Genomic DNA, 56936 nt, shown 5'->3' with positions numbered 1-56936 from the left:
GATTCACGTAGTTTTCGAAATAGACCTCCGGGGTGAAATAGTCCAGCGTATAGTCGCTTTCGCGCGCCTTCACCCGCCGCGGAACGTAATAGTTAACGCCGAGAAAATCGACGCGCGATCCGGTAATCAGCTCCACGTCGGCTTTTGTCACCTCCGGCAGGCAGTGGTGCGCGGCCAGAATTTCGCACAGCGCTTTCGGGAACTGATGCTTCACCAGCGGATCGAGGAAGCTGCGGTTGAAGAACAGATCCGCATACCACGCCGCTTTTTGATCTTCCGCGCTGTCGTTGCGGGTATAGGACGGCGTCAGATTCAGCACTACGCCAATCTCGCTTTCCAGCGCCAGCGCGCGAAACTCGCGCACCGCTTTGGCGTGGGCCAGCATAATGTTAAACGCCACCTGCGCCGCCAGCCTGCCGTCTTTCTTGCAGGGATAGTGGAAGTCGTACAGGTAGCCGCCCTCAACCGGCACAATCGGCTCGTTGAAGGTAATCCAGTATTTCACCTTGTGACCGAATAGCTCAAAAGCGGTACGGGCAAAACGCGCGAAGAGATCGGTCACGTGCGCCGACTCAAAGCCGCCGTACTGCTTTTGCAGCGCTTCCGGCATGTCAAAATGATAGAGGTTGATCATCGGCTCGATGCCGTTTTCAATCATCTCATCAAGGTAGGCATGATAGAAACGCACCGCGTCCGCATTGGGCGTGCCGGTTTCGAAGTCGTCAATCAGCCGCGACCACTGAATCGACGTGCGGAAGGAGTTGAACCCGGTCCGCTTCATCAACGCCACGTCCTGGGGATACTGATGATAGGTGTCGCAAACGGTTTGCGGCCCAATCTGCTGATAAAAACGTTCCGGCTGTTCGGCAAACCAGCTATCCCAAATAGAACGGTGCGGCTTGTTGCTTATCCCTTCCGTTTGCGGACCGGATGCCGCCGCGCCCCATAAAAAGCCTTCCGGAAACTGATACCGGGTCATAACGCCTCCTGTAAGTTAAAAAAGGCCGCACCCAACGGGCGCAGCCAATAAGCACTACTCTGCAACCACTTCAATCGATTTGATAAACATGTAGCCCCAGTCGCCGGCGAATTTACCGAAGTCGATGCGGTTATCGCCGGCCTTCAGCTCAACCGGCACCAGCAGCTGCTGGCCCTGCTCATCGGTCTGCGGGAATTCAACCGCGATTGGCGCGCCGTCGTTGACGATAAACGAGTTTTTCTTGCCGCCCCATTTGCCGCTGAACGTCACCCGCAGCTGATACTTGCCGGCCCACGGCGCGGAAACCTGCCAGCTGACCTTATCCCCGTCGTTGGCGAACGGCCCGAGGAAGCCGTCGTCGCCAATCGCCAGCGCGTCTTTTTCGCTTTTCGCCGCCGCAATCTTGCCATCGGTCACGTTCAATACCCCGCCGCCAAAACGGCAGTAGTCGGCGGGGACTTTACCGACGGCTTCCGTCACCGTGACCTTAACGGTTTTGCTGCTTTTGAGCAGACCGTCATCGGCGCTAAAAGTCAGCGCGTATTCACCGGGGGCGCTGAACCAGGCGCGGGTTTCGGCTTTATCCGTCGCGCAGAAGTGGGCCTGCGCGCTGCCGCCGTTGCTCCAGCTCACCGTCACGTTTCGGTCCGGGAGGGCGTCATCGCGCCAGCTCGCGCTGAGCTGCACGCCCTGGTCCTGGCTGGTGGTGAGCGTCTCCGCCAGCGCCACTACCGGCGCCTGATTCGCCTGAGTATGCTTCACGCTAATCACGTTCGAAGGCGATGAACTGCCGCTCTCGTTTTTAGCGATGACGCGGTAATAGTACGTATTCCCCAGCCGCAGACTGCGATAGTCATCGCGGAACAGATCCATCGTCTGCGGGTTCCACTCGTTAACGCCGTCGGAAATGTCGCGCCCCACGACCTTCCACGGCCCGGATGGCGAATCAGCGCGCTCAACATCATAGGCGCGCCCTACCGCCGCCCCCAGCCAGTTGATCGCAAACGGTGAATCCGTCGGCCGCAGCGTCGGCGCGTCAGGTTTCGGCAGCGGCGGCGCTTTCTCCTGCCCGTTCATCTGCGCGGCGGCGGTGCGCACCAGGTCGACCACCTCCATCTCCTGGTTGGCCTTACCTTCGACCGGGAAGCCCGGCAGATGGTAGCTGTAGTGGCCGGTGGACTCTTTGTGCCAGTAGAAGCCGCCGTCGTGACGATGACCGCGGAAGCCCCAGATTAAACCGCCCGCCGCCTGCGCGCCGTTGACTTCGCTATGGACGATCGACTGCATAATGGCGTTAAGCTGCTGCGCGTCCAGCAGGCCAAATTCGCCCACCATGTAGACTTTCTTACCCGCTGCCGCCGTCAGGTCTTTTTTCACCTGTTCGGGGTGGTTGTTATCGGCATTGGTGTAATAGTGGTTGCTGACGATATCAACATGGGGATCGTTAAGCGCAAACGCATTAATTTTCTTATAGGTACTATCCACCACCAGCTGGTGCGGCGCCCACTTTTTGATCCACGCGGCGGTCTGCTGAAGGAACGCCGCGTTGGTGTCCTCCAGCTCGTTGCCGGTCTCCCAGGCCATAATCGCTTTTTCGTCATAGTAAGGGCGCCCGGTCACGCTGTTGGTACGGGTGATAACCTGGCGTATCACATCAAGATAGGCCTTGAAGGTTTTACTGTCGGTACGGTAAAAATCCTCCGGCTTTTCGTGGTAGAACGCCGCCAGCTGCTCGCGACCGCCCCACCACCACCAGTGATCGATAAACGGCAGAATCAGGCGCAGCCCCTGTTTGTCCGCCTCGGCGATCATGTTGTCGTACACCCGCATCGCCTTTTCGTTCAGGCGCGGCATGCCGTCGGCGGTTTCCGGGGCCAGAATATGGGTTTCGCGACCGCAGGCCTCGTCAAACGTCTGCTGCACCGAGAGTACGTATACCCGCTGCGCCCTGGCGCCGGTTTGCACGAGCGCTTTAATCCAGTTTTCCTGTTCCTCCGCCGTCGGCCAGCGGAAGTATTGCCCCCAGCCGCGCGAGTCGGCCTTGCAGGTACCGCGCGCATCGTCCTCGATACGGTGCAGTTCCGGCGCATGAATGCCCGCAAAGCGGAACACCTTGTCGCCATCTTTTAACGTTGCGCCGTCGCGGGTAATAAAGTGTTCAAAGTGCGACTGCTCCGCGGCCATCGCGCCTGCGCTTCCCAGCGCCGAAAGCAGCGCGACGAGCATCAGTTTTTTCACCGGCTTAATCATCGTTATCTCTCCTTAGAACCAGACTTCGGCCTGCACGCCGAAGTTCAGCGTATCGGTGTCGCCGCTGCGCGAGTAGCTACCGGCGGAAAGGGTATTGGTGCTCCAGTCGTAGTTGCCGTCCAGCGCGTCGGACACCCCTTTATCCCACTTCGCGTAAGTCACGAAGAAGCGCAGCTGCGGGCGAGTCCAGAAGCCGGAATCAAAGGTCAGGGTCGGCGCGATGGTCACTTTAGTCAGGCCGCCTTTGCCTTTGCCGTCCACGCCTTTGTAGTTTTTATCGTCGAGATATTCGTAGCCCAGCTCGTACTGCATGGCGAAGTTTTTGGTGATCTGCTGGTACGGGCGAATCCCCGCCACCCAGCTGGTGCGCCCCCAGCCTTCGGCGTCTTCCGTCCACCAGCGGTAGTTTTTGTCTTTCTGATAGTAGGCGAACGTGGAGATTTCCCAGTCGCCGAGCGAGGCCATGTTATCCAGCACCACGCGCCAGGACTGGGTATCGTCGAGGTTTGCCCAGCCCCAGCCGTTTTTACCCAGCGAGTCTCCCGCCGCCAGGCCGCGCCCGTACTGGAAGACCACGCGAGAGTAGCCGCCGGTCAGGCCGTAAAAGCCGTCAAAGTTGTAAACGCCGGTCACGCCGTAGCCCTTCTCCGCCGAGGTCGGGTGCTTCTCGTTGCGGTTCATGTGGTGGCCAATCAGCTCAAGATCGAAGCCGGTGCCGCCGATCTTTTTCAGCCACAGGTTGAGCGAGTAGTCATCCGGATAGCCCTGATCGCCTTTGTCGACCGGGTAGGCTTTGGTTTCATCCGTCGGCGAGAAGGCGTAAACCCCGGCATCGAAGCGCGCGAAGCCGAGATCCATGTTGTCGAAGCCGCCGCCGGTACCGTTGTACTGAATGTACTCCCAGTCGAACTGGTGGCTGGAGGTGTTGGAGCTGCTGTAGCGCTTACCGGCCCAGAAGGTCATTTCCGGGGCGAAGTCGAGATTTGACAGTTCGGCAAAACCTTCACGGAACTGCACATCATGCCCGTCGTCATCCTGACAGTTCCAGTCTGAGGTGCATTTCGACTGATGGGTAATGTTGGCCTGGACTTTAGCCACCACGCCGCTGTCCGAGGTTAACGTCACCGTCGGGATCAGTTCGATCTTGGTGTCCTCTTCGTTGCCCAGACGCCACTTGCCGTCCGGCATCAGGCCAACGGAGTCGGCGCGGTTACCGTCGGCGTTGGCGAGGATCCCCGAACGGATATAGCCGTGGAGCATAAAATCGTACTTCTGATCGGCGATGGCGCAGTCGCTCATCACCGCGAGGGCGAGTAAAGACAGAGGTATTGAATGATTTAGCCTGATCATTTTTTATCCTTGGTTATTTTTTTATTAACACTGCCTGAGAACGGGAGGAAATTTACGGATCAAAATTGGAAATGTACATCCGTTAATGGAAAGCGCTTTCCGTAATTGCCGGATGAGTTCACAAATTTAACGATAGCGGGCAAATATTCGTGATTTAGATCACATCTTTGAGCGGAAATAAAAAAGCCCGCGCGCGGCGGGCTGTGGCAGGCAGGCGAAAAGCTTAGCGTTCGGCGTCGGCGAGCTGCCGTTCATAGACCTTGAAGAACGGACGATAGAGCATCCAGGCATTAAAAATGGCGAACAGGCACATGCAGAGGTTTTTCCAGCTGCCGTTGGCTGACCACGCCGCGCCGAGCGGCGCCGGCATCGACCACGGCAGCATCGCCACCGCCCGATCGAGAACCCCAAGATGGGTTAAATACCAGGCGATACAGGCATTTATCAGCGGCACAAAAAGAAACGGCAGCAGGAAAACCGGGTTCATGATAATCGGAAAGCCGAACAATATCGGCTCATTGATGTTAAACAGCGAGGGCAGCAGGCCAATTTTCCCCACGCTTTTCAGCTGCCGCGAACGGCTGCGCATCGCCATAAACACCAGCGGCAGCGTCGAGCCGATACCGCCGATCAGCAGGTAGAAATCCCAGAATCCCTGCAGGTAGATATGCGGCAGCGTAGCGGAACCGGCGGCCAGCGCCTGCTGGTTTTCAAACAGATAGGTCATCCAGAACGGGTTCATAATCCCGGTGATAATCAGCGCGCCGTGAATGCCGACAAACCAAAGCAGGTTGCAGATAAATAAAGAAATTAATACCGCAGTTAGGGTATCGGACGCCACCACCAGCGGCCGCACCGCTTCGCTAATCAGCTCCGGTAAAATGCGCCCGGTGCTCTGCAGCAGCAGCGCGTTGATGACGCTAATAGAGAGCATCACCACCAGCAGCGGGATCAGCAGCTGAAAGCCGTTGCGGGTCATCACCGGCACCTCTTCCGGCAGGCGGATGCACCAGCCTTTCTTATAGAAAAAGCGCACGATTTCAATAGAGTAAGTGCTTGAAATCAGCGCGGTAAAAATCCCCATTCCGCCGAGGAAAATATTGGTCGCGCCGTTGTCGCGAAAGCCGATAAACAGCAAAAACGCCAGGCAGCCGGTCAGCCCGCAGAGCCGCTCCGGCAGCCGGTACTGCTTGGCAAGGCTGGCGCTGGCGCCGAAGGCCACAATCAGCGCCACCAGCCCGATAGTCAATTCAAAGGTTGGCAGCAGAATGGGCCGCAGCTGGAAATAGAACTGGCCGAAAGCCGATGCGCCGTTGATGGAAACGGGCGGAAACAAAATCGGCACCAGCAAACTTCCCACAATCACAAACGGCATCGCCAGCGCAAAGCTGTCGCGCATCGCCGTAATGTGGTTATTGCGCGTCAGAACGTTGGCCAGCGGCGCCAGCCGCTGCTCGATGATATCGACGGCAACATTCATCAACTGAATGTTCATAATCCTGCCTTTAAGAATAGAGGTGTCGCCAGGATGATCGCGCACTCCCGGGTAAAGTAAAAGCCCGCCATAGGTGATCGTGGTCACAATAAATAAATCCACAAACGGAAAGCGCTTTCCGTTTTATATCCGTTATGACTATAGTCGGCGCATCCATCTCATCAGGAGCGATATATGAAAAAGATAATGTTGTGCTGTTCCGCGGGCATGTCCACCAGCCTGCTGGTGAAAAAAATGATCGCCGAAGCCGAGCAGCGCGGTCTGCCGGTGGAGATCAACGCCTTTGGCGTCGCGGAATTCGATCAACAGGTCGGCCATTACCAGGTGGTCCTGCTGGGGCCGCAGGTGAAATACATGCAGAAAGATCTGCAAAAGCAGGCTGATAAATACGGTATCCGCGTGGAACCCATCAACATGATGGATTACGGCATGCAGAAAGGCGGCGCCGTACTGGATTTCGCGCTTTCCCTTATCGATAACAAAAACTAAGGAAAGATCATGAGCTCTCTGTACGCGAAGCTGATCGCCGTGATTGAACAGAAGATCACGCCTATGGCGGGGGCGATCGGCCAACAAAAATACGTCACCTCCATCCGCGACGGTTTTATTACCGCCCTGCCCTTTATGATCGTCGGCTCGTTTTTGCTGGTCTTTATCTTCCCGCCGTTTTCCCCGGATACGACGTGGGGCTTTGCCCGCGCCTGGCTGCAATTTTCTCTCGATCATCGAGATGCGCTGATGCTGCCGTTTAACTTCAGCATGGGGGTGATGACGCTGTTTATCGCCGTCGGGATCGCCGCCAGCCTGGCAAAACACCACAATCTGGACTCGCTGACCGCCGGGATGCTGTCCCTGATGTCGTTCCTGCTGGTGGCCGCGCCGCTGAAAGATGGCCAGATCTCCACCGCCTACTTCTCCGGCCAGGGGATCTTCACCGCAATTCTGGTGGCGATTTACTCTACCGAGCTGTACGCCTTCCTCAAGCGCCACAATATTACGATCCGTCTGCCGCCTGAAGTGCCGGCGGGCGTGGCGCGCTCGTTTGAGATCCTGATCCCGGTGCTGGCGATCGTGCTGACGCTGCATCCGCTGAATCTGTTTATCGAAGCGCAGCTGGGCATGATCATCCCGGAAGCGATCATGTCGCTGGTGAAACCGCTGGTGGCGGCGTCCGATACCCTACCGGCGATTCTGCTGTCGGTGCTGGTGTGCCAGGTGCTGTGGTTTGCCGGCATTCACGGGGCGCTGATCGTCACCGGGATTATGAATCCGTTCTGGATGGCGAACCTGTCGATCAACCAGGCGGCGATGGCCGCAGGCACCGCGATCCCGCATATCTATGTCCAGGGCTTCTGGGATCACTATCTGCTGATCGGCGGCGTCGGCTCCACCCTGCCGCTGGCTTTGATGCTGCTGCGCAGTAAGGCGGTGCATCTGCGGACGATTGGCCGGATGGGCGTAGTGCCGGGCGTATTTAACATCAACGAACCGATTCTGTTCGGCGCGCCGATCATTATGAATCCGCTGTTCTTCCTGCCGTTCGTGCTGGTGCCGATGATCAACGCAACCCTGGCCTACTTTGCGCTGAAGCTGGACCTGGTGAGCCGCGTGGTGTCGATGACGCCGTGGACGACGCCGGCCCCTATCGGCGCCTCGTGGGCGGCGAACTGGAGCTTTAGCCCGGTGATCATGTGCCTGATTTGCATGGCGACGGCGATGGTGATGTATCTGCCGTTCCTCAAAGCCTACGAAAAACAGCTGCTGGAGCAGGAGCACGCTAACGCGGCGGCCCAGGCCGAAAGCGCGCCGCAGTCCGCATAATTCATACTATTCAGAGGTTTGTCATGGAATTAGAAGAACAGGTAATGGGTATCATCATCAACGCCGGGCAGTCGCGTAGTCTCTGTTACGAAGCGCTGAGCTGCGCTAAAGCGGGTGATTTCGCCGCCGCCGACGAAAAAATGAAAGAAGCGGCGCATTTTGCCCGCGAGGCGCATTTGGTACAGACCCAGCTGATTGAGGCCGACGAAGGCGAGGGTAAAACCAAAATGACTCTGGTGATGGTTCACGCTCAGGATCATCTGATGACCTCGATTCTGGCGAAAGAGCTGATCGGCGAACTGATCGCCATTTACCGCTCGCGACCGCTGCACGCGTAGGGTTCCCCCTCTCCGGGGAGAGGAGATGACGTAGCCCGGGTAAGGCGTTTACGCCGCAACCCGGGAAAACGGTAAATGCTCATGTCACCTGGCTGACTGACTTCCCGGCTCGCGCTGCGCTTAGCCGGGCTACCTGAACTACACGCGTAGCGGCCCGGGAAACCGTCGACCACAATTAAGGACAACCATGCTACATCTGGGTTTAGACATTGGCGGCACCAAAATGGAAGCCGTCCTGCTCAACGCGGCGGGCGAGTGCGTCTATCGCCAGCGCCGTCCGACGCATAAAGAGAGCTATCAGGCGTTTATGCAGCAGCTGCTCGGACTGATTGCGACCGTCCGCGACTGGAGCGAACGGCCGTTTACCATCGGCATCGGCCTGCCGGGGGCTATCGACCCGCAAAGCGGCCTGATTAAAAACTGTAACTGTCTGGTGCTCAACGGCCACGACCTGCGTCATGACCTGATGCGGGAACTTGGTCAACCGGTATGGATGGCGAACGATGCCGACTGCTTCACTCTCTCTGAGGCGGTAGACGGCGCGGGCGCGGGGGCAACGACCGTATTCGGCGTTATCATCGGTACCGGCTGCGGCGGCGGCGTTGCGGTGAACCAACGGCTGCTCAGCGGGCCTAACGCCATCGCTGGCGAATGGGGACACAATCCTCTGCCGGGCTATTGCCCCGAGCGCGACGGCCCGGCGCAGCCCTGCTACTGCGGCAAAGAAAATTGCATCGAAAGCTTTATCTCCGGTACCGGCTTTGCCCGCCGCTACGGCGAGCAGGCGCCTGCGGAAGCGATTATCGCCGCCGCGCAAAACGGCGAACCGCAGGCGCTGGCCCACTGGCGGCATTTTATTGACGCTTTCGGCCGTAGCCTGGCGTCGGTAATCAATATCCTCGATCCGCAGGTGATTGTACTGGGCGGCGGGCTCTCCAACGTCGGGCAAATCTATGAGCAGCTGCCGTCGGCGATTGTCCCGTATCTCTTTTCCGACAGCTGCCGAACGCAGATCAAACAGGCCCGCTTCGGCGACGCCAGCGGCGTGCGCGGCGCGGCCTGGCTGCCGGTTCTGGCCAACGCTGAAGCCGGTCGGCGGTAGACACTTTTTTCAGCAGGTATGCTAAGCTAGGCGAAAATATTCAGACAGAAAATGCCATGCCAACCATTGATGATGTTTCAAGATTAGCGAATGTCTCCCGAGCGACGGTATCCCGCGTGCTGACCGGCACGCGGGGCGTGCGCGAAGAGAGCCGGGAAGCGGTGCTGCGCGCGGTAGAGGAACTTAACTACCGCCCGAGCTTTGCCGCGCAAAACCTCGCCAGTCAGACATCCAATCACGTGGGGCTGGTGATCCCGGCGAACGATGACAGCAGCGGCGCGCGCCTGCTGCCGATGCTCTCGCTAGCGCTGAAGGGGCTGAATAAAAACCTGATTGTTCAGTACGTCACGGATGCGGCGGAACAGGCGGCGGTCGTCGACGATTTACAGCGCCAGTGCGTGGCGGTGGTGGTGCTCGGCGCCGTGCCGGCGGATGCGCCGCGCAACGTGATCTCCTTTGACCGCTTCAGCATTGCCGGGGTCAATAATCAGGGCTACGACTACGCTTTTGCCACCGAAAGCGCCTGCCGCTACGTGATCGGCAAGGGCCATCGCAATATCGCGCTGATCGTTGATAACGACAGCGATGACGCCAGCCGCCAGATGCTCGAAGGCTATCGCAACGTCCTGCAAAACTACTCCATCCCTTTTAACCGGCAGCTGATGCTGGCGGCCAACGATAACGTTGAACAGGCGCTGCTGACGCTGATTAACAGCTTCAGCAAATACTCGGTGATTATCGTGAAACGGGACCGCTACGCCGCCGAAGCGATGCGCCTGCTGCGCGAGTTCAACGTTGCCGTACCGCAGGAGGTCTCGCTGCTGAGCCTGGAAGATTCTCCCCTCGCCTCGCTGCTCAATCCGCCGCTGACCTGTATCTCCTGGCCGCTGGAGCAGCTGATGGAGAACTGCCTGCAGCGTATCCGCAACCTGATTGACGAGCGCCCCACCTTCTCTCCCGAAGGGCGCACGCTGGCGGGCCGCCTGATCCCCCGCCAGTCGGTGGCCGATCTCTCCTGATTTCAGCGTCCGGCCTTCCGCGTGGCCGGGCCTTTTCCTCTCCGGCCGCGGGTTCGCACGCTAATCATTCGCCTCACATCTAAATAATAATTATTTTCATTTATAAATAGCTTGTGCTATATAACATAGCAATGGCTATAAATGATGATTAATTAACCGCAACGTTGTGAGGGACCTTATGCTGCACCTGCCACCCCTGAAGCATCTGATGTTTGCCGCCACGCTGGCGCTGCTGGCCGTCGCCCCCGTCCAGGCAAAAGAGAAATTTAAAGTGATTACCACCTTCACGGTGATCGCCGATATGGCGCAAAACGTCGCGGGCGACGCCGCCGACATCAGCTCCATCACCAAACCGGGGGCCGAGATCCATGAATATCAGCCGACCCCCGGGGATATCAAACGCGCGCAGGGCGCGCAACTGATCCTCGCCAACGGCCTGAACCTTGAACTGTGGTTCGCCCGCTTTTATCAGCACTTAAACGGCGTACCGGAAGTGGTGGTCAGCAACGGTATTCAGCCGATGGGCATCAGCGAAGGGCCGTATAACGGCAAACCCAACCCGCACGCGTGGATGTCGGCGGACAATGCGCTGATCTACGTCGATAATATTCGCGACGCGCTGGTGAAATACGATCCTGCGAACGCCGACGCCTATCGCCACAACGCCGAAGCCTACAAAGAGAAGATCCGCCAGACCATGGCGCCGCTGAAGGCGGAACTGGCGAAGCTGCCGCAGGATAAGCGCTGGCTGGTGACCAGCGAGGGCGCGTTCTCCTATCTGGCCCGCGATAACGGCCTCCAGGAGCGCTATCTGTGGCCGATAAACGCCGACCAGCAGGGCACCCCGCAGCAGGTGCGCAAAACCATCGACACCATGAAGAAAGAGCGGATCCCGACTATCTTTAGCGAAAGCACCATCTCTGATAAACCGGCGCGTCAGGTGGCCCGGGAAGCCGGCGCCCACTACGGCGGCGTCCTGTACGTCGACTCTCTGAGCGCCGCCGATGGCCCGGTGCCGACCTATCTCGACCTGCTGCGCGTCACCACCCAAACCATCGTCCAGGGCATCAACGACGGACTAAGGAAACAGGCATGAGTCACGAGCTGCCGGGCCTCGCGGTCAACAATGTCAGCGTCACCTACCGCAACGGTCATACCGCGCTGCGCGATGCTTCTTTTAGCGTCCCGCGCAGCTCCATCGCGGCGCTGGTCGGGGTGAACGGCTCGGGAAAATCGACGCTGTTTAAAGCGCTGATGGGCTTTGTGCGCGTCGGAAAAGGCGATATTGCGATTCTCGGTCAGCCGGTTAATCGCGCCCTGCGGCAGAACCTCGTCGCCTACGTTCCGCAGGCGGAAGAGGTGGACTGGTCCTTCCCGGTGCTGGTGGAAGATGTGGTGATGATGGGGCGCTATGGCCATATGGGCTGGCTACGGCGGGCCAAACCGCGCGACCATGAGATTGTCGACGCCGCCCTGGCGCGGGTCGGCATGAGCGAGTACCGCCACCGCCAGATCGGCGAACTCTCCGGCGGGCAGAAAAAGCGCGTGTTTCTGGCCCGCGCTATCGCTCAGCAGGGAAAAGTCATTCTGCTGGATGAACCCTTTACCGGCGTCGACGTGCAGACCGAAGCGCGCATCATCGAGCTGCTGCGGGAACTGCGCGACGAAGGCTGCACCATGCTGGTTTCCACCCATAACCTCGGCTCGGTAAGCGAGTTCTGCGACTACACGGTGATGGTCAAAGGCACCGTGCTGGCCAGCGGCCCGACGGAAAGCACCTTTACCGCCGAAAACCTCGAACTGGCGTTTAGCGGCGTGCTGCGCCACGTGGTGCTGAGCGGCGCGGAAGAGCGGATTATCACCGACGATGAGCGGCCGTTTATCAGCCGTCGGGCGGCGGGAGGCGAAAGATGAGCTGGCTACTGGAGCCGTTTGGTTATCACTATATGCTGAACGCGATGTGGGTCTCGGCGCTGGTGGGCGGGGTGTGCGCGTTTCTCTCCTGCTACCTGATGCTTAAAGGCTGGTCGCTGATTGGCGACGCCCTCTCCCACTCCATCGTGCCCGGCGTGGCGGGCGCTTATATGCTCGGTCTGCCCTTCGCGCTGGGGGCGTTTCTTTCCGGCGGCCTGGCGGCGGGCAGCATGCTGTTTCTTAACCAGCGTTCGAAGCTGAAGGAAGACGCGATTATCGGCCTGATCTTTTCCTCTTTTTTCGGTATTGGCCTGTTTATGGTGTCGCTGAACCCCACTTCGGTGAATATCCAGACCATTATTCTCGGCAATATTCTGGCCATCGCCCCGGAGGATATTATCCAGCTGGCGGCGATTGGCTCTATTTCGATGGCGATTCTGCTGCTGAAGTGGAAAGACCTGATGGTGACCTTTTTCGATGAGAACCACGCTCGTTCCATTGGCCTGAATACCACCGCGCTGAAGCTGCTGTTCTTTACTCTGCTGGCGGCCTGTACCGTGGCGGCGCTGCAGACCGTCGGCGCGTTTCTGGTGATTTGCCTGGTGGTGACGCCCGGGGCCACCGCCTGGCTGTTGACCGACCGCTTCCCGCGCCTGCTGGCGATTGCCGTCGCGATTGGCAGCCTGACCAGCTTTTTCGGCGCGTGGCTGAGCTACTATCTGGACGGGGCGACCGGGGGGATTATCGTCGTCGCCCAGACGCTGCTGTTTTTAGCCGCTTTTGTTTTCGCGCCGAAGCACGGCCTGCTCGCCAGCCGTCGCCGCGCCAGGGAGGCCTCATGCTGAGCGCGCTGATTGAACCTTTCCAGTTCTCCTTTATGGTCAACGCCATGCTGGTGGCGGCGATCGTTGCCGCCCCCTGCGCGCTGCTGTCGGTGTTTTTGGTGCTCAAGGGCTGGGCGCTGATGGGCGATGCCATGAGCCACGCGGTTTTTCCGGGCGTGGTGGTGGCGTATATTCTCGGTATCCCCTTCGCCATCGGCGCGTTTATCGCCGGGTTGTTCTGCGCCATCGCCACCGGTTATCTCGACGATAACAGTCGCATTAAGCGCGATACGATCATGGGCATCGTATTTTCCGGGATGTTTGGCGCGGGCCTGGTGCTGTACGTGTCGATTCAGTCGGAGGTCCATCTCGATCATATTCTGTTTGGCGACATGCTGGGTATTTCCGCCAGCGATATTGCGCAAACGTCGCTGATCGCGCTGGCGATTGCGCTGATAATCGGGCTTAAGTGGCGTGATTTTCTGCTGCACGCCTTTGATCCGCAGCAGGCGAAGGCCAGCGGATTGCGCTGCGGGCTGCTGCATTATGGGCTGCTATGCATGATTGCGCTGACCATCGTGGCGACGCTGAAAGCGGTGGGGATCATTTTGTCGATTTCGCTGCTGATAGCGCCGGGGGCGATCGCTCTGCTGCTGACGCGGCGTTTTGTCAGCGCCCTGCTGCTGGCGGTGGCGATAGCGTTAAGCTGTTCGCTGGGCGGCGTGTGGCTGTCGTTTTATCTCGACAGCGCCCCGGCGCCGACCATTGTGGTGCTGTTTACCGTCCTGTTCGTTGTCGCGTTTGTCTGGACGTCGGTTCGCGATAGTCAAACCACGGCTCGTTCCGGCGAGGCCCCGGGTCGCGGCTGACGCCTTACCCGGGCTACAGACCGCACGAATTGTAGCCGGGGAGTTTATTGCTGGACGTCGGTTCGCGATAGTCAGACCACAGCTCGTTCCGGCGAGGCCCCGGGTCGCGGCTGACGCCTTACCCGGGCTACAGACCGCACGAATTGTAGCCCGGCTAAGCGCAGCGCGAGCCGGGGAGTTTATTGCGGCTTTTTGGGCCGACACTTTTCCGGTAACTCCGGCACCGGGCGTTTGTCATCGATCAGGTGGCGAATCGTCAGGATCGGGTGCCGCCAGAGCATCCGCGGCCCCGCCCAGCGCATAATCTGCTTCATCTCTTCGCGTTTCGCGGGCTGATAGCAGTGCACCGGGCACTGCTTGCAGGCGGGCTTTTCTTCACCAAATACGCACTTATCCAGCCGCTTGTCGGCATAGCCGTTGAGCGCCTGATAGTGTTCGGCGTCGTCGCGAGCATCCGGGCAGCGGCGCTGGTAGAGCGCAATCATGCTGCTAATGGTCTTTTTTTCCCGCGCAATACGTTTGCCCGCCATCGCCTGTTCCCCCCGATAAAGATGCATTCATAATACACATTCAGAGAGGACGATGCAGCCCCATACTCCCTGAGGATTATGCCGGTTTATCCACGTGCCCCAGCGGTTTTTCCGGGAAGCACACATCGCGCACCCGGCGCTTGAGCTCCGCCGCGTCGGGGAAACCGCCATCCTGCTTGCGCTCCCAGATTTGCACATCATCAACGGCCACCACGAAGATCCCGCCGGTTCCCGGAACCAGCGTGACCGAAGCGATATCGGTGCTAAAGCTGTGCAGCAGTTCCTGTGCCATCCAGCTGGCGCGCAGCATCCAGTTGCACTGCGAACAGTAGGTGATGGTAATCGCGGCTTTATGGCTCATCGGCTTCTCGCTGTCGGTAAAAGGGCAAATTGTAAACAACTTGCAGATTAATTGAAGATAACATGATTATTTTGTTGCAAACGATAATACCTATCATTACCATTCGCAATCAACAAGCATGGAGAAAAAACGTCCAGTAACGGAATAACCGGACACACCTGCACTCTGGAAGTAACGCGTGAGCCAATACTCAAAACCTATCCCAGTAGGCGTCATTGGCGCAGACAGTTTGAACACGGCCAGCGCGGAAGAACCGGAGCGTACACGTAGTACGTGAGGATTCTGAGCACTGCCCAGGTTCAAAATGGCAAGCAAAATAGCCCTAATGAGATAGGTTCTAATAATTATTAAGGCGTGGCTACTATGTATAACTCCACTCAATCAACAGCATGGTTCAAGAAAAGCCTGCTGGTGACTTCTTTGCTTACAGCAATTTATCAGACTTCCGCCGGGGCGGCTGATACCACCGCGAAAACCACCAGCAGCGCATCGACTGATGACAGCTCGGAACGGATGACCGTTACCGCGCCGGCGCCGTTGCTGAAAGCGGGCAGCGAACATTCGATCGGCGCTCAGGAGCTGCAGGATAAAGGGGCCAACGACTTTGGCTCGATCATGCGCTACGAGCCGCTCATTAGCGCCACCGGCGCCAGCGGCGGTTCCGGCAACGGCAAAAGCGGCTTCGACCGCGGCGGCTATACCGGCTACAACATCCGCGGCATGGAGAGCAACCGCGTCGGGATCGACGTCGACGGCATCGCCCAGCCGAACGCCACCGGGCGCAGCTACGCCAGCCGCGCGGGCCTTAATACCTTCGGTATGGGCCGCGACTATATTGACCCCTATATGTACGGCAGCATCGATATTCAGTCCGGGGCGACATCAACGGAAACCGCTAACAGCGCCATCGGCGGCAACGTCTCTTTCCGCCCGAAATCTGCGGATGACTATCTGCATCCGGGCAAAACCAGCGCCTTCGGCTACCGCAGCGGCTACGACTCGTCCGATCGCAGCTGGCACAACGGCGTCACGGTCGCCGGCGGCGACGAGACCCTGCGCGGGATCTTCGTCTACAGCCGTCGCGACGGTCAGGAGACGGAAAATAACAGCGGGACCGTTGATTCCTATCCGGCAAACTGGCACTCGGACGCCTTTATGGCCTCCGGGATCTGGCAGCCCAATGACGAACATAAGTTCACCAGCACCTTCGATTATTACCATAAAACGAACCACACGCATTACGACGCCTGGGACTCCAGCGGCAACAGCGTTATCGGTACGTCAAACCAGACCAGCCAGACCCGCCGCTGGGGCCTGAGCCTGAAAGACGACTGGACGCCGATGAACGACTATATCGACAGCGTATCGACCAAAGTCTACTACCAGCATACCGAGGCCCATGACTGGACATATATGCCGGACAGCGTCACCCGCGCGATGCAAACGGTGAGCTCCGACTACGATACCGACACCTGGGGGATTCAGAGCGCGCTGGCGAAATCGATAGGCCGCCACGATCTGAGCGCCGGTTTTAACGCCAGCACGACGAAAACCCAGCGGCCGTTAACCCAGTCGCCAACCCCGAGCGCCTATAGCCAGATTATGCAGCCGGACGCCGACAGCCGCGGCTATATCGTCGCCGGCTTCCTGCAGGACAAAATTAACTTCGACCTCGACGGCCATAACTTTGCGGTTATCCCGGGCATTCGCGTGATGCATCAGTCGACCAAACCGGAAAACGTCTCCGATTTGGCCAACAACAGCAGCGTGCTGACCGGTTCCGACGTGTCAAATCTGTACGGTAAGAACGCTGATACCCAGGCGCTGCCGTCGCTGGTCTTGCAGTACGATATCACCCCGCGCCTGATGACTTATCTGCAATATCAGCGCGGCGCGCAGTTCCCGAACGCCAGCCAGCTATACGGTTCGTGGAACCTCGGCTCCAGCTACGCCGGACGCGCCCAGTATGCGCTGATCGGCAACACCGATCTGAAAACCGAAACCAGCGATAACGTTGAGTGGGGGATGAAGGGCGAAGTGGCGGAAGGCATCACCATGCGTACCGCGCTGTTCTACAACACCTATAAGAACTTTATCGCCTATACCCGCTACACCCGCGCCAATAATCCGACGCAGTTCACTAACGTACCGTCGAACATCTACACCATTTACCAGGCGGAAAACCGCGATAAAGCGTACATCTACGGCGGCGAAATCAGCGCTAAATTCAACTTTGGCACCTGGTTTGAAGAGGTTAACGGCCTGAGTGCCACCCTCGCTTACGGCTATAGTGAAGGGCAATCGAAATCCAGCTACAGCGGCGATAAGTACGTCGACCTCGATAGCGTCGCGCCAATGAAGGCCATCGTCGGCGTGGCGTGGGACGATCCGGCAAAAGTGTACGGCACCGCGCTGACCGCCACCTTTGTTAAGGGCAAGCGCGCCACCGCCACCAACCGCGAAAGCTATACCAACTCCGGCTCCGCGATTACCGATTCGACCAGCGAGTATATGCGCGTTCCGGGCTACGGCATGCTGGACTGGACCGCGTACTGGCAGGTCGCGAAGAACGTGCGCGTCAACGGCGGCGTGTACAACATTACCGATCGTAAATACTGGGATTATCTGAGCAGCCGCAATATCGAAACGGCGACGAACCAGGACGCCAACGACAGAGCGCTGGCGGTGATGCCTGGCCGCACCTGGCAGCTGGGCGTGAACGTCGATTTCTGACCGGCCAATAATAAGAAACCTGCTCCCCGGCCGCGCGCCGGGGAAACTCATCGTAGAGAAGGATGTGAATTATGCAAAACACCCAACCGCAACATCCCCCGCTGTGGCAGCGCTATCTGACCACGAAAGCGCAATCTTCCGCGAAATACGCCCGCGATATCGCCGCCGAAATGGGGATCAGCGAAGCCGAGCTGACCGAAGCCCGCCTGGGCTACGACGCCGTACGTCTGCAGGACGACGCCCGCGCCATTCTGACGGCGCTGGAAACCGTGGGGGAAACCAAATGCATCTGCCGCAACGAATACGCGGTGCATGAGCAGGTCGGCGAATTTACCCATCAGCATCTGAGCGGCCACGCCGGGCTGGTGCTCAATCCGCGCGCCCTCGATCTGCGCCTGTTTCTCAGCCAGTGGGCCAGCGCTTTTCGCCTGAACGACAACGGCCGCCAGAGCATCCAGTTCTTCGATCCGCACGGCGACGCGCTGCTCAAGGTTTACACCACCGGCAATACCGACATGGCGGCCTGGGATGCGCTGATTGCCGGGCATACGCAGCAATCGCCTGCCCCGCTGGCGATTCGCCCGGCCGAACCGCTGAAATATGCCGACTCCGCCGACGCGGCGGCGCTGGAAAATGAATGGCGGGCCATGACCGACGTTCACCAGTTCTTCGGCCTGCTGAGAAAATATAGCCTGTCGCGCCAGCAGGCTTTCCGCCTGGTCAGCGACGACCTCGCCTGCCGCATTGACACCCAGACGCTGCCGGGCCTGCTGGAAACGATCCGCCAGGATGGCAACGAGATCATGATTTTTGTCGGCAACCGCGGCTGCGTGCAGATCTTCACCGGCGCGCTGGAGAAGGTCGCCCCGATGCGCGGCTGGCTGAATATCTTCAACCCCGCGTTTACCCTGCATCTGCGCGAGGAGAGCGTGGATGAGATCTGGGTGACCCGCAAACCGACCTCTGACGGCCACGTCACCAGCGTCGAGCTGTTCGCCAAAGACGGCACGCAGATCGCACAGCTGTTCGGTCAACGCAGCGAAGGCCACCCGGAGCAGGCGCAGTGGCGTGCGCAGGTCGATCGTTTGACCACCGAAGGGCTACTCGCATGAAGCGCTGGCTGATATTACTTGCGGCGTTTCCGCTGTTGGCCAGCGCCGCCGCCGAGCGGATTGTGTCACTCGGCGGCGACGTCACGGAGGTGGTTTACGCCCTCGACGCCCAGCGGCAGCTGGTGGCAAAAGACAGCACCAGCACCTGGCCTGCCGCCGCGCAGAGCCTGCCGGATGTGGGCTATATCCGCCAGCTGAACGCCGAGGGGATCCTCTCCCTGCGGCCGACGCTAGTGCTGGCCAGCGCCCAGGCGCAGCCCTCGCTGGTGCTGAAAAAGGTTGAAGAGAATAAGGTTAAGGTGATCAACGTCCCGGGCGGCTACGACCTGCCGGCAATCGAGGCAAAAATTGGCGTGATTGCCGACGCCCTTGGTAAGCAGAGCGAAGGTAACGCCCTGCGCCAGAAGGTTCATCAGCAGATCGCGCAAATTCCGTCGCAGCCCGTGAACAAGCGGGTGCTGTTTATTCTCAGCCACGGCGGCATGAATACCATGGTGGCCGGGAAACAAACCGCGGCGGATGGCGCAATCAGGGCGGCCGGGCTGCAAAATGCCATGCAGAGCTTCGACCATTATCGCAGCATGTCGCAGGAGGGCGTTATCGCCAGTAAACCGGACCTGGTGGTGATCTCCGCCGATGGGCTGAAAGGCATGGGCGGCGAAGCCGGGCTCTGGAAGCTGCCGGGGCTGGCGCAGACGCCTGCGGGACGCCATAAACAGGTACTGGTGATAGATGATATGGCCCTGCTCGGCTTTGGTCCGCGCACCCCGCAGGCGGTGCTCGCGCTGCGGCAAAAAGCGGAGCAGCTGCCCTGATGCGCTCCCACCCTGCCCGTCATCTGTGGTTAATGACGCTGCTGCTGATTGTCCTGACGCTGCTCGCCACGACCCTGGGCGCCATGCGTCTGCCGTTGGCCAGCCTGCTGCCCTCCGGCGATGAGATCCTGAGAAACATCTGGCTGACCATTCGCTTGCCGCGAGTGCTGCTGGCGCTGCTGGTCGGCGCCGCGCTGGCGCTCTCCGGCTGCGTGATGCAGGGGCTGTTTCGCAACCCCCTCGCCGATCCGGGGCTGTTAGGGATCAGCGGCGGCGCGGCGCTGGCGGTCGCCTGCTGGCTGGTGCTGCCTCTGTCGGTGCCGCTGCTCGTGGCGCTGTACGCCCCGATGCTGGCGGCGTTTATCGGCAGCATGGCGGTGATGGTGGTGATTTTTATCCTCAGCCGGGCGGGAGACGCCTCGCTTTCGCGCCTGCTGCTGGTCGGCATCGCCATTAACGCCCTGTGCGGCGCGCTGGTCGGGGTACTGGCGTGGATCAGCAACGATACCCAGCTGCGCCAGCTTTCGCTGTGGGGGATGGGCAGCCTCGGGCAGGCGGAATGGTCGACGCTGCTGGTGGCGGCCACGCTGATGATCCCGGCTTCCCTCGTGGTGTGGGCGATGGCTTCACGGCTTAACCTGCTGCAGCTGGGCGATGAAGAAGCGCACTACCTCGGCGTCAACGTTCGCGCCCTGCAGCGGCTACTGCTGCTGTGCAGCGCATTGCTGGTGGCGTCGGCGGTGGCTATCAGCGGCATTATCGGCTTTATCGGTCTGGTCGTGCCGCATTTGATGCGGATGTGGCTGGGGCCGGACCATCGCGGCCTGGTCCCCGGTTCGCTGCTGTGCGGCGCGATGTTACTGCTGCTGGCCGACACGCTGGCGCGTACCGTTGCCGCCCCCGCCGAGATGCCGGTCGGGCTGTTGACCAGCGTACTCGGCGCGCCGTGGTTTCTGTGGCTGATTTTTCGTCGGGAGAAAGGGACCCATGGATAACCGCTATAGCGCGCGTTCGCTGTCGCTGCGTCTGGGTAACCGGCAGATTATTCATGATGTTTCGCTCCAGCTCTGCGGCGGTGGAATGACGGCATTGATTGGCCCCAACGGCGCCGGTAAATCAACCCTGCTGCGCCTGTTGACCGGTTATTTAACGCCCGACGGTGGCGAACGGGTGGTGGAGGGCCGTCCGCTGGAGAGCTGGTCGGCAGAAACGCTTTCCCGCCGCCGGGCGGTGATGCTGCAGCGTACCCAGCTTCACGCCGACTGGCCGGTTGAGACGGTTATCGCCATGGGCCGTTCGCCGTGGGGCGGCGTAGCAAATGAGGAGATGATCCGCCGGGTGATGGAAGAGACCGGCTGCGATCATCTGGCCGGGAGACGCTACCCTTCCCTCTCCGGCGGCGAACAGCAGCGGGTGCAGCTGGCCCGCTGCCTGGCACAGCTGTGGCGCGATGGCGCCCCCGAGGGCTGGCTGTTTCTCGATGAGCCCACTTCGGCGCTGGATCTCTATTACCAGCAGCACCTGCTGCGCCTGCTCAAACGCCTGACCCGCAGCAGCCGGCTGCACGTCTGCATAGTGCTGCACGACCTGAACCTCGCGGCGCTGTGGGCCGACCGGATTCTGCTACTGTATCAGGGGAAGCTGGTAGCCGAGGGCACGCCGCAGGAGGTGATCCAGCAGCCGATTATCAGCCGCTGGTACGGCGCGGAGGTCAGCATGGGGGAACATCCCGATGCGGCCGTTCCGCAGGTCTTTCTGGCGCCGTGAACTGGTAGCAGTGTTGCGCCAGAATAGCCCGATGCCAGCCAATAATCCTTTCCCAGCTCGCGCTGCGCTTCGTCGGGCTACAATTCGTGCGGTATGTAGCCCGGCGAAGGCGTCAGCCGCGCCCGGAGGACTCCATAAGGGCGCTCGTTGTCAGTAAGGCATTGACGTCCGTTCCGTTCGTGATTAGCCGGTTACGGTCTTGAAGCCGTGCCATCCGGCGTCCGCGCCATCGTCCATGACGGAATGCCGCCTTCGCACGGATACTTCGCCGCTTCGGCCTCATCAAGATCAATTCCCAGACCCGGTTTATTATTTAGGTAGGCGTAACCGTGGTCTATCTCCGGGCATCCCGGGAAGACCTCGCGCAAAGCATCATTCATCGGCGTGTACTCCTGAATACCGAAGTTGGGCGAGCTAAGATCAAGGTGCATGTTCGCGCAAACCCCAACCGGTGAGATATCGCCAGGCCCGTGCCATGCGGTGCGCACACCGTTAAGCTCGCTATACACCGCCAGTTTCTTCGCCGGCGTAATCCCGCCGATAGTGCTGACATGGCAGCGGATATAATCGATCAGCTTATTGTCGATTAAGGGCTTCCACTCATTCACATTCACAAACAGCTCCCCCATAGAGATCGGCGTGGAGGCCTGCTGGCGGAGCATTTTAAGCCAGTCGATATTTTCCGGGGCGACAGGATCTTCAAGGTAGAAGAGCTGATATTGTTCAAGCGTTTTGGCGAGATGAATTGCGGTTACCGGCGTCACGCGCTCATGCACGTCATGAATGAACTCAATACCGAATCCCAGCTTGTTGCGCAGATGGTCAAACAGGCGAGGAACACTTTTAGCATAAGCGTCCGGGTCAAAATAGATTCCCGGCGTTTTGCTGCGCGGGGAACGCTTCGGTTGGATATTTTTCGCCCGCGCCAGTTGGGTCGCAATGAGCTTAAGATCGTCGGTACCCGCACCGCCGTACATCCCCATCTGACAGCGTACGTACTGGTATCCCTCTTCCATTCTGGCGCGGATATTGTCCTCGACTTCGACTTCGTCCCCGCCATCGGTATGGCAATACAGCGGAATGCCGTCGCGGCATTTACCGCCTAACAAATCATACACCGGCATGCCCGCCAGCTTACCTTTAATATCCCACAGCGCCATATCCACACCCGATAGCGCGTTGTTCATAATCGGTCCGCTGCGCCAGTAGCCGCTGACCGCGCCAGACTGCCAGATATCTTCAATTCGCGTGGGATCTTTGCCAATGAGAAAAGGCGCCATGTACTCATCGATAGCGCTTTTCACGGCGAAGATTCGCTGGGTAAACGTCGCACAGCCCAAGCCATACAGGCCTGGCTCGTTGGTTTCGACCTTCACAACCGCCAGATCAATGCCGCCGGGCGCCGTCAGAGTCGTTTTCACGTTGGTGATTTTCAGGTTACTCACTTTAACTCCTCAGTTCACAGAATTAACTGCCTGTCATGCTGTAAGCGAATATTATCGCCATATTTGTAAGTTGTCCTACAACTTTGCATTGTTATAACACGACGATTAGCGGCTCGTATCCTCAATCTTTATTTCTGTGATCGCGATCATCCCAGCAAACAAAAAAAAAGAATTAAAAACAATATATACAATTAGTTATACAAAACACCTCATTTAAACAGGAGTTGTGTTTGTGATCTATATTGCAAATTTATTTTTAGCTTATTGCTTTTGCTTCGCCAAAAAATCAAGCTTAAATAAGACAGTCGTCATACAAGTAAAATTAAGCGAGGAGATAAAAATGAGCGCATTATTCGATTTAACGGGAAAAACGGCTCTGGTCACCGGTTCGGCGCGCGGTCTCGGTTTTGCCTATGCGGAAGGCCTCGCTGCGGCAGGCGCCAGAGTGATACTGAACGATATTCGCGAAACGCTGCTGGCAGAGTCGGTCGATGTGTTGGCAAGTAAAGGCTACAGCGCGCACGGCGCGGCGTTCGACGTCACCAGCGAAGATGCGATTGAGAAAGCCTTTAGCAAACTGGATGCACAGGGCATTCACGTGGATATTTTGATAAACAACGCCGGGATTCAATACCGCAAACCGATGGTAGAACTGGAGCTGGAAAACTGGCAAAAAGTGATTGATACCAACCTGACCAGCGCATTTCTGGTCTCGCGCGCCGCGGCAAAACGAATGATCGCCCGCCGGTCCGGCGGTAAAATTGTCAATATTGGTTCGCTAACCAGCCAGGCTGCACGGCCTACCGTCGCTCCCTACACGGCGGCAAAAGGGGGGATCAAAATGCTCACCTGCTCCATGGCGGCGGAGTGGGCGCAGTTCAATATACAGAGCAACGCCATTGGTCCAGGCTATATTTTGACCGATATGAATACCGCCCTTATCGAAGATAAGCAGTTTGATAGCTGGGTGAAAAACAGCAACCCATCGCAGCGCTGGGGCCGCCCGGAAGAATTGATTGGTACTGCGGTTTTCTTGTCCTCGAAAGCCTCAGATTATATCAACGGACAGATTATTTACGTCGACGGCGGCTGGTTGGCGGTTCTGTAATTGAATTCGATAACCGTCAACAGATGTATAAAAACCTACTCTGGAATAGAGATTATGATTGATAAAATACAAAGAAAACTCGCACCTTTACGCTGGAAAAAACTTATTCCTCTGGCATTTATCACCTATAGTCTGGCCTATTTAGATCGTGCTAACTATGGGTTTGGTGCCGCATCAGGCTTAGCAGAAGATCTCAACATCACCCCTGGGATATCATCTCTGTTAGGTGCTTTATTCTTTCTAGGATATTTTTTCTTTCAGGTTCCAGGTGGAATTTATGCTGAAAAACGCAGCGCTAAAAAGCTCATATTTTGGAGCCTTATTCTGTGGGGCATCCTGGCGACTGCTACAGGTATGGTCCACGATGTAAAGGTCCTGGCGGTGATTCGTTTTCTGCTTGGTGTTGCAGAAAGTGTCGTTATGCCTGCAATGCTCGTATTTCTAAGTCACTGGTTTACTAAGAAAGAACGTTCAAAAGCCAACACTTTCCTATTTCTGGGAAACCCGATTACTGTGCTATGGATGTCCGTTCTTTCGGGCTATTTAGTTGATGCCTTTGGCTGGCGAGGAATGTTTATCATTGAAGGCGTACCTGCAATTATTTGGGCGGCAATATGGTGGTTTGTTTTTGTAGACCGTCCAGCGGATGCAAATTGGTTAACACAAAAAGAGAAAACTGACATTGAGGCTGCACTTGCAGCTGAGCAAACAAACATAAAAGAAATAAAAAACTACAGTGAGGCCTTCCGTTCAGGAAAAGTACTTTCCCTTTCCTTTATACATTTTTTCTGGAATATCGGAATGTATGGTTTCATCATGTGGCTACCGTCTATTTTGAAATCAGCATCAGGCTTGAGTATTGTCGCAACAGGTTGGTTATCCGCGGCGCCTTATCTTTTAGCCGTTCCACTAATGTTAAGCGCATCCTGGTATTCAGACAAATTTCTGAATCGAAAAATTATTGTACTTCTCTTTTTAGGACTTGGTGCCGTTTGCTTTATCGGTTCCTTCACCATTGGAGCCTCCAATTTCTGGTTATCCTATATGCTACTGATGATTGCAGGCGGAGCGATGTATACACCATACGGTCCATTTTTCGCGGCAATACCTGACATGATCCCAAGGAATGTGATGGCTGGGGCGATGGCTTTCATCGTTAGTTTTGGTGCGCTTGGCTCTTTCGTTGGATCATGGATTGTAGGCTATCTAAATGGTTTGACCGGTGGGCCTGGTACCTCTTATATTTTCATGGGCAGTTCACTTGTCCTGGCCGTTTTACTGACTTCAATGACCGCTTTTACCAGTAAAGAGTCCAGTAGCGCAAAAGTACAGCCTTGTTAATATCAGGCGCCCTAAGGGGCGCTTTGTTTTTAAAAATGGTATATTACCCGATTATTTATAACTCACACGGACAGCGATCTTGAGCATAAAATCCATTCAAAAACAGAACGTTGTAAATGAAATTTATGATCAGATCAGCGCAAAGCTGCTGGATGGGAGCTGGCCGCCGGGTAGCCGCCTTCCGTCTGAAGCGGAGCTGACCGCTTCCTTTAACGTTAGCAGGGTCAGCGTGCGCAGCGCGGTCCAGCGCTTTCGCGATCTCGGCATCGTCGTCACTCGTCAGGGGAGCGGTAGCTACGTAAGCGATCACTTTACGCCGCAGATGCTGAGCAACGATCCTCGTCCCATCATGCATCTTAGCCGCGAAGAGTTTCACCATATGATGGTCTTCCGCCAGACCGTGGAGTTCAAATGCGTGGAGCTGGCCGTTACTCATGCCACGGAAGAGGACATTCTTGAGCTCGAACAGGCGCTCAACAATATGCTGATTAACAAAGGCGACTACAAAAAGTATTCGGAGGCAGACTACGCTTTCCATCTGGCTATCGTCAGGGCTTCACACAACAGCGTCTTTTATAACGTAATGAATTCAATAAAAGATATTTATTACTATTATCTTGAAGAGCTGAATCGCGCGCTCGGTATCACCCTTGAGAGCGTAGAAGCCCATATCAAAGTCTACATGTCGATAAAAAACCGCGATGCCAGTACAGCAGTGAAAGTACTTAACGAAGCCATGTCGGAGAACGTTACCGCCATTGATAAAATTAAGTCTTCAACCAGCAGCAACAATTGATTAATCGCCCTCCCCTCTTATTACAACTTTCCGTTGCCGGTCTCGCTACCGGCAACGGCGGTTTTATAGTGCGTTAGAAAATTGCCCGATACAGCGCTTTAATCTCTTCCAGATTGGTGTCGCGCGGGTTGCCGCCGGTGCACACGTCCGCCAGAGCCGCCGCCGCAAGGGCATCAATATCCTCTTCTTTCATACCGACATCGCGCAGGCGCGCCGGGATATTGACGTCGCGATTCAGCTGCGCCACCGCCTCAATGGCTGCCTGACGCGCTTCGGCAATCGGCAGAGTTGACGCCTGCTTGTTGCCCAGGGCCACCGCGATGTCGCGATATTTTTCGCCAGTATATTCGGCGTTGTAGGCCATGATATGCGGCAGCAGCACCGCGTTAGCCACGCCGTGCGGCGTACCGTAGAACGCGCCCAGCGGGTGGGCCATACCGTGGACCAGCCCCAGACCAACGTTTGAGAAGCCCATTCCGGCAATATACTGCCCCAGCGCCATCCCTTCCGCGCCCTGCGCCTCGCCCTGAACGGAAGCACGCAGCGAGCGGCCAATCACCTCGATAGCCTTCAGATGCAGCATGTCGGTGAGTTCCCATGCGCCTTTAGTGATGTAGCCTTCAATCGCATGGGTTAGCGCGTCGACGCCGGTCGCCGCCTTCAGGCTGGCCGGCATGCTGCTCATCATCTCGGCATCGATGATCGCCACTACCGGGATATCGTGCGGGTCGTAACAAACAAATTTGCGCCGATTCTGTACGTCGGTAATCACGTAGTTGATGGTGACTTCGGCTGCCGTACCGGCGGTGGTTGGGATCGCAATCATCGGCACGGCGGCGTTTTTCGTCTCCGCTCCGCCTTCGAGACTGCGGACGTCGGCGAACTCCGGGTTATTAATGATGATGCCTATCGCCTTACAGGTATCCTGCGGTGAGCCGCCGCCGATAGCGATCAGGTAGTCGGCGCCCGACTGTTTAAACGTCTCTACGCCCTGCTGCACAACCTCAATCGTGGGATTCGGGACCACTTCATCAAAAATGCTGTAAGGCAGCCCGGCTTCGTCGAGAATAGCAAAAACTTTTGTTGCGACGTTAAAACGAATCAGATCCTTATCCGTGACCACCAGCGCTTTTTTGAAGCCGCGTTTTTTAACTTCATCAACGATACAGCGAATCGAACCTGGGCCAAAATAAGAGGTTTCGTTTAAAATCATTCTGTAAGCCATTTGTGCTCCCTCAATTCGAGTGTTTGATAACCATAATATTTAGCCCTACAGTAACGTGACTGGCGCAGCCATTTTATTAATTCATATCAAATAACACCCTAATTGCCCGGCACGCTGTTGCAGTTAATTAACGCATCGCACATTAGCCATGAGATTTGTCCAGCATACTGGACATCAACGAGCATCAACTTTAATGACGTCCAAGGACACCAACAGCAATATACACCTGAGAAAAATATTATCTCATGATGGATATTATTGAACTGGATCACATTATTTTATCTTTTACTGCCGACACGCATTCGTAAAGCCAAAAAGATATCTGTGCCGAAGCACAAAATGAACAGGAGGGCCTCGCGGAGCATAAGCCGGCATGCAATAACAACCGTCTTCGATTATTCTGCACCGCCCTTTCTTATCCGCCCCCTTATCTCTCCGCGCGCCAACGTCAATTGCAGCAGATGGTCATCTCGTCGACTTAACACTTCAGAAACAAAAGCATCATTTCCTCAACAAAGCGACCACCCCAGACCATCGACTATCGATTAAAAATCTCTCATAAGAATTATCTGTCATTATCGGCAATTGCTCATCGACCGATGAATAGGCGAAATGCCTTTATCTCAAGAAGCGCGAGTTTTTATTATTAAGAATATTCTCTATTACTTGCGAGATATTAATTGTCAAAAAGATAAAAAAATCAAAAAACCGCCTAAGAGCTTTATATTTATTGCAAACATCATAACCTCTTGATAGCATACCCTTTAGCCAATATTTTTATTATAAAAATACCATTTATGATGCTTATTAACTTTTATTCTGATCACCTGACCATACTTCTCCAACGGCAGGAGTAAATGTCTGACCTTATAAATTGACATTTCACACCTGTCCGCTAACTCACGAGTAAGTAACCCCTCAGGCTCATGTTCTTTTAATACATAAAGAATATACTCCTGCTCTGGTACAATTACCCCGGAGAATTTATTGATGCCCATTGAACTCATCAATGCTCGTAAACTTTCAACTGCGGTTACAGAATTTTGATATGCGTGCGGGGTACAGGATGAAAATGAAATCTTCATGAGTCAGCTCCTTCTGTCATTAAGTACACGGCAGTATGGATTGCCCCTACGAAAACGGCAACATTAGCTTTAAATTTCAACTTAAACAGTACATTTATCTGAAATTCACTTTTTTTTATGATAAAAACCCTGATATAAAGAGTGAATTTTTAATTCCGTGCGGAGATAAAAATGCGGTTCGATATAGAGGGATTTATTACATTTGATACTGAGGAAGCATCCCTGGTCAATCTGTTGACCGGTGATTGTATTGAACTCTCTGCCACTTCCACTCGCCTCCTGACCAATCTGTTACAATACCGTGGGGATATTATTTCTCGCGTTGATATTTTTCAGTCAGTATTTGAAAAGTATGGCGCCAGACCTTCTAATAGCAACCTGAATCAATACATCTCAACGCTGCGTCGCAGCCTTGCGGATCTGGGCATTGAGAAAAATGTGATTATTACGGTACCGCGAATCGGTTTTAAGATTTCGGAAGAAGTCATAATCACCAGCGACAATGATTACTCCACCTCTTTCACTCTTCCGACGCTGGCCCCACAACCTCCCGGAGAGAGTCTGCTGTGGAAACACCGCAAAGTGGCCATCTTATTTCTCCTGTTCGCGATCGGTTCAATGCTGTTTTCACATCTTTTTATCTATAAAAAACAGTCATCTATAGCATCTTTCACTCAGGATAAATGTACGATTTATGGCGCAGGAGCCTTACGCGCAACGGAAATACTCAGAAATAAAAAGCTGTTCCCCTCAGGGCTCGATTGTTCTACGCCAAAGAAAATCTATTTTTTCAACCGACAATTAAATCAGGAACAAGATTTAGGTATTTATATGGATATATTCATACTCAAATGCGATATTAAATACCAGCGTTGCCATAGCTACTACTATAAGGAAATAAAAAATGCGTAAATACGCTTTAATCGTTCTGTCCTGTACTCTGGCGCTGGCATTAGCATCTATCCTGTACATTTGTTTCAACAGCCATGACGCCTTCTCCTGTAAATCACGGTACGATCTTACTGAAGATATTAATGAGAATATTCTCCGCTCACAGGGTTTGCTTTCCGCTGAACTTTCTAACGATCGTCTTTTAATCAACCTTGAGGGATTACTCTCCAGCAATGGTGATAAATACGTTGTCTCACGCACCATCGCCATCACGTTAAAAAAAGCCACCGCTACCGGTCATCTTTTTTATATTTCCGATACGCAAATCACTCGCCACAGTGGTGATAATACGCCTGAGAACATCGCGCAAAAAATCCTCTTTGGCAACCAAACTAATGATAGAATCATCTATATCAATCGCGTTAATGATGATACTATTTTATTCGGTAACCAAACGTTCCCACAATATGGTTGCCAGCGTCAAAAAATAATCATTGATTGAGATTTATCTCATTACTTTTAATTATAAAGATATCATGACGATACATTTACTACCGACGTTAGCCAGCATCGCTAATATTATTGATATGATTAACCCACGGCTAAACCTGCACCATGTCAGAACGGCGTTTATCGCATCGCATCTGGCAAATTTAGTCGGTTTTTCTGCGGCCCAGCGGCGTAAAACCATTCTCGCCGCGCTTATTCATGATGTCGGCGGATTAAATGAAAAGTCGCGCCTTGAGCCGCTCAACTACATCGATAATGAACATAATAATCACGCGCTAATCGGCAGCGAGTTGCTTAACCGAATTCCGCTATTTCGCCCGCTCAACAGAATCGTTCGCTATCATCACACCCGCTGGCGCAACGGTCTGGGGCATTATATTGAAGGTGAGCGGGTGCCCGAAGAGAGCCATCTGCTCTTCTTCGCTGACCGGCTGGATGTACTTTATTGCGAGTACCGTACCGACCATAGCGCCTTTTTAAGCAACAAGCTGGTCGACATCGTTGCTGCCGGAGCTAATATTCTTTATAAACAGGAGTATATTCAGGCCTTCAGAACGCTCTCCGCCGATGGTCATTTCTGGTCCGTCATGGCGTCCACCGATTATCGCGATTACATTAACGCGATCTCCGGCGTCCATAACGACACCCTCTCTTTACACAACCTCCGCGATATTGCCGAGCTGGTCTCTTTTATTATCGATCAATTCAGTCAGCAGACGCCCTGGCACTCCGCCGCCGTCGGGCACATTGCCGGTTATCTGGCGACAAAAATAGAAATGAGCGCGACGCAAGCGCTGAAAGTAGAAATTGGCGGGTTACTGCATAATATTTCCTGTCTGGATCATAGCCCGCCGTCAAAACGCGTTGGTGCGTCAGACAACGCCCGGCACACGCTTTATCCTATTGAAGGTATTGATGATATTTCTGAGTGGATGGCCATACAAAATGGCCCCGCGCTGCTTCAATTACACGAGGAAATCCTTAAGCCAGAAGCCGTGCTTATCGCGGTGAGCCGACGGGTGGTCCATGCGCTAAATGGACCGAAAGCGGAAGAGAAGTCGCTGGCGCAGTTAATAAAAAATAACCCGGGAGAGGAAATTCCCCCGTTTATGTTATCCCTGATTGCCCAATATTCCCCACAGATTATCCAGGTCTATCGTGCAACCGCTGGCGAAATACAGGCGTTAATGAATCGCATTGCGCAACTCACGCATTCCCTTTAGAAGCTAAGCCGGCCTAATCACAGACTCAGGCGCTCAATCCGCCGTCCAGAACCAGGGTTTGCCCGGTCATATACTGGCTCCCCTCACCGATTAAAAATGCCACCGCCTGCAGCACATCATCCGTTTCGCCCAATCGGCGTAGCGGGATCGACTGGCGCATCTCTTTCAATTTTTGCGCGGGTATCTCCTCCAGCATCTCCGTACGGATCAGGCCCGGCGCCAGGCAGTTGACCCGAATGCCGAAACGCCCGACCTCGAGCGCCAGCGAGCGCGCAATACCGCTCATCGCTGCTTTACTCGCGGCGTACGCCGTCTGCCCCACGTTGCCCTTTAACGCGCTGACCGACGACATCATCACGATGGAGCCCCGCCGCTGCGTGAGCATCGCCGGCAGCAGCACCCGGTTCCAGTTCATCATCGAGATCACATTGGTTTCCAACACCTCGCGCCAGAGCGCGGCGTCCTGATGAATATGCAGGCCATCGCGAGCTATCCCGGCATTGTGAATAATCGCTTCCGGTGCCCCCCGCTCGGCCAGTAGCGCCTGCGCAAGCTGTTCAACCCGCGACGCGTCGTTGCCGTCGCAGACGTATCCCTGTACCCGGTGGACGGAATTTTCGCTCGCCGCCTGGGTGGCGTTAATCGCAGCCTCATCGCGGCCGGTAAAGACCACGTTCCGGCTTTGCGCCAGGCCGGTGACCAGCGCCCGACCGATACCGCGGCTGCCGCCGGTCACCAATATCCATTGTTGCGCCATATCAGTTACCTGACTCTTTGCTGATGTGCTGACACAGTTCGCCCAGGGTGATCCCCGGATTGTGAATAAACCAGTCCGCCTCCAGGGTGATATTGAATTCACGTTTTGCCAGCACCATGAGCTCGACGTAGTCCAGGCTATCTAATTTCAGACGAACCAGCGGCGTATTCTCATCAATCTCATCCGGTTCCAGGTCTTTCGCATCGCAAATCATTTCACATACTTTTTGCAGAACTTCATCATAGGCAGTCATAAATTATCCTTAATTATCAATTATGCACGGGGCCAACTTTTAGCGTGACCACGTTCGTTATTATCAGGTCATCCAGCTGCGCTGCCGCGGCGATGCGCACCAGCGCCCCCTGTTCGGCCTGGCCCACCACCAGCGAGGGCAGCAGCCAGAGCGCCAGAGATTCGGGCCGAATCGGCGTCGCTTTGCCCGCGAGACGAGCATCAAACACCACCTCCTGGTGGGTTTGCAGCACCGGATAGCGGGTAAATATTTGCTGCAACGAGGTTTCCCCCGGCCCGAGCAGGGAGGCGATATTCTCCTGGCGCAGCAGCGCGGGATCGCCAATCAGCTGGCGGAACAGCAAGGCATCAAGAAACTGCCACTGCGCCAGGTCGGGCCAGGCGGCGTTGAAGCAGGACTGCAGCTCGCGCAGCGTCTTTGGCGCAATCGTGCAGGGCTGTTTACCCACCAGCGATTCCGGCTCGGCCGCCGTGGTCATCTGGCAGGAGAGGCAGAGTTCACCATTCTGCGGATTGCTGACCGATGTGGCGGACAAAAGGCGATTTTTGGCTAGCCCGGGCGTTAACAGCCAGTCGGTATTGCACCATATTGGCCTGCGCAGGCGAACCTGGCATTTTACGTAACGCTCAGGGCGGTACAGCCGGGAGTGGGCATCGCGCTTCACGTCGAGCAGCGCGCGCATTCCGTGGACGCTCAGCTGTCCCGCGCCCATCTGGCGCGCTGCCGCGAGGTCGAAGTGAATCGGGTTTTCGTCACCGGAAAACGCCGCCCACTGCTGCGCGTCGGCAAGGGTGTAGTGCAGCAGCGTCACGCGTGTTTCTCCAGCACCAGCGCGGCGTTCGCGCCGCCGAAACCAAAGCTCAGATTCAGCGCCCGATGTATCTCCCCCTGACGGTGCCCTTCAGCGATATAGTCAAGATCGCACTGCGGGTCAGGCTGGGTTAAATGGGCCGTCGCAGGCAGGATCCCCGCCGCCATCGCCTGCAGGCAAACAATGGTCTCGAAGCTCCCTGCGGCGGCAATCAGATGCCCGGAGTAGGCTTTGGTGCTGGAAATCGGGATACGGTACGCCTCGTCGCCCAGCGCCTTTTTCAGCGACTGCGTTTCGTTGAGATCGTTGAGCGGCGTGGAGGTGCCGTGGGCGTTGATATAATCGAGGTCGGCAGGCTGGAGATCTGCGCCGCGCAGCGCCCAACGGATGGTCTGCTCGCGGGCTACGCAGTCCTCCGCCGGGGAGGTAAAATCCACCGCGTCGGAGAAATTAGCATAGCCGGTGACCTCCGCCAGGATCGTCGCCCCGCGCGCGAGGGCGCTCTCGCGCTCCTCAAGGCACAGCACCGCCCCGCCTTCCGAAAGCACGAACCCGCTGCGCTGCAGGCTGAACGGACAGCTGGCCCGCTCCGGCGACTCCGTTTCCCGGCTCAGCGCGCCGAGCACATCGATATTCCAGATCGCGCAAACGCTGTTTAGCGATTCCCCGGCGCCGGCGAGCAGCATGCTGGCGCGGCCAAAGCGAATCGCATCATAGGCCTCGCCGACAGCGATAGTGCCGGTGGCGCAGGCCGCGACCGGGGTATTTTGATAGCCGCGCAAATTCCACAGCTGGCTACAGGCGGCGGTGCTCACGTTGGGCATGGAAAAAAAGCAGCTAAAGGGCGAGGAGACGCCGGTTTTCTCAAACTCGGGTACCGCCAGATAGCTTTCATCCAGCCCTGCCCAGCCGGAGCCGATGATGGCGCCGCACATTAGCGGGTCATAAAACGCCGTGGGAGCTTCGCCCGCAAAGGCCATCGCCACCGCTTCCCGCGCGGCGGCCAGCGCCAGGCGCGCGTGACGCGGCAGACGCCGACGAATCGCGGCGGGAACCCCCTTAAGACTGGGTTCATTCGCCACCTGACCGATAAAATGCGTGTGAATACCGTTCGCGGAGAGATCCACATAGCGGTAGCCGCGTCGATAATCCATGATGGCCTGCCAGCTTTCGGCGGCGCTATCGCCGAGGGGAGTCACCGCGCCATAGCCGGTTATCACCACGCGATAAGGGGAGTTACTGTGACTCATTCTGGGAAGTCCTCTGTTGCGGGTTAATGCCTCCCTGCGCCAGCCAAAGCTGCAAAGTGGCATAAAGATAGTCGTACTGGTTCTGCGCCAGGCTGTTCTGCACATCAAGCAGCGCGTCCTGGGCGTTCAGCAGAGTCTGATAATCCACCGCCCCTGAGCGATAGCGGCTCCCGGTGAGCGCCAGACGCTGCTCGCCCAGCTGCAGCGTTTGCAGCAGACGATCGCGCTGCTCGTCGGCGTTAAGCCGCTTCTCCATCGCGTTGTCCACCTCCGACAGCGCGGTATAGGCGGTGCGGCGAAAGTTCACCGCCTCCTGCTGTACCTTCACGCTGGCCTGCTCCACGGTGAGCTGTACCGTGTTCCACTGGATAAAGGGCGCGGAAACGCTGCTGCCTACGGTGCGCAGCGGGTCGTTAAACCACTGGTGAAAGAGCTGGCTTCCGGCGCTCAGCGTTCCCTGCAGCGAGAGCGTGGGATAGAAGCTCAGCCTCGCGGCATCTGAGCCCGCCAGCGCCGCCCGCAGGCGCGATTCCGCCGCCTGCAGGTCCGGACGGCTGGCGAGCGCGGCCAGCGGCGTGGCGTTGGCAATAGCGATATGCTGACGCACATCCAGCGCGGAGGACTCATCGGTGTGCTGAGCCGGCGGTCTGTTGAGCAGCAGCGCCAGCGCGTTACGGGAAATCGCCCGCTGCTGCTTCAGGCTCAGCAGCTGATTCTGCCGGCTGATGACCGTCTGCCGCGCCTGCAGCACATCGAGCAGGCCCACTTTCCCCGCTCGCTGCCAGGACTCAATCTGCGCCAGCGTCTGCCTGGCGATATCCAGACTCGCCGCCTGATACGTCATTTGCTGGTTCAGCAGAGCGATGTTCCAGTACAGCTGCGCGGTGGTATCAATCGTCGACAGGATCGTCGCCCGGTAGTCCTGCTCGCTGGCTATCGCCTCCCATTCGCTCTGCTCCCGGATCCGCGCCAGCTTGCCCCACAGATCCAGTTCATAGCTCAGGGACAGTGAGGCGCTGTAGCTCTCCTGTGAACCGCCGCTGTTGAGCGGCTTTGAGTTACTGCCGGAGCCGTTGAGGCTCGCGTCAGGGCTGATATTGGTTCGGGTGAGCCCAGCGGAAATACGCGCCTGCTTAAGGGTTAAGGCGGCAGCGGCGAGATCGTTATTGCTTTCCAGCACCTGCCCCACCACCCGCGACAGACGTTCGTCGCCGAAACGGTCCCACCAGCGCTGCGCTTTCTCCTGCGAGCGCGCGATGCTGCCTCCCTCCGTCCGCTGCCAGTTCTCCGGCACCGACAGCAGCGGGCGCTGATAATCGCTGCGGGTTAAATTCCCGCAGCCCGTCAGCAATACAATTAACGGTAATAAAGTCAGCGGTCTCATTCGCGGGCCAGCGCCTCCGTCGGGTTCAGTCGCGCCGCGCGGCGCGCTGGAAAATAGCCAAACGTCAGGCCAATCAGGGCGGAAAAACCGCAGGCCATCGCTACCGGCAGCCAGGTGAAGACCATGGAAAACTCCTGCGTCAGCAGGGCAAACAGGTTACCGGCGGCCCAGGAGCCCAATACCCCCGTCAGCCCGCCGAGCGCGCAGATCATCACCGCCTCAATTAAGAATTGATGCATGATGTCGCTGGGGCGAGCGCCGACCGAAAGCCGAATGCCAATCTCATGGGTACGTTCGGTAACGGAAACCAGCATGATGTTCATGACGCCAACGCCGCCAACCAGCAGCGAGATGGCGGCAATCGCGGTGATCAGCAGCGACATGGAGTCAGAGGTTTTTTGCAGCGCGTTGGCGAGCTGTTCGTCGGTCTGGACAAAGAAATCTTTTTTGCCGTGCTCGCGGATAAGATGCCTTTCCGCCCGTCGCGCCGCGTCCTGCGGCGACAGCGTTTCCTGAAAGCGCAGCGTGAGCGCCTCCAGCGGTTTGTCCCCGGAAATCCGCTGCAATAAAGAGGTATAGGGGATCCAGGCCGACATAAATCCGCTGACCACCTTCGGTCCCGGCTTGCTGGCGATGCCGATCACCCGCCACGGCGCGCCGGCGATTTGCACAATTTTACCCAGCGGATCTTCATTACCGGGAAACAGCGTCTCTTTGCTGGTTTCATCCAGCACCAGCACCGGTTCACGATCGTCGACATCGCGGTGGGTAAAACCGTTGCCGTGAAGGAAACGAATACCCTGCAGCGAGAAATAGTCGGCGGAAACCCCGGAAAGAATAATCGAGGAATCAAACCCCTGGCGCACCGCGGTCGTCATGCTGGAGACGATCGGCGACACCCCAAGCACCCACGACTGTTTGCCGAGGCTGGCGATATCATCCAGCGACAGCGCCCGCTCCATATCCGGACGCTTGCTGCCCCAGCCGGTGCCGGGGCGGATTTCGAGCGTGGTATTACCCAGCTTGCCAATCTCGTTCATGATGCTCTGCCGAGCGCCTTCTCCCACCGCCATGGAGGAAACCACGGACGAAATGCCGATGATAATCCCCAGCATCGACAAAAAGGCGCGCATACGATGCCCCAGCAGCGACCGCCATGCCATCCGTACCGACTCTCCGATACTGCGCGACAGCGAGGCCCGGCCGTTATCCTGTACCGCGGGCAGCCGCGGAATGCCGCGATTATCACGCGCGCCGTGGGTGCTGTCGGCGACCACCTGCCCATCGCTGATCTCGACGATCCTCTGGGCCTGCTGCGCTACCTCGCGATCGTGGGTCACGATAATCACCGTATGCCCGTCAGCGTTCAGCTGGTGCAGAACATCCATCAGCGCCCGGCCGCTGACGCTATCCAGCGCCCCGGTGGGTTCATCGGCGAGAATAATCTGCGCGCCGTTGATCAGCGCCCGACAGACGCTGACCCGCTGCTGCTGGCCGCCGGAAAGCTGCGCGGGTTTATGCGCCAGGCGCGCGTCAATGTCCAGCTTTTCCGCCAGCAGCGCAATGCGCGCCTGGCGCTCAGCGGCGGGCATCGCGGTATAGAGCGCAGGGATGGCAATATTCTCTTCCGCCGTCAAATAAGGCATCAGGTGATAGCGCTGAAAAATAAATCCCAGCCAGCGGCTGCGCAGCTCCGCCAGCGCCGCGCTGTCGGCCTGATGGGCGGCGATGCCGTTGATATACACTTCACCGCTGCTGGGTTTATCCAGACAACCGATAATATTCATCAGCGTCGATTTACCCGAGCCGGAAGCGCCCATAATCGCCACCATCTCGCCGGGCATAATGGCCAGAGAGATGGATTTCAGCACCGGAATCAGTTGCGTCCCGGCAACAAAATGACGCGTGACGTTGTTCAGCAAGATTAACGGCTCAGCCATCAGACGGACCCCGCATCCTGCGGGATCACCACCCGCTCACCGGGCTGTAACCCTTCAAGAACCTGCGCATACTGGCGGTCGTTAATCCCGATGCGGATGGTGCGCTCCTCGCTGCCGTTCTCCTTTTGCACCACGACCAGGTAGCGCTCATCGCCGAGCGAACGCCCCAGCGCGGCAACCGGCACGCGCAGCGCATCTTTCACCTGCGCGATGCGGATAAACACCTGGGCGGTCATCGAGGTTTTCAGCAATCGCTGGCGATTATCCACCTCGAAGGTGCCGTTATAGTAAATGGCGCTGCTCTGCTGGTTACCGGCAGACGCGCCGGCGTTTTGTTCCTCCAGCGCCTCCTGCGGCGCGGGCTGGACATAGCCAAGCTCACCTTCATAACGGGTTTGCGGGTCGGCAATGACGTAAAACCATAGCGGCTGTCCCGGATGGATTTTCTGGATATCGGCTTCGGAAATGCGGGTTTGGACCTGGACTTTATCGAGATCGGCGAGCACCAGAATCGTAGGCGCAATTTGCGAGGAGACGATGGTTTGCCCTTCACGGGTCACGATGCCCAGCACTTCGCCATCCATAGGCGCGAGAATGCGGGTATAGCCGAGGTTAGCGTTGGCGGTCTGCACGCTCATTTCCGCCTGCACAATCTGCGCCTCATTCACCGCTATCTGCTGAACCTGCGCGGCATACTGCGCCTGCGCCTGTTCGAGATCGCTGCTCACGCCGGAGCCGTCGCGGCTCATGGCCTGCTCGCGCGCCAGCGCTTTGCGGTACTGCACCAGCGTGGCCTCAGAGGCCTGCTTTTGCGCTCTGGCGCTGGCCAGCTGCGCGGTAGCGTTGCGTAAGTCGGAAAGCTGCAGCGTCGGGTCGATTTCGGCTAACAGCTGCCCTTTGCGCACCCGCTCGCCCTGGCGCACGTACAGCTTACGCAGCTGGCCGCTGACCTGCGCGCCGACGCTCACCTGGACGGCAGGTTTGATAATCCCGCTCGCCAGCACGACCTTTTCGATATCCCCGCGATCGAGCGTAACGGTATCAATCGACTCGGCCTGTGCCGGAAATGAGCGCTGATAGTAGACGGCGGCAACAATGGCCAGCATAGCGACCAGCGCAAACAGCCACGTTTTACGGCGGCGTAAAAATGCTCTTCTCATTGGTCCACCTCTCCCTGTGTGATATCGCGCAGCTTGCCTTCCTTCAGGCGATAAACCCGCGTGAAATGATGCAGGATCTGCTCGCTGTGGGTCACGACGATCAGCGTCTTGCCCTGTTCGCGGCAGTGCTGGCACAGCGCGAGGATCGCCGTTTCCGCGGTTTCATCATCAAGATTGGCGGTCGGTTCGTCGAACAGCAGTATGGGCCGGGTGCTGTAGAGCGCCCGCGCCAGCATCAGCCGCTGACGCTGGCCCAAAGAGAGCGCCGAGTGGCTCTCGCGGATCAGCGCCTCCATTCCTCCCGGCAGCGCCTGAACCACCGGCCCCAGCGCCATTTTTTCGACCAGCGCCTCCACTCGCCCGCGATCGCTGTCGCTGTACCACGGGTCAAACAGGGTGATGTTTTGCAGCACTGAGGCGTTGAACAGGATGTCTTCCTGACTCTGTAGCCATACCTGCGACGCCAGCTGCTGCGCGCTCACCTCGTCGTTGTCCAGCAAAATTCGCCCATGCTGCGCGGAAAAAAGCCCTGCCATCAGCCGCAGCAGGGTGCTTTTTCCGGCGCCGGAGTCGCCCACGATCGCCAGCCGATCGCCGGGCTCCAGGATGAGATCAACGGCATTGAGTACCGGACGCTGCGGGTTGTAATGAAAGCTCACCTGTTCGAACGTCAGCCGCGGAACCGCTTCACCGCTGAGCGGAGCAAACTGGGGCGCAGCAGGCTCATGGCGGGTGAACAGGCCCTGCGCGCGGGTATCGATCACGTGCAGCTGTGATTTACGGATCACGGCATAAAATATCCGCGTGACGTAGGAGGTAAAAATCTGTCGTAAAAAGCTGTAGGCAAAAAAGTCGCCCAGCGAGATAAGCTTTGCGTGCACCAGCGGCAGCACCACCAGCATGAAAACCACCATCTCAAGGCTGCCGGTCAGCTGGTACAGTCCCTCTTTGACCTGCTGATAGACTTTCTGCCGCTGGAGGCAGGTGAAAAGGTCATGAGACAGACGGGCAAACTGCGCTTTACGCTGCGTTTCCAGCCCGGCGGTCTTGATGGTTAACACGCCCTGAAGCGTTTCCATAAAAAAGTCATTCAGCGTCGCGCTTTTCAGCTGCAGCTGCTGCGTATACCAGCGGTCGCGAAAAATGGCCCAGACGCTGATCAGCCCCATCGCCACAATACCCACGGCGGAAATCAGCGCCAGCACCGGGGAGATCCAGAACATAATGCCGATCGCGATAACGCAGATGATCCAGTCCGAGCGGAGCCCGTTATCCAGTTCGATTTTTTGCAGCATCCCGCCCTGCCAGGCGATAAAACGGCTGAAAACGTCCCCCGGCGCGCGTTTTTCAAAAAAACGCAGCGGATTATTCAGCAGGCGGGAAAAACCGATATCGCTCTTAAGCAGGACAAAGCGGCGAATAAATCGCTCGCTAATCACCCTGACGCCCAGCGCCAGCAGCGTGGATACAACAAAGGCGAGGATGAACCATAAATAAGGAAACTGCGTATTCTGAACGTCAGAGAAGGCCTGGTTGATCGCCCGGCTGACCATCGTCGGCATTAAAAACAGGGTGAGCGACACCAGGAAGGTCAAGAGCATCAGCTTATAAATGCCCGGTACCGCCGCGGTCTCCTTCAGGCTCATCGCCCGCGGCATCTCCTGCTGCGCGCCGGCAATAACCGGGTCCGGGCCGGCAATCGCGCCGGGCGACTCTTCAAGGATCAGCGCATAGCCGCTAATCTCTTTTTTTAATGCCGAGAAAGGCAGCCACTGCTGGCCAATCGCCGGATTCATGACGCAGACGTAATCCCCTTTTCGCCAGGCCAGCAGAACATAGTGGCTGGCGCCGTAGTGCAAAATGGACGGGAACGGCAGCGCATGAAGCTCAGCGTGATCGAACAACACCGGCGCGGTGGCAATGCCGATCTGCTGCAGGATAACGGATAAATCGCTCAACGATGTCCCATGATCGGATGCCGGGAAAATTTCCCGCAAAGCCGGCAGCGAGCACGGAATATTCTGGGTTTGCGCCAGCATCGCAATACAGGAGAGGCCGCATTCATTGGTCTCTTCCTGGAAAACCATATCAGGAATAATCTTTTTCATGATGATGCATCAGTGATTAATAAAATAGAGCGAATGGCTGTGCCACAAAAGCCAATCCTGCGGATAATCGCGCAGGGTGTTTTCAATAATCGGCGGCAGATTGGCCGCGACCTCTTTTGGCGACAGCGGGGAATAGATTTTTATTTTTATCCCGTGCTGATAATAGAGGTGATAAAAAACCACCTGCGCCGATACGATGCGAGAAAACCGCTGTACTCCGCTATGTAATTTCGCCGGGCGGCCAAATAGCCGGCAGCTTATTTTCCCGGACTGCGCTTCCGGGGTCTGCACGGTGTAATCGGCCGGAATGTCGGGGAAAATAATCATATTTTCCCGCCCTGCCGATACATTGGTCATTAACGCCATAAGCTCGCTAGCCAGCGATGTATTATCCTGGTGGATTGAGCAATAAGAGAGCGCGACGCCGCCCATTTTACGGCTGGCGACGGTGTAGCTTTCCGCGCTGGAAGAGACCACTACGCTGGCTTTGCCCGGCGTCACGCCGGCCCCGACCATCGCCGCTAAGATATCGGAAACGCAGTGCAGCGGCGCAAGGACGACCGGCGTCTTTTGCGCCGCCAGGGGAGCGACAACGGCGTCAAGCTCTCGCGTGCATGCCTGCATCTGGGCCAGGGTGGCCGGGTGCTGTGCCCAGGTCGCCCCTATCTCCAGCAGCTGGCGGCGCATGGCTATCCATCCGGCATCGATTCGGCCCTCGACGCCCGTCAGGCAGCGGTAGTTTTGCGTCGCCACGGCGCTGCGGCCACGGTACTGTCTGCCCAGCAGCCGCAGCCGACACAGCGCGCGAACCGCCAGCAGCAGCAGCGGCATCGGGGTAAAACGCATGACTCTACGCACCGCTTTTTGGCCGTAGCCGGTAAAAGGCCGGTAGCGCCAGCTCAGCTGCGCGGACCATTTTCTTACGCTGAAGACGCTCCAGACGATGAGAAAGCGCGCCACGCTTACTCCTTATCCTGGGTTAACAGCTGGCGCAAATAGTCGGCAAATTCAGGAAACTGACGATCCTTCGCCACTACGTATTTCTTATTCACAATAAACAGCGGCGTCGCGTTAATGTCATAAAGTTCGGTGATTTTCGCCATATATTCCAGACGCTCGGCGACGGCCTGACTTTGGCGTAGCTGATGGTATTTATCGACATCAATACTATTCTTTTTCAGCCAGCCATTAAGCGTTTCCTCATCGGCTAAATTAATCCCGCGGGTCATTACCGCGTTAAACGCCTGGTCGCGCGTCTGGCGCTCAATACCCATGACTTCAAGGGTCGCAAAAACCGGCGCAAAGACCGCCAGACCGTTATTCTCGCCAGTAATATGGATAACTTCAAAGGTGCTATCCGCGGGTAGCGTGGCGGCGAATTTTTCGATCTCTTCCTCGTTCGATGCGCAGTAGTGACAGCCATAGGACATCACTTCAATAATGCTTTTCTCATTTTTTATTGGGCTACTGGCAACGGTTGCGCTGTCAATTTTCCGCAGGGCGGAAGGCTGACTGCTATCCAGTGAAAATGTATTAAACACAAATATGTGATAGCACAGCACGGTAATTAGCGACGAAATTAACGCCACCAGAAACGTATAGCCAACGGCGGTAATAGGTTTTATCTTCATTTGATACCAGGCTCGCGAAAATAGCGGAGAAATACATGGAGGGTTCCCCCTCCATGTATCACATCAGTGATTAATAACGGGCGCTATTTGGCACGACGCACATGCTGTCCGGCGCATCTTTCATGCTAACGGTTGAACCGTGCTTATCCGTACAGGTGGTCACTTGTTTACAGGTAGAAACACCGCCAACGACCACTGTCTCGTAAGAGCTTGTGCAAGTTTCCTTGCAGCAGCCGCCAATAATAGTTGACGCTTCAATCATACTTAATTTTTGCATTTGTTAGATCCTTAACTATTTATATTGAAATGTATTTTTCTTACACTTACCTACTGGCTTAGCTATCTGCCAGTAATTCTGTCGATGTTAGACTTTGTATGCTGTTATACGCAGGGGGTGGCGACGATACATTTGAAAATATTAAACAGTTCTACGTTATTTTTAGCATTTAACTTTTTCATCAGGCCCCGTTTGCAGCGGCTCAGTCGACGAACATCAATTTTTTGCTCAGAGGAAATTTGCGACAATGACTTCCCTTTGAATATTTCTTCCATTAACCACCAGTCATCGCTGGAGATACTGTTATTAAAATCCCGGGCTAACCACTTCTGTCGGGTATAATTAATTAGCGAGCGGCTATAAAATATTTTCTTTGCCACCATCGAATCAGCGCCTTCAATGAATTTGAAAAAATTCTCCAGCGATTCATTTTTTAATAACCAGCTCGCCTCCGGGAGCAGCGAATGCAGCGCAAAAAACAGAGAAATATTATTTTCTCCTAATAAAATCACCAGCTGCTGATTTTCCCGGCAGTAGTACTCTTTAATGGTGTAAAGCGCATTAAAGCGTTCGTCCGGCAAACTGTCGACATCGCAGAGCACCCAGCGCAGCTCCTCTTTCTGCTTCGGCAGACGCAGCGTATTAATCAGCTGAGAGAACTGGTCGAGCCTTGAGAAAGCGCAGTCGCCGTCATGCGCGGCAAGATCGTCAACCAAAGAACGTACACCTTCTGAGAAAAAGATATTTTTATCGTAGAGAAAGAAACGGCGGCTCATTTATCGTCATCCTTGATCTATTCTACTGGTAATTAAGGGTGTAATACGCTGTTGCCTGGAAGGCACCGGTCTGCAAGGTTTTGTTACTCAAGGCGTCCGGTTCCCCTTCAACAAAAGCTTTAAAATTTAACTGCATGGTGGCATCGGAAATGGCGACCGCGGTTGTTGGCGTATTGAGTGAAATCGCCGTGCCGTTACTCTCTTCAAAACCAATGCCAATACCGCTGGCGGAATTTGGCGCTACCGGCGTAATCGCCAGACGGTCGCTCATATTGGCATTTTCCGTCCCGCTAAAGGTTACGGTAACGGAATTAAAAACATCGGTACTGCAATCCTTAAGCTCAATCACAAACGCTTTGGGCTGTGATTTGCTCTCCGCATAGAGCGTACGGGTTGAAATCTGGCCAAAATCCACGGCGATATTTTTGGATGAAGGAACGATACTGCAGCCATGGGCCGCGACGGTGCCTTTGAAGGTTAAGTCGCCGCCGATCAGTTCCCCGCTGGCGTACGCCGGCGTGGCCGCCGACAGTAAGCCCAGAAGTACCATAGATGCGATTAATTGACGCATGCTGCCCCCTTACTGAAACTCAGCGACCACGGTGGCCGATGCCTGGAAATCCCCTTCGAGAACATTGGTCCCGGCATTGGCAATCGGCGCAGCGGTCAGATTCCAGGTTCCCTGATTATTATTAAAACCCGGCACGTCATAAAATCTATTCGCGGCCACTAAACTGCCGCCTGAATCTTTCAGAATAATGCCAAGATTGGATCGATCGACGGCGCCGGTGGTCCCTAAATAATCGCTATTAAAACTGGCGGTATTGGCCTGCTGAATGCCCAGGCGAATATTTAAATTACCGTTCGCGAAACTTCCCCCTTCGCATTTCACCTGAATCGGCACGGACCGGCTGTAATTATTGCCATTTAGCAGCGAACCCGAACTGGGGATGGTATCAAAATCAACGACGATCGGTGTACCTGAGTTGACAATGCATTTATCCGGAACGGTAATGACCCCGGAATTAATCGAGACAATCGACATTGGAGTGCTGCCCATTCCTGAGCTATAGTTCCCCAGGCGGCCGTAAAGCTTGGCGATTTCTGTACCCAACAGGTTAACACCGTTGACAATAGGCTTAGTAATCATAAACGTTACCCGCCCCTTGGCGCCGGACTCAAAGTTATTAAATTGGGTGGTTGGTGGAACGCATTTATTCTGAAAAGCGTTATTCGATTCATTATAAAAAGGTACCGCAAAATAATCCATGCGCTGACCACGAATATAAATTTCAATTTTAACATCCATATAATCATTGAGCTTTAAATAGCCCGGCGCGCTTCCCTGCTGCATCAGCGAGGCGGTCGCAGAGTAATAAATCGCCTGATTTTCCATGGGAATGGTACAGCTGGCTATACCAGAATATTGCCCGCCCAATGAAAATTCATAAGGAATCGTTGCCCCTATGCTGTTATTGGTAATATCCTGATTGACCACGTCAATATTATACATTTTAGGTCCGCCGACCGGCGTAATTTCCCCTTCAATCGCCGCGCTGGCGTCAAGGGATAATAAGCCGCCGCAGAGTAAAAGCGTGACGCAAGATTTTCGTCCGATAACCATCGTCGTCATCAGAGATACTCCATTTTTAAACGCAGCAGTCCGCTAAAGTTGCCCGCGGTCACGTTTCGTCCGGTTGACTCCAGCACGGCAATAAACGTCAGGCTGCTATCGCCGGTTTTCACAATAAACGGCGGCTGCGTTTGATTAATATCCAGCGCCCGTTCTTTAACATCCAGCAGGCGAATACCGGCTCCTGAGATGCTGCCGGTCAGGCGCAGCAGCTGGCGATTATGTTCATCCGATTCGCCGATAAAAGTGAGCTGAACCGCCTGCTCGCCGGTGGTGTAGAGATGCTTGCTGTTGCCCGTCGTCCGTGAGGCGATGCTGTCGCGCGCCTGCGAGGCGCCTTTCAGGCAATCTCTGAGTTCGACGCGAACCAGCACCGGCTGACTCCGGTCGCCGGCCTGATGAAAACGGCGGGCGCTGATTTCACCCATCTCGATAATCTGCAGGCGGCTCTGCGGCGCCAGCACGCAAGGCGAGGCATAAACGGAGCCATTGAATATCACGTTACCGCCATCTTCCCCCTGATGATCCCGGTTATAGTGCTGTGGCTGTAGCGGAATATCAGCGTCGGCCAGCGCTGGCATACTGATACCGAATACAAACAGTGCTAATAGCGATAGACGCGTTTTCATCATCAGGTTCCTCTTTAATTACCCTTGCTGCGATGGCGGCAGCGCTTTACAGGTATTTCCTTCGCAGCGATATTTCAGCTCCGGATGACCGCCATAATCATTCACATACATCATGGCGAAATCTCGCACGCTGCCGTCGGTTACGCTGAACTCCATGCTGGACTTCGGCGCAATCATAATCCCCGGAAACTTAGTGATTTTTTCACCCTTAACGCGGGACAAGCTAATAATGGTGATGTAATAGGGCGTCGGGTTTTGCGCGGTCATCTTATTGCCGCTCTTTTGAAAGACGACCTGGTCCTGCCAAATCTCGCTTTTGCTTTTGGGAATAATGGCCGTCGGGCGGAAAAATAATTTAATCCGCGACTGCATGGCTAACTGCAGGACATTCGCTTTATCCGGCTTGGGCGGGATTTCGCGCACGCTTAAATAAAACAGGCTTTCCCGGTCCTGCGGCAGTTGGTTAATACCGTCAGTTTTGGTGACCCGCGCCACCCCTTTTTGCCCGCCGTTAATCCGCTGTAAAGGCGGCAGCACCACCAGCGGAGAGGTAATCTTGTTGCCCTTGCTGTCCTCAACCCATGATTGCGCGAGGAAAGGAATATCCGGGCTGGTGTTGGTTAAATTCGCGCTCGCCGAGCTGTCTTTACCGGTGATGATAAGACGCGTGCGATCCAGCGAAACCCCTGCCTGAGCGGTACCGCCTACCGCCGCCAGCATCACAACGCCCATCCAGCAGAATTTGTTGCTTGTTATGCTCATTTTTGGCCTTTTATTACTGTCACTGTCATTTACACGGCAATAGCGCGGCTGTCGAACGACGCACGATGGTCGGCGGGATGGCAATCTGGCACTGCTTTTTCCCGCTCCACACTACGCTTAGCAGCTCCTGAGGATTCACCCCCGCCAGCCATCCCTGGCCACCTTCCATAATCATGGAGACGCTCACGCCATCGCCGTTGATAACCTCCGCGCCGAACGGTGGATAGGTACCGTCAGCCAGGCGAATAATCCCCATCATTTTTTCGCCCTTCGCCATGCCAAAGGTCTGATAGCCAATGGCGCCTTCGGTCAGCGTGGCGGTGCTGATGGCTTTTGCCGGTTCGATGGATTCCGACATCGCATCGACATCAACACGGGTATCAAAGCTGTTGTAGCTCACGATGTCCGGAATAACGGCAATGCCGAAATTGTTGGTTCTTGATTTACCATCATTGAGCGGAACGTCGCCGATACCGTTGGTATTCACCATCACGCGCGCCGTGTTGAGCGTTGCGCCGCTGTTGTGGATCGCCGCCCCGTGCCGGGTAGCGGTAAAGCCGCCGCGCAGGGTGCTGCTCAGGGAAACGTAGTGATCCTGCTGATAGCTGGCGTTGCTGTTGATTTCGGCATACTGCGAGCGGCGCTGATAGTAGCCGTCGACGTTGGCATAGCCGCTCTGGCTCGCCCCGGCGCGCAGTCGCCACAGGTTGTTGTAGTCGCTGCTGTCGGTGTACGAGAGCATCGGGCTGGTTTTGCCGTTATTGGTCTGTACGTCGAGACCGCTCCATTTGCTATCGCCAACGGGAATGGAAAGCGAGAAAGCAATAGAGTCGTCTTTACGCCCTTCGTAATCGGAACGGTAGGCCGAAATATTGGTGGTGATCCCGCGAATATTACCGACGTTAAACGAGCGCCCTAACGAGATGCCGTAGCGATCCTGGCTGCTTCGATTCCAGTAATTCTGGTGGGTATAGGTCAGAAAGACGGTAGTCGCTTTGCCTGGCTCATCGGCCCAGAACGTTTTATTCCCGGTGATGGTATAGACTTCTTTTTCACGCCCAAGGCTGTCGTAACCCTCGTAACGCTCGTTGAGATATTGCGAGAAAGAGCGGAAATCTTCCTGAGAAAAGCGATAGCCGGCAAAGGTAATTGAACTGTTATATTCGTCGAACGTTTTCGCATAGCTCAGCTTAAACGAGGTGCCTTTAAGCCGCTTCTGGTTTGACTGTTGGCTGTAGGATTCGGTGGCGTCAAGCGAGAGCGCGCCCAGTACGCTGAGATCGCGGCCAATACCGGCGGAGACCGCGGTATATTCCGCCCCTGCGCTTTGTAAACCACCGTACAGCGACCAGGCGTTGGTTATCCCCCAGGAGAAATCACCGGAAGCGAAACCTGGCCCCTGAATTTTATGGTTATAGCGGGACGGCGCGCCGACAGCCACGTTGTAACGCACGTAGCCGGGACGCGTAAGGTAAGGAATGTTGGCGGTGTTAACCTGGAACGTTGAAATGGAACCGTCCTGCTCCTCCACCTGAACATCCAGCGTACCGCGCACCGAGCTGCGTAAATCCTGAATGTTAAACGGCCCGGCGGGAACCGTCGTTTCATAAATAATGCGCCCGCTCTGCTTCACCGTCACTTTGGCGTTGGTCTTGGCCAGGCCGCGAATTTCCGGCGCGTAGCCCTGCAGGTTTGGCGGCAGCTGACGCTCATCGCTGGCGAGATTAAGCCCGGTAAAGCGCACGGTGTCGAAGACCTGAGAATCAAGGTAGATCTCCCCCGCCGTCAGCTTTGCCGCCATCATCGGCAGCGGACGGTAGGCGTAGATCTGATTCATGTCGAAATCAAATTGATGCGTCGCGCTGTAATAGCTGGTCTGATATTCGCCGCGCAAACGCCAGCCGCCGAGGTTAAACCCGGTCTGGCCGTATCCGCTCAGGGTGGTGTAATCTTCATGCATATCAAGCTGGCGGGTATATTGCCCGGTCAGACTGTAGTCGAGCAAAAACCCACCGATGCCCTGGTCCCAGCGCTCCGGCGGCGTCCAGTTCGGATCGTTGTATTTCATCCACGCCTGCGGGACGGTGATGTCCAGCACCCCGGCGTAGTTGCTGAGCTTAGCCCCAGGAAGGCTCAGCAGGTCATAGCAATCGGCAAACGGCTGTGCGACCTTTTTCTGCGCTTCTTCTTTCAACGCCAATCTGGCAAGAATTTCGCCGTTAATGCAGGCCTGGGTATGCTTCTGGTCTTTAGAAGCCAGATAGCGAACCTTTTGCTGCCCCACCGCCTGGCCATTTATTTTAATATCTAATAAGTACTCGCCCGGCGGGACATAGTTGTCGGTGGCGAAACGGGTTAAATCGATATTGTCGCGATCGGCGGCATCCAGTACGTCGGTATTGAATTCCACGTCGGTTGAGGCACAAGCCATAGAAGCACAGCAGAAAAAAAGCATCTGAGAGAGGATTATTTTTATTTTTAGTTCTGCTGACATGACTATTCATCCCGAATCATTCAGTAAAATATCGTGCGCGGTAAACAAGCTACAACAGCAATAGCTGGCTTGCGTCTAGTTGTAATCCATATAAAAACGAGTGACGGCGTAAAAATCCCCAGCCTTAATATGTTGCTGAACCGGAACCAGCGAAGCGGTGAATTTCAGTGTATTATTCTCATCACTTAGCAGGTATCCCGAGGAGGGTTCTCCAAAAGTTAAAACTTCCCCACGGCGATCGCGAATCTGTATACCAAACCCCTTTCCTTCCCCATCCGGAATTAATACGGTCGGGTCCTGCGATGACGCATTGCCGGTAAAAGTAATCGTGGCATAAGCACCGGGCGTTGATTGATTTTCGCTGCCGTAAGACGCGCAGCCCACTAAGCGCACCAGAAAAGGCCGGACGAGCTTACCTTCTTGATCCATATTAATATCGCGAGCGGATATGTTGCCGAAATCCACCCATAGCTCCCGCGAGCTGGGATCAATATCGCAGGCGGCAGCAACCAGCTCCCCCGAAAGCGCCAGCTGTCCGGGCGTAAAATTAGTACTCGAAGCATGTCCGGAAAAGAGTAATACCGATACGAATAGCGCCATCAGTCTCTTTTTCTCTGTATCCTTAACCATACTCAGAATTCCATATTATCGGGTACACCATCCAATATCGCGGGGAGGAACCTCCCCGCGAGCGATAACTCAAAATCGATTATTGATAATCGATAGTGAAATTGATCGTTGACTGGAATGCACCCGCGGTTACGGTAGTGGTAGAACCGCTCGCTGCCGCTTCCGCTTTCAGGAAGGCCACGAAAGGAATGGTGTTAGTACCATCGACCAGGGTGACCGGCGTGGTCTGCGCGCCCCAGGTCACAGTCTGGCTAGCGCTATCTTTCAGGCCGATACCTGCACCAGATGCGGTACCAGAAGTAAAGGCAGCCAGAGTAGGATCGTTCGGGTTAACCGAAGTCGGGGTATAGGAAACAACGGCGCTGCTGGCGATGGTGGTATCGCAATACTGCAGCTCGATGTTTTTGGTTTCAGTTGCCTGACCACCGCCTTGCAGCAGGGAAACTGGAACCTGACCAAAATCAACGGTTACCGGGCTGGACGACGGCGCTAAACCACACGCGGTATTCACCAGCTCACCCTGAAGCTCAATCTGACCATTAGTGGTATCAGCCAGTGCAGACATTGAGCCGAGAGCAGCAGTTAATGCCACAGCCATAGCAACTTTATTCAGTTTCATAGAAAATTCCTGCGTTATAAATTTTTATCCTAAAGAGTAAGGAGCTATAAAATTGCTGAGTTATACTCTCATAACAATTTGCAGCCCTCCGCATCACCGAAAAATCCGTTTCAATAATTAGACTATTAATTAATATTAATAATTTAATTAAAGCCAGATCCCCTGGTCGACAAAAATACTAACAAATCATTTTTTAGGTAAAAAGAGATACATTTACAAAGGAATTAAAAAAAGATTTAACCTCGCGAACAATGCCACCATAGGAAATTAACTCGCAGAATGCTGAGATATATCCTAAAAACAAATTACGACAGGTAATTAATAGAGGATAAACGAAAGATGTTGATGGTAAGAGAATTGTAACACAGATCACATTTTATTAACAAAGACCCTTTTCTGCTATACGCAATAGTGAAAAGCAGGCGGAATAAGGGAAATAACGCGAGGCGTAAGGCGCCGGTGAAAAACGGATTTCTCCCCGTCTACACCATCGACCTGCATTCGCCAGTATAGCCTTTTTCCGCTGCGACCTCCCCCTCCGGCATACCGCCGCTGCTTCTTGTTTTCCTGACCTGAAGACTCCGTTATCATGCGGCTCATGAGTCAATAAACAAAAATGCACAGTTTCACGGGAACCGATGAGCGATAGCGCGACGTCATGAAAACAATAAACTCCGCTAACTCATTAAAACTTCAGAAAATGGACAGCAAAAACTGATGAGTACACTAGAGAATCTTGACGCCCACACCCCGATGATGCAGCAGTATCTCAAGCTGAAAGCCCAGCACCCGGAGATTCTGCTGTTTTACCGGATGGGTGATTTTTACGAACTGTTCTATGACGATGCGAAACGCGCATCGCAGCTGCTGGATATCTCGCTGACGAAGCGCGGCGCTTCCGCGGGCGAACCGATTCCGATGGCCGGGATCCCCCATCACGCGGTTGAGAACTATCTGGCTAAGCTGGTTAATCAGGGCGAGTCGGTGGCCATTTGCGAACAGATTGGCGATCCGGCAACCACCAAAGGGCCGGTTGAACGCAAAGTCGTCCGCATTGTGACACCGGGTACCATCAGCGATGAAGCGCTGCTGCAGGAACGCCAGGACAATCTGCTGGCCGCCATCTGGCAGGACAGTAAAGGTTTTGGCTACGCCACCCTCGATATCAGCTCCGGACGTTTTCGCCTGAGCGAACCCGCTGACCGCGAAACGATGGCGGCGGAGCTTCAGCGCACCAACCCCGCCGAGCTGCTGTACGCGGAGGATTTTGCCGAGTCGTCGCTGATTGAGGGCCGCCGCGGCCTGCGCCGCCGTCCGCTGTGGGAATTTGAAATCGACACCGCGCGCCAGCAGCTCAATCTCCAGTTCGGCACGCGCGATCTAGTTGGTTTCGGCGTTGAAAACGCCCCGCGCGGCCTGTGCGCCGCCGGCTGCCTGCTGCAGTACGTCAAAGACACCCAGCGCACGTCATTGCCGCATATCCGCTCCATCACGATGGAGCGCCAGCAGGACAGCATCATTATGGATGCGGCCACGCGCCGCAATCTGGAGATCACCCAGAACCTGGCCGGCGGCTTTGATAATACGCTGGCCTCAGTGCTCGACTGCACCGTGACCCCCATGGGCAGCCGTATGCTTAAGCGCTGGCTGCATATGCCGGCGCGCGACACCGCCGTGCTGGTAGAGCGCCAGCAGACCATCGGCGCGCTGCAGGAACATTACACCGAGCTGCAGCCGGTACTGCGCCAGGTCGGCGACCTCGAACGTATTCTGGCGCGCCTGGCGCTGCGCACCGCCCGCCCTCGCGATTTAGCGCGTATGCGTCACGCTTTCCAGCAGCTGCCGGCACTGCGCGCGATGCTGGGGGACGTCGACTGTGCGCCAGTACAGCGGCTCCGGGAAAAGATGGGGGAATTTAGCGAGCTGCGTGAACTGCTGGAACGGGCGATTATCGATGCGCCGCCGGTACTGGTTCGCGACGGCGGCGTTATCGCCCCCGGCTATAACGCGGAACTCGATGAGTGGCGCGGCCTGGCCGATGGCGCGACCGATTACCTCGACAGACTGGAAGTTCGCGAGCGCGAGCGTCTGGGGCTGGACACGCTGAAGGTAGGCTACAACGCCGTCCACGGCTACTACATCCAGATTAGCCGCGGTCAGAGCCAGCATGCGCCGATCCACTACGTCCGTCGCCAGACCCTCAAGAACGCCGAGCGCTATATTATTCCTGAGCTGAAGGAGTATGAAGACAAAGTGCTGACCTCCAAAGGGAAGGCGCTGGCGCTGGAAAAGCAGCTGTACGATGAACTTTTCGATATGCTGCTGCCGCATCTTGGCGATCTGCAGCAGAGCGCCAGCGCGCTGGCGGAGCTCGATGTGCTGGTGAACCTCGCCGAGCGCGCGGAGACCCTCAACTACTGCTGCCCGACTTTTAGCGATAAGCCGGGTATTCGTATCAGCGAAGGCCGCCATCCGGTGGTTGAGCAGGTTCTGAAAGAGCCGTTCATCGCTAACCCGCTGCACCTCGCCCCGCAGCGGAGAATGCTGATTATCACAGGTCCGAATATGGGCGGTAAAAGTACCTATATGCGTCAGACCGCGCTGATCGCCCTGCTGGCGTATATCGGCAGCTACGTTCCGGCGGAAAAAGTCGATATCGGCCCCATCGATCGTATTTTCACCCGCGTCGGCGCGGCGGATGACCTGGCCAGCGGCCGCTCAACCTTTATGGTAGAGATGACCGAAACCGCCAATATTCTGCATAACGCCACCGAGCATAGCCTGGTGCTGATGGATGAAATCGGTCGTGGCACCTCGACCTACGATGGTCTGTCGCTGGCGTGGGCCTGCGCGGAAAATCTGGCGAACAAGATTAAGGCCCTGACCCTGTTTGCCACCCACTACTTCGAGCTGACCCAGCTGCCGGAGAAAATGGAAGGCGTGGCCAACGTCCATCTTGATGCTCTGGAGCACGGCGACACTATCGCCTTCATGCACAGCGTGCAGGATGGCGCGGCCAGTAAGAGCTACGGTCTGGCGGTTGCCGCGCTGGCCGGTGTGCCGAAAGAGGTGATTAAACGCGCGCGGCAGAAGCTGCGCGAGCTGGAAAGCATTGCGCCGAGCGCTGCCGCCACGCAGGTGGACGGTACCCAGATGTCGCTGCTTTCCGCTCCGGAAGAGACCTCGCCCGCGGTTGAAGCGCTGGAGAATCTTGACCCGGATTCGCTGACTCCGCGCCAGGCGCTGGAGTGGATCTATCGCCTGAAGAGCCTGGTGTAGTTCTCGTTTAACGTGAAAAAACGGCAGCGCCCTGCGGTGCTGCCGTTTTAACAAATGCAAACTGAGTGCGAGAGGATGCATCCTGACAACCAATACGCGGGGTTGCCCCCCGCGCTGATGCTATTTCTTCGATTCGTAAGCGAGAACAGCTTTAAACTCCATACTACGCTCTTTAATACTGAGTTCGCACAGCGAGCTGCGCACCAAAAGCGTAAATCCCAGTACCGTAATACACAGTACAACGATTGCCACAAGGGCATATTTTGTTAGCATGTCTTGCCTCCCTGCAAAGAAGAGACTAACATCTGAATTGTTAGGGTTCATACGCCAGCCTCGGTTGATAGAAATATCTTCTGGGGCTTTCGTCTATCTGAATCCTTGTCAATGCTCAAAGCCAGATAGCCTCAAGCACCCGCCGCTATTCTATATTTTCCCGGCCGCGAAACTTATCGGTAATTTATCAAACCCGTTGATTTTATTATAAACTGGAAGAAGGCTCGCAAACGTATCTGCTCTATTAACCTTTTATGCAATTTGAAAATTTAATTAATAAATATTTTGCATTGATTAACTAAATATAAAAAGGCCCGACTAAGCGGGCCCGTTGATTTTAGCGTTTATCTTCCGCCAGCAGCGGCGGAATATGAGGCACCATTGGCGCGTCATCGATATCCTTTTGGGTCATGCGGAACGCTTCCGGATAATGTTCCCGGCTGGTGCGGCGTAGCGGTTCAGTATTCCGCCAGGTGTAGAAACAGTGCTGGCACTGAAATACCATCCAGACATCTTTTACCGGCGATGTTGCCAGCACTTCAATATGTTTATCGGCGCAGCGTGGACAAATCATCTTCTTCTCCTTATTTACGGTTGGCCAGCATGGCGGTCAGTTTTTCAGCCCAGGCTTTGGTTTCAGGAAGATCCTGTACCGGCTGGCTGTAGTGGCCGCGCAGATCGGGCGCAACCGGCGTGGTGGCGTCGATAATCAGTTTGTCGGTGATCCCCGCCGGGCTGGAGCCTGGATCAAGCTCCAGGACCGACATATTCGGCAACTGCACCAGGTCACCCGCCGGGTTGACCTTCGACGACAGCGCCCACATCACCTGCGGCAGGTTGAACGGGTCGACGTCTTCATCAACCATGATCACCATCTTCACGTAGCCCAGGCCGTGCGGCGTGGTCATCGCCCGCAGACCCACCGCGCGGGCAAAGCCGCCGTAGCGTTTTTTGGTGGAGATAATCGCCAGCAGGCCGTGGGTGTACATCGCGTTGACGGCCTGCACCTCCGGGAACTCGGCCTTCAGCTGCTGATACAGCGGTACGCAGGTGGCCGGGCCCATCAGGTAGTCGATCTCGGTCCACGGCATACCGAGATAGAGGGACTCGAAAATCGGATTGCTGCGGTAAGAAACCTTATCGATACGCACCACCGTCATATTACGGCCGCCCGAGTAGTGGCCGGTAAATTCGCCGAACGGGCCTTCAATTTCGCGCTTGCGGCTTTCAATCACCCCTTCGAGGATCACCTCTGACCCCCACGGTACGTCGAAGCCGGTCAGCGGCGCGGTGGCGATTGGGTACGGGCTTTCACGCAGCGCGCCGGCCATCTCATATTCCGACTGATCGTATTTCAGCGGCGTGGCGCCCATCAGGGTGATAATCGGATCGTTACCCAGGGTAATGGCAATCGGCAGGTCTTCACCGCGCTCTTCCGCTTTGTGCAGATGCAGAGCGATATCGTGCATAGGTACCGGCTGCAGGCCGAGTTTACGTTTGCCCTTCACCTCCATACGGTAAATGCCGACGTTTTGCTTACCAAAATTGTCCGGGTCGAGAGGATCGCGAGAAACCACGCAGGCTTTGTCGAGATAAAAGCCGCCGTCGCCGTCATTGAGACGGAACAGGGGCAGAATATCGAACAGATTAATCGCCTCGCCGTCAACGGTATTTTCCGCCCACGCCGGGTTTGCCCGCCGCTCCGGCGTTACCGGGAATTTATCCCAACGACGAATAAATTCGTCGATCTGATTTTTCACCGGCGTATTCGGCGGCAGCCCCAGCGAGATAGCGTGGTTCTGCCAGGAACCGATGGTGTTCATTGCCACGCGCGCATCGGTAAAACCGCGAATATTGTCAAACCACAGCGCGGGGGCGCCATCGCCGATGCGCCCGGTCGCGTTTGCCGCCGCGGCCAGATCCGGCTCCGCGTTCACTTCTTCGCTAATTTTCAGCAGTTGCCCCTGGTCGTCCAGCGCCTGCAAAAAGCTGCGCAAATCATCAAAAGCCATTATTCATTCTCCTGTGATACATTCTCTACCGCCCGCAACCCGCTCCAGCGGCGCGCTTTGTGATACTCCAGACCGAACTGATCCAGCACCCGCGTGACAACGTGGTCAGTGACGTCCTCAATGGTTTTGGGATGGTTGTAATAAGCGGGCATGGGCGGCACCATCGCCACACCCATGCGTGACAGGGCCAGCATGTTTTCCAGATGGATCGTGCTCAACGGCATTTCACGCGGCACCAGCACCAGCTTACGCCCCTCTTTCAGCACCACGTCCGCGGCCCGCCCCACCAGCCCCTCGGCATAACCGGCACGGATACCCGCCAGCGTTTTCATACTGCAGGGGATAACGATCATGCCGTCGGTACGAAATGAACCCGATGAGATGACGGCGGCCTGGTCCGCCGGACTGTGCGAGAAATCGGCCAGCGCAGCCACTTCACGGGCGCTGTAAGGCGTTTCCAGCTCAATGGTGGTTTTGGCCCACTTTGACATCACCAGATGCGTTTCCACTTCCGGCATCTCTCGAAGCGCTTTGAGCAGCGCCACGCCCAGCGGAGCGCCCGTCGCTCCGGTCATCCCTAGGATTAGCTTCATCATCGCCTCACAATTGTTCGTACACGAACGTTTTTATTAAAACTACCCTTGATAAGCTTTTCGTGCAAGTGCGTTCGTACACGGCCGCATTTTTCATCAAAACAGGAAAAATGCTAAAACGCCTCCCGAACGGCTATCATAGAGCCGACGGGTTGATTACGGAGTTGTCATGGAGTTAAAAAACGAGGCGTTTCACCTGCTACGCCAGCTTTTTCAGCAGCACACCGCCCGCTGGCAGCTTGAACTGCCGGACCTCACCAAACCGCAGTATGCGGTGATGCGTTCCATTGCCGAACATCCCGGCATTGAACAGGTGACGCTAACGGAAGCGGCGGTCAGCACAAAAGCGACGCTTGCGGAGATGCTGAGCCGAATGGAGAGCCGCGGTCTGGTTCGTCGCGAACACGATCCGGCGGACAAACGCCGTCGGTTTGTCTATTTAACCGCAGAAGGCGAAGCGCTACTGGCAAGCTCAATGCCGCTGGGTAACGCCGTTGATGAAGAATTTTTAGGTCGGCTGAACGATGAAGAACGGCAGCAGTTTTCGCAAATCATCCACAAGCTGGTAGCGCGAGAACCCAATTAACCCAGGCGCTCGCGGAGAAAATCAATAAACGCCCGGACCCTGACGGGAACGTGCTGCGCGTCCGGGTAAACCGCGTACACCCCCTGGCGCGGAAAGCTAAACGCCGGCATCACCTTCACCAGCGCGCTGTCTGCCAGCGCTGCGGCCACCAGCCATTCGGGCAGCAGCGCGATGCC

The 56936-nt window shown here is 56.0% G+C and carries 55 protein-coding genes (2 of these 55 cut by a window edge); 22 read left to right on the top strand and 33 right to left on the bottom strand.

Annotation, left to right across the window (positions count from 1 at the left end; genetic code table 11):
- The 4 genes from SIK97_RS04880 to SIK97_RS04865 all read right to left on the bottom strand — a co-directional run.
- Nucleotides 1-979, bottom strand: partial view of a glycoside hydrolase family 1 protein gene (locus SIK97_RS04880; RefSeq protein ID WP_057173208.1) — the 5' portion only. 422 nt of this gene lie to the left of the window's left edge; only the first 979 of its 1401 coding nucleotides appear in the window; its start codon is at nt 977-979; the stop codon falls past the left edge of the window.
- A 54-nt stretch (nt 980-1033) separates the two neighbouring features.
- Nucleotides 1034-3226 carry a CBM35 domain-containing protein gene (locus SIK97_RS04875; protein ID WP_192845376.1) on the bottom strand — a complete coding sequence of 731 codons (2193 nt, stop codon included), beginning with the start codon at nt 3224-3226 and terminating at the stop codon, nt 1034-1036.
- A 15-nt stretch (nt 3227-3241) separates the two neighbouring features.
- Nucleotides 3242-4579 (bottom strand): maltoporin, encoded by a 1338-nt coding sequence (locus SIK97_RS04870; RefSeq protein ID WP_057173210.1) that lies wholly within the window; start codon nt 4577-4579, stop codon nt 3242-3244.
- Nucleotides 4580-4802: 223 nt separating this feature from the next.
- Entirely contained in the window at nt 4803-6074 is a 1272-nt protein-coding gene (locus SIK97_RS04865; RefSeq protein WP_025106460.1) for a PTS sugar transporter subunit IIC, read from the bottom strand.
- Nucleotides 6075-6248: 174 nt separating this feature from the next.
- Here SIK97_RS04865 and SIK97_RS04860 point away from each other — a divergent pair, with 174 nt between their 5' ends.
- The 9 genes from SIK97_RS04860 (at nt 6249) to sitD (ending at nt 13961) form a co-directional block, all read left to right on the top strand.
- Nucleotides 6249-6563, top strand: a complete 315-nt coding sequence (locus SIK97_RS04860; protein ID WP_004104871.1) for a PTS sugar transporter subunit IIB — start codon at nt 6249-6251, stop codon at nt 6561-6563.
- A gap of 9 nt (nt 6564-6572) precedes the next feature.
- Entirely contained in the window at nt 6573-7895 is a 1323-nt protein-coding gene (locus tag SIK97_RS04855) for a PTS cellobiose transporter subunit IIC (RefSeq protein WP_004134311.1), read from the top strand.
- A 23-nt stretch (nt 7896-7918) separates the two neighbouring features.
- Nucleotides 7919-8233, top strand: coding sequence for a PTS lactose/cellobiose transporter subunit IIA (locus SIK97_RS04850; protein ID WP_014226542.1), 315 nt, complete (start codon nt 7919-7921; stop codon nt 8231-8233).
- Between the two features lie 187 nt (nt 8234-8420).
- Nucleotides 8421-9335 (top strand): ROK family protein, encoded by a 915-nt coding sequence (locus tag SIK97_RS04845; protein ID WP_057173211.1) that lies wholly within the window; start codon nt 8421-8423, stop codon nt 9333-9335.
- 56 nt (nt 9336-9391) lie between these two features.
- Nucleotides 9392-10354: a LacI family DNA-binding transcriptional regulator gene (locus SIK97_RS04840; protein ID WP_025106458.1), complete on the top strand. Its 963-nt coding sequence runs from the start codon at nt 9392-9394 to the stop codon at nt 10352-10354.
- 178 nt (nt 10355-10532) lie between these two features.
- Nucleotides 10533-11450, top strand: coding sequence for a metal ABC transporter substrate-binding protein (locus SIK97_RS04835; RefSeq protein ID WP_057173212.1), 918 nt, complete (start codon nt 10533-10535; stop codon nt 11448-11450).
- A complete protein-coding gene (locus tag SIK97_RS04830) occupies nt 11447-12268 on the top strand; it encodes a manganese/iron ABC transporter ATP-binding protein (RefSeq protein ID WP_047723017.1) in 822 nt (273 codons plus the stop codon). Before SIK97_RS04835 ends, SIK97_RS04830 begins: the two co-directional genes overlap by 4 nt.
- Nucleotides 12265-13113: an iron/manganese ABC transporter permease subunit SitC gene (gene sitC / locus SIK97_RS04825; protein ID WP_014226546.1), complete on the top strand. Its 849-nt coding sequence runs from the start codon at nt 12265-12267 to the stop codon at nt 13111-13113. Before SIK97_RS04830 ends, sitC begins: the two co-directional genes overlap by 4 nt.
- Entirely contained in the window at nt 13107-13961 is an 855-nt protein-coding gene (gene sitD / locus SIK97_RS04820; RefSeq protein ID WP_057173213.1) for an iron/manganese ABC transporter permease subunit SitD, read from the top strand. The genes sitC and sitD overlap by 7 nt, the downstream gene beginning before the upstream one ends.
- Before the next feature lie 179 nt (nt 13962-14140).
- On the opposite strand, the gene SIK97_RS04815 is transcribed toward sitD, so the two are convergent.
- A complete protein-coding gene (locus SIK97_RS04815) occupies nt 14141-14491 on the bottom strand; it encodes a nitrous oxide-stimulated promoter family protein (RefSeq protein ID WP_032750995.1) in 351 nt (116 codons plus the stop codon).
- A gap of 76 nt (nt 14492-14567) precedes the next feature.
- Nucleotides 14568-14852: a SelT/SelW/SelH family protein gene (locus SIK97_RS04810; RefSeq protein WP_004853555.1), complete on the bottom strand. Its 285-nt coding sequence runs from the start codon at nt 14850-14852 to the stop codon at nt 14568-14570.
- 363 nt (nt 14853-15215) lie between these two features.
- On the opposite strand from SIK97_RS04810, the gene SIK97_RS04805 reads away from it, so the two are divergent.
- From SIK97_RS04805 to SIK97_RS04785, 5 genes are all read left to right on the top strand, one after another.
- The gene (locus SIK97_RS04805) at nt 15216-17585 is read left to right on the top strand and encodes a TonB-dependent receptor domain-containing protein (RefSeq protein WP_046877417.1); all 2370 of its coding nucleotides are present in this window, start codon (nt 15216-15218) and stop codon (nt 17583-17585) included.
- A 71-nt stretch (nt 17586-17656) separates the two neighbouring features.
- Nucleotides 17657-18697, top strand: a complete 1041-nt coding sequence (locus SIK97_RS04800; RefSeq protein ID WP_057173214.1) for a hemin-degrading factor — start codon at nt 17657-17659, stop codon at nt 18695-18697.
- Nucleotides 18694-19512: a heme/hemin ABC transporter substrate-binding protein gene (locus SIK97_RS04795; protein WP_025106455.1), complete on the top strand. Its 819-nt coding sequence runs from the start codon at nt 18694-18696 to the stop codon at nt 19510-19512. Before SIK97_RS04800 ends, SIK97_RS04795 begins: the two co-directional genes overlap by 4 nt.
- Nucleotides 19512-20507, top strand: a complete 996-nt coding sequence (locus SIK97_RS04790) for a FecCD family ABC transporter permease (RefSeq protein WP_014226552.1) — start codon at nt 19512-19514, stop codon at nt 20505-20507. The genes SIK97_RS04795 and SIK97_RS04790 overlap by 1 nt, the downstream gene beginning before the upstream one ends.
- Nucleotides 20500-21279, top strand: a complete 780-nt coding sequence (locus tag SIK97_RS04785) for a heme ABC transporter ATP-binding protein (protein ID WP_049101296.1) — start codon at nt 20500-20502, stop codon at nt 21277-21279. Before SIK97_RS04790 ends, SIK97_RS04785 begins: the two co-directional genes overlap by 8 nt.
- 191 nt (nt 21280-21470) lie before the next feature.
- Here the strand turns inward: SIK97_RS04785 and SIK97_RS04780 are convergent, their stop codons facing one another.
- Complete coding sequence (locus tag SIK97_RS04780; protein ID WP_057173215.1) at nt 21471-22724, bottom strand: enolase C-terminal domain-like protein; 1254 nt, start codon at nt 22722-22724, stop codon at nt 21471-21473.
- 340 nt (nt 22725-23064) lie between these two features.
- Here SIK97_RS04780 and SIK97_RS04775 point away from each other — a divergent pair, with 340 nt between their 5' ends.
- The 3 genes from SIK97_RS04775 to SIK97_RS04765 all read left to right on the top strand — a co-directional run bounded on the left by SIK97_RS04775 (nt 23065) and on the right by SIK97_RS04765 (nt 25969).
- The gene (locus SIK97_RS04775) at nt 23065-23832 is read left to right on the top strand and encodes an SDR family oxidoreductase (protein WP_032694641.1); all 768 of its coding nucleotides are present in this window, start codon (nt 23065-23067) and stop codon (nt 23830-23832) included.
- Between the two features lie 54 nt (nt 23833-23886).
- Entirely contained in the window at nt 23887-25173 is a 1287-nt protein-coding gene (locus SIK97_RS04770; RefSeq protein WP_064379498.1) for an MFS transporter, read from the top strand.
- Nucleotides 25174-25252: 79 nt separating this feature from the next.
- Nucleotides 25253-25969 (top strand): FadR/GntR family transcriptional regulator, encoded by a 717-nt coding sequence (locus SIK97_RS04765; protein WP_057173216.1) that lies wholly within the window; start codon nt 25253-25255, stop codon nt 25967-25969.
- 73 nt (nt 25970-26042) lie between these two features.
- Here the strand turns inward: SIK97_RS04765 and fucO are convergent, their stop codons facing one another.
- Both fucO and SIK97_RS04755 read right to left on the bottom strand, forming a co-directional pair.
- Entirely contained in the window at nt 26043-27194 is a 1152-nt protein-coding gene (gene fucO / locus SIK97_RS04760; RefSeq protein WP_032751006.1) for a lactaldehyde reductase, read from the bottom strand.
- A 764-nt stretch (nt 27195-27958) separates the two neighbouring features.
- The gene (locus SIK97_RS04755; protein WP_032751007.1) at nt 27959-28279 is read right to left on the bottom strand and encodes a FaeA/PapI family transcriptional regulator; all 321 of its coding nucleotides are present in this window, start codon (nt 28277-28279) and stop codon (nt 27959-27961) included.
- Nucleotides 28280-28450: 171 nt separating this feature from the next.
- On the opposite strand from SIK97_RS04755, the gene SIK97_RS04750 reads away from it, so the two are divergent.
- The 3 genes from SIK97_RS04750 to SIK97_RS04740 are packed head-to-tail and all read left to right on the top strand — an operon-like array spanning nt 28451 to nt 30903.
- A complete protein-coding gene (locus SIK97_RS04750) occupies nt 28451-29191 on the top strand; it encodes a winged helix-turn-helix domain-containing protein (RefSeq protein WP_032751008.1) in 741 nt (246 codons plus the stop codon).
- On the top strand, nt 29184-29672 hold the full coding sequence (locus SIK97_RS04745; protein WP_047723007.1) for a FidL-like protein: 489 nt from the start codon (nt 29184-29186) through the stop codon (nt 29670-29672). Before SIK97_RS04750 ends, SIK97_RS04745 begins: the two co-directional genes overlap by 8 nt.
- A gap of 34 nt (nt 29673-29706) precedes the next feature.
- Complete coding sequence (locus tag SIK97_RS04740; RefSeq protein WP_047724916.1) at nt 29707-30903, top strand: HD domain-containing protein; 1197 nt, start codon at nt 29707-29709, stop codon at nt 30901-30903.
- Between the two features lie 25 nt (nt 30904-30928).
- Here the strand turns inward: SIK97_RS04740 and SIK97_RS04735 are convergent, their stop codons facing one another.
- The 19 genes from SIK97_RS04735 to SIK97_RS04645 all read right to left on the bottom strand — a co-directional run bounded on the left by SIK97_RS04735 (nt 30929) and on the right by SIK97_RS04645 (nt 50017).
- Nucleotides 30929-31660: an SDR family NAD(P)-dependent oxidoreductase gene (locus SIK97_RS04735; protein ID WP_032751011.1), complete on the bottom strand. Its 732-nt coding sequence runs from the start codon at nt 31658-31660 to the stop codon at nt 30929-30931.
- Between the two features lies 1 nt (nt 31661).
- Nucleotides 31662-31913, bottom strand: a complete 252-nt coding sequence (locus SIK97_RS04730; protein WP_004853570.1) for an acyl carrier protein — start codon at nt 31911-31913, stop codon at nt 31662-31664.
- Nucleotides 31914-31929: 16 nt separating this feature from the next.
- Nucleotides 31930-32724, bottom strand: a complete 795-nt coding sequence (locus SIK97_RS04725; RefSeq protein ID WP_047723006.1) for a MaoC/PaaZ C-terminal domain-containing protein — start codon at nt 32722-32724, stop codon at nt 31930-31932.
- On the bottom strand, nt 32721-33974 hold the full coding sequence (locus SIK97_RS04720) for a beta-ketoacyl-[acyl-carrier-protein] synthase family protein (protein WP_014226566.1): 1254 nt from the start codon (nt 33972-33974) through the stop codon (nt 32721-32723). Before SIK97_RS04720 ends, SIK97_RS04725 begins: the two co-directional genes overlap by 4 nt.
- Nucleotides 33961-35358, bottom strand: coding sequence for a TolC family protein (locus tag SIK97_RS04715; RefSeq protein WP_047723005.1), 1398 nt, complete (start codon nt 35356-35358; stop codon nt 33961-33963). Before SIK97_RS04715 ends, SIK97_RS04720 begins: the two co-directional genes overlap by 14 nt.
- Entirely contained in the window at nt 35355-37298 is a 1944-nt protein-coding gene (locus SIK97_RS04710; protein ID WP_047723004.1) for an ABC transporter permease, read from the bottom strand. Before SIK97_RS04710 ends, SIK97_RS04715 begins: the two co-directional genes overlap by 4 nt.
- Nucleotides 37298-38458: an efflux RND transporter periplasmic adaptor subunit gene (locus SIK97_RS04705; RefSeq protein ID WP_014226569.1), complete on the bottom strand. Its 1161-nt coding sequence runs from the start codon at nt 38456-38458 to the stop codon at nt 37298-37300. Before SIK97_RS04705 ends, SIK97_RS04710 begins: the two co-directional genes overlap by 1 nt.
- Complete coding sequence (locus tag SIK97_RS04700; protein ID WP_047723003.1) at nt 38455-40566, bottom strand: peptidase domain-containing ABC transporter; 2112 nt, start codon at nt 40564-40566, stop codon at nt 38455-38457. Before SIK97_RS04700 ends, SIK97_RS04705 begins: the two co-directional genes overlap by 4 nt.
- 9 nt (nt 40567-40575) lie before the next feature.
- Nucleotides 40576-41526, bottom strand: coding sequence for an ABC transporter (locus tag SIK97_RS04695; protein ID WP_047723002.1), 951 nt, complete (start codon nt 41524-41526; stop codon nt 40576-40578).
- 2 nt (nt 41527-41528) lie between these two features.
- Nucleotides 41529-42197, bottom strand: coding sequence for a DsbA family protein (locus tag SIK97_RS04690; RefSeq protein ID WP_032751021.1), 669 nt, complete (start codon nt 42195-42197; stop codon nt 41529-41531).
- Nucleotides 42198-42267: 70 nt separating this feature from the next.
- Nucleotides 42268-42474, bottom strand: coding sequence for a DUF4762 family protein (locus tag SIK97_RS04685; protein ID WP_014226573.1), 207 nt, complete (start codon nt 42472-42474; stop codon nt 42268-42270).
- Nucleotides 42475-42578: 104 nt separating this feature from the next.
- Nucleotides 42579-43250, bottom strand: a complete 672-nt coding sequence (locus SIK97_RS04680) for a transcriptional regulator (RefSeq protein ID WP_014226574.1) — start codon at nt 43248-43250, stop codon at nt 42579-42581.
- Between the two features lie 22 nt (nt 43251-43272).
- On the bottom strand, nt 43273-43821 hold the full coding sequence (locus SIK97_RS04675) for a fimbrial protein (protein WP_032751022.1): 549 nt from the start codon (nt 43819-43821) through the stop codon (nt 43273-43275).
- Nucleotides 43822-43830: 9 nt separating this feature from the next.
- Nucleotides 43831-44883, bottom strand: coding sequence for a fimbrial protein (locus tag SIK97_RS04670; RefSeq protein WP_057173786.1), 1053 nt, complete (start codon nt 44881-44883; stop codon nt 43831-43833).
- Nucleotides 44883-45512: a fimbrial protein gene (locus SIK97_RS04665; protein ID WP_049079478.1), complete on the bottom strand. Its 630-nt coding sequence runs from the start codon at nt 45510-45512 to the stop codon at nt 44883-44885. The genes SIK97_RS04670 and SIK97_RS04665 overlap by 1 nt, the downstream gene beginning before the upstream one ends.
- 18 nt (nt 45513-45530) lie before the next feature.
- Nucleotides 45531-46274 carry a molecular chaperone gene (locus SIK97_RS04660; RefSeq protein WP_032751026.1) on the bottom strand — a complete coding sequence of 248 codons (744 nt, stop codon included), beginning with the start codon at nt 46272-46274 and terminating at the stop codon, nt 45531-45533.
- 25 nt (nt 46275-46299) lie between these two features.
- Entirely contained in the window at nt 46300-48768 is a 2469-nt protein-coding gene (locus SIK97_RS04655) for a fimbria/pilus outer membrane usher protein (RefSeq protein WP_004853590.1), read from the bottom strand.
- 75 nt (nt 48769-48843) lie between these two features.
- Nucleotides 48844-49398 (bottom strand): fimbrial protein, encoded by a 555-nt coding sequence (locus tag SIK97_RS04650; protein ID WP_014226579.1) that lies wholly within the window; start codon nt 49396-49398, stop codon nt 48844-48846.
- Nucleotides 49399-49477: 79 nt separating this feature from the next.
- Nucleotides 49478-50017 (bottom strand): fimbrial protein, encoded by a 540-nt coding sequence (locus SIK97_RS04645; protein ID WP_004124241.1) that lies wholly within the window; start codon nt 50015-50017, stop codon nt 49478-49480.
- Between the two features lie 717 nt (nt 50018-50734).
- On the opposite strand from SIK97_RS04645, the gene mutS reads away from it, so the two are divergent.
- Nucleotides 50735-53296 (top strand): DNA mismatch repair protein MutS, encoded by a 2562-nt coding sequence (gene mutS, locus SIK97_RS04640; RefSeq protein ID WP_047723001.1) that lies wholly within the window; start codon nt 50735-50737, stop codon nt 53294-53296.
- 120 nt (nt 53297-53416) lie between these two features.
- Here the strand turns inward: mutS and SIK97_RS04635 are convergent, their stop codons facing one another.
- From SIK97_RS04635 to SIK97_RS04620, 4 genes are all read right to left on the bottom strand, one after another.
- Entirely contained in the window at nt 53417-53569 is a 153-nt protein-coding gene (locus tag SIK97_RS04635; RefSeq protein ID WP_009651623.1) for a Hok/Gef family protein, read from the bottom strand.
- A 337-nt stretch (nt 53570-53906) separates the two neighbouring features.
- Complete coding sequence (locus SIK97_RS04630; RefSeq protein WP_057173787.1) at nt 53907-54143, bottom strand: non-oxidative hydroxyarylic acid decarboxylases subunit D; 237 nt, start codon at nt 54141-54143, stop codon at nt 53907-53909.
- 10 nt (nt 54144-54153) lie between these two features.
- A complete protein-coding gene (locus tag SIK97_RS04625) occupies nt 54154-55581 on the bottom strand; it encodes a non-oxidative hydroxyarylic acid decarboxylases subunit C (protein ID WP_057173788.1) in 1428 nt (475 codons plus the stop codon).
- Nucleotides 55581-56174 carry a non-oxidative hydroxyarylic acid decarboxylases subunit B gene (locus SIK97_RS04620; protein WP_032751028.1) on the bottom strand — a complete coding sequence of 198 codons (594 nt, stop codon included), beginning with the start codon at nt 56172-56174 and terminating at the stop codon, nt 55581-55583. The genes SIK97_RS04625 and SIK97_RS04620 overlap by 1 nt, the downstream gene beginning before the upstream one ends.
- A 169-nt stretch (nt 56175-56343) precedes the next feature.
- Between SIK97_RS04620 and SIK97_RS04615 the strand changes: the two genes are divergently transcribed.
- Nucleotides 56344-56760, top strand: coding sequence for a MarR family winged helix-turn-helix transcriptional regulator (locus SIK97_RS04615; RefSeq protein ID WP_032751029.1), 417 nt, complete (start codon nt 56344-56346; stop codon nt 56758-56760).
- On the opposite strand, the gene SIK97_RS04610 is transcribed toward SIK97_RS04615, so the two are convergent.
- Nucleotides 56757-56936, bottom strand: partial view of a LysR family transcriptional regulator gene (locus SIK97_RS04610; protein ID WP_047722997.1) — the final stretch only. It continues 708 nt past the right edge of the window; the window shows 180 of its 888 coding nt (coding positions 709-888); its start codon lies beyond the right edge, outside the window — the gene reads right to left on this strand; the stop codon is at nt 56757-56759. The genes SIK97_RS04615 and SIK97_RS04610 overlap by 4 nt on opposite strands.

The sequence above is a fragment of the Klebsiella sp. JN_Kp126 genome (assembly GCF_033843325.1).
GTDB classification, from domain to species: Bacteria; Pseudomonadota; Gammaproteobacteria; order Enterobacterales; family Enterobacteriaceae; genus Klebsiella; species Klebsiella michiganensis.
Note: the sequence above shows the minus strand (reverse complement) of the source record. Positions and strands in the feature narration are given on the sequence as shown.

Excerpts from the sequence above, each read along its gene's own strand:
- SIK97_RS04870 (WP_057173210.1), bottom strand. The coding sequence starts at position 4,579 with ATGATCAGGCTAAATCATTCAATACCTCTGTCTTTACTCGCCCTCGCG.
- SIK97_RS04865 (WP_025106460.1), bottom strand. The coding sequence starts at position 6,074 with ATGAACATTCAGTTGATGAATGTTGCCGTCGATATCATCGAGCAGCGG.
- SIK97_RS04860 (WP_004104871.1), top strand. The coding sequence starts at position 6,249 with ATGAAAAAGATAATGTTGTGCTGTTCCGCGGGCATGTCCACCAGCCTG.
- SIK97_RS04855 (WP_004134311.1), top strand. The coding sequence starts at position 6,573 with ATGAGCTCTCTGTACGCGAAGCTGATCGCCGTGATTGAACAGAAGATC.
- SIK97_RS04850 (WP_014226542.1), top strand. The coding sequence starts at position 7,919 with ATGGAATTAGAAGAACAGGTAATGGGTATCATCATCAACGCCGGGCAG.
- SIK97_RS04845 (WP_057173211.1), top strand. The coding sequence starts at position 8,421 with ATGCTACATCTGGGTTTAGACATTGGCGGCACCAAAATGGAAGCCGTC.
- SIK97_RS04840 (WP_025106458.1), top strand. The coding sequence starts at position 9,392 with ATGCCAACCATTGATGATGTTTCAAGATTAGCGAATGTCTCCCGAGCG.
- SIK97_RS04835 (WP_057173212.1), top strand. The coding sequence starts at position 10,533 with ATGCTGCACCTGCCACCCCTGAAGCATCTGATGTTTGCCGCCACGCTG.
- SIK97_RS04830 (WP_047723017.1), top strand. The coding sequence starts at position 11,447 with ATGAGTCACGAGCTGCCGGGCCTCGCGGTCAACAATGTCAGCGTCACC.
- sitC (WP_014226546.1), top strand. The coding sequence starts at position 12,265 with ATGAGCTGGCTACTGGAGCCGTTTGGTTATCACTATATGCTGAACGCG.
- sitD (WP_057173213.1), top strand. The coding sequence starts at position 13,107 with ATGCTGAGCGCGCTGATTGAACCTTTCCAGTTCTCCTTTATGGTCAAC.
- SIK97_RS04815 (WP_032750995.1), bottom strand. The coding sequence starts at position 14,491 with ATGGCGGGCAAACGTATTGCGCGGGAAAAAAAGACCATTAGCAGCATG.
- SIK97_RS04810 (WP_004853555.1), bottom strand. The coding sequence starts at position 14,852 with ATGAGCCATAAAGCCGCGATTACCATCACCTACTGTTCGCAGTGCAAC.
- SIK97_RS04805 (WP_046877417.1), top strand. The coding sequence starts at position 15,216 with ATGTATAACTCCACTCAATCAACAGCATGGTTCAAGAAAAGCCTGCTG.
- SIK97_RS04800 (WP_057173214.1), top strand. The coding sequence starts at position 17,657 with ATGCAAAACACCCAACCGCAACATCCCCCGCTGTGGCAGCGCTATCTG.
- SIK97_RS04795 (WP_025106455.1), top strand. The coding sequence starts at position 18,694 with ATGAAGCGCTGGCTGATATTACTTGCGGCGTTTCCGCTGTTGGCCAGC.
- SIK97_RS04790 (WP_014226552.1), top strand. The coding sequence starts at position 19,512 with ATGCGCTCCCACCCTGCCCGTCATCTGTGGTTAATGACGCTGCTGCTG.
- SIK97_RS04785 (WP_049101296.1), top strand. The coding sequence starts at position 20,500 with ATGGATAACCGCTATAGCGCGCGTTCGCTGTCGCTGCGTCTGGGTAAC.
- SIK97_RS04775 (WP_032694641.1), top strand. The coding sequence starts at position 23,065 with ATGAGCGCATTATTCGATTTAACGGGAAAAACGGCTCTGGTCACCGGT.
- SIK97_RS04770 (WP_064379498.1), top strand. The coding sequence starts at position 23,887 with ATGATTGATAAAATACAAAGAAAACTCGCACCTTTACGCTGGAAAAAA.
- fucO (WP_032751006.1), bottom strand. The coding sequence starts at position 27,194 with ATGGCTTACAGAATGATTTTAAACGAAACCTCTTATTTTGGCCCAGGT.
- SIK97_RS04755 (WP_032751007.1), bottom strand. The coding sequence starts at position 28,279 with ATGAAGATTTCATTTTCATCCTGTACCCCGCACGCATATCAAAATTCT.
- SIK97_RS04750 (WP_032751008.1), top strand. The coding sequence starts at position 28,451 with ATGCGGTTCGATATAGAGGGATTTATTACATTTGATACTGAGGAAGCA.
- SIK97_RS04745 (WP_047723007.1), top strand. The coding sequence starts at position 29,184 with ATGCGTAAATACGCTTTAATCGTTCTGTCCTGTACTCTGGCGCTGGCA.
- SIK97_RS04740 (WP_047724916.1), top strand. The coding sequence starts at position 29,707 with ATGACGATACATTTACTACCGACGTTAGCCAGCATCGCTAATATTATT.
- SIK97_RS04735 (WP_032751011.1), bottom strand. The coding sequence starts at position 31,660 with ATGGCGCAACAATGGATATTGGTGACCGGCGGCAGCCGCGGTATCGGT.
- SIK97_RS04730 (WP_004853570.1), bottom strand. The coding sequence starts at position 31,913 with ATGACTGCCTATGATGAAGTTCTGCAAAAAGTATGTGAAATGATTTGC.
- SIK97_RS04720 (WP_014226566.1), bottom strand. The coding sequence starts at position 33,974 with ATGAGTCACAGTAACTCCCCTTATCGCGTGGTGATAACCGGCTATGGC.
- SIK97_RS04715 (WP_047723005.1), bottom strand. The coding sequence starts at position 35,358 with ATGAGACCGCTGACTTTATTACCGTTAATTGTATTGCTGACGGGCTGC.
- SIK97_RS04710 (WP_047723004.1), bottom strand. The coding sequence starts at position 37,298 with ATGGCTGAGCCGTTAATCTTGCTGAACAACGTCACGCGTCATTTTGTT.
- SIK97_RS04705 (WP_014226569.1), bottom strand. The coding sequence starts at position 38,458 with ATGAGAAGAGCATTTTTACGCCGCCGTAAAACGTGGCTGTTTGCGCTG.
- SIK97_RS04700 (WP_047723003.1), bottom strand. The coding sequence starts at position 40,566 with ATGAAAAAGATTATTCCTGATATGGTTTTCCAGGAAGAGACCAATGAA.
- SIK97_RS04690 (WP_032751021.1), bottom strand. The coding sequence starts at position 42,197 with ATGAAGATAAAACCTATTACCGCCGTTGGCTATACGTTTCTGGTGGCG.
- SIK97_RS04685 (WP_014226573.1), bottom strand. The coding sequence starts at position 42,474 with ATGCAAAAATTAAGTATGATTGAAGCGTCAACTATTATTGGCGGCTGC.
- SIK97_RS04680 (WP_014226574.1), bottom strand. The coding sequence starts at position 43,250 with ATGAGCCGCCGTTTCTTTCTCTACGATAAAAATATCTTTTTCTCAGAA.
- SIK97_RS04675 (WP_032751022.1), bottom strand. The coding sequence starts at position 43,821 with ATGCGTCAATTAATCGCATCTATGGTACTTCTGGGCTTACTGTCGGCG.
- SIK97_RS04670 (WP_057173786.1), bottom strand. The coding sequence starts at position 44,883 with ATGACGACGATGGTTATCGGACGAAAATCTTGCGTCACGCTTTTACTC.
- SIK97_RS04665 (WP_049079478.1), bottom strand. The coding sequence starts at position 45,512 with ATGAAAACGCGTCTATCGCTATTAGCACTGTTTGTATTCGGTATCAGT.
- SIK97_RS04660 (WP_032751026.1), bottom strand. The coding sequence starts at position 46,274 with ATGAGCATAACAAGCAACAAATTCTGCTGGATGGGCGTTGTGATGCTG.
- SIK97_RS04655 (WP_004853590.1), bottom strand. The coding sequence starts at position 48,768 with ATGTCAGCAGAACTAAAAATAAAAATAATCCTCTCTCAGATGCTTTTT.
- SIK97_RS04650 (WP_014226579.1), bottom strand. The coding sequence starts at position 49,398 with ATGGTTAAGGATACAGAGAAAAAGAGACTGATGGCGCTATTCGTATCG.
- SIK97_RS04645 (WP_004124241.1), bottom strand. The coding sequence starts at position 50,017 with ATGAAACTGAATAAAGTTGCTATGGCTGTGGCATTAACTGCTGCTCTC.
- mutS (WP_047723001.1), top strand. The coding sequence starts at position 50,735 with ATGAGTACACTAGAGAATCTTGACGCCCACACCCCGATGATGCAGCAG.
- SIK97_RS04635 (WP_009651623.1), bottom strand. The coding sequence starts at position 53,569 with ATGCTAACAAAATATGCCCTTGTGGCAATCGTTGTACTGTGTATTACG.
- SIK97_RS04630 (WP_057173787.1), bottom strand. The coding sequence starts at position 54,143 with ATGATTTGTCCACGCTGCGCCGATAAACATATTGAAGTGCTGGCAACA.
- SIK97_RS04625 (WP_057173788.1), bottom strand. The coding sequence starts at position 55,581 with ATGGCTTTTGATGATTTGCGCAGCTTTTTGCAGGCGCTGGACGACCAG.
- SIK97_RS04620 (WP_032751028.1), bottom strand. The coding sequence starts at position 56,174 with ATGAAGCTAATCCTAGGGATGACCGGAGCGACGGGCGCTCCGCTGGGC.
- SIK97_RS04615 (WP_032751029.1), top strand. The coding sequence starts at position 56,344 with ATGGAGTTAAAAAACGAGGCGTTTCACCTGCTACGCCAGCTTTTTCAG.